We start from the raw sequence: 57671 nt of genomic DNA on the forward strand, positions 1-57671 counted from the left end.
GAGGCCGGTAATAGGGAAAACTTATAGCCAGCAAGAAAGAACTAAAGGCCTTACTCCGTTAGTGCAGAGGTGTTCCGCTCAATGATGCCCCTGGGTGACACTACAGTTGATCGAGGCAAAGGAGAAGCTTGTCTTCGACTGAAGTTAGACCCTTCCAATCTCTGGTCAATAATCACTCAGGCCACTAAAGAATCTACCGGAAAGTCACTGGAAAAACGCGATTTACACCCTTCCAGACGGCAAAATAAATCCTTTAAAATCAGTGACTTAAAGAAATTCCAGATTTCCAACACCTAGTACATAAATGGAATTTGGAAAAAGTACAAATGAATGAGAGGGCTACGCCCCCTCGAATGACCATCCTCAGGTGTAAACACGGAGTCACGCCAGAGGTCATCAGCGGCTTGTTTGAGGTGCGGAAGAGGCTTGCCCTCGACGTGCCGAGTAGCTCTCAAGAAACCAGTCACCACCTATCCTCAATCAATAGCCATGAATCGACACATGAAGCCTCTCAGGAAGACTTAAGGCCTAACCCATACCAACCCTAGGCTACACTCTAAATCGTCTCACAGGACACTATAGAGCCTCCTGAGTGATCCATATGAAAAACTGGGGGTAATATCAGGTGAAACTTGGGTGAAACTGCGGTCACTATTTGACCAATTGAAGGATCTATCCTAGGATTCCCTAAGGATTCGGCATGTCCCTCCTACAGCTCCCGGCATTGAGGAAACACCGGTAACCCTAGAGGTTAACTGGGGGTGATGACTGTTGCGTGCTATCGATGTCCTGAATGATGAAACTATAGGCCAACCCGAGTCACGCGGAAGAATCGTTCGTTCTCCTGGGGGTGAGAATTAAGGCCATCCCGTGGGATTACTTAACCACCTCATAGGATTCTTGCATGGCTTCTAACTCTGCCTTGGTGTCGTAAGCCTCAGCCACTACTGCTAAGTATTCCTTGACCAGTTGCTCCTTGCTCATGTCCTGGGCGGTAATCTCCAGTGCTGCAATCAGTTCCCGCGTATCTACATTAGTCATTGCTGTGTTCCTTTCTGTTGGTTGGTTAAATCACGAAATCTTCATAGGTGGCCAACACCTCGGCCTGGGTTATTCCCAAGTAAGTCATGGTCACTGCCGGTGAGCTGTGGTTCAGAATCTTACTGATCATCTCCAAGCTAACTCCAGCCTTGTAGAGCAACCACCCTCGTGTCTTGCGCATGCTATGAGTGCCTAGCTTAACGTCCACGGAGGGCATCTCGCCGACCTCCTTAAACGCCTTCGCTACAGTAACCCTATTGATCGGCTTAGGTGGCATTGAGCGGGTTCTATTGCTGTGGGCTTGGAAGAGGTACACGTCCGTTGGCTGGTTAGCCCTCCGTCTGTTCACAGTCTCCAGGGCCTTGCTGTTAAGCCTCACTATCCGGCGCTTACGTGTCTTACCTTCAACGAACTCGTAGCTCGCCTTGGCAAGGTCAAGCTGGTCAAACTCAATGGCCAGTAGGTCTGATATGCGTAGGGCAGTCTGTAACCCAAAGACCCACAAGTCTCCATACAGGTCACCGTAGTGTTTACGGAACAGTGCTTCCACAATGGCTGCTCCCTCCTGGGTCTTTACCGCCTCAACCTCAACCATATCTCTAACCTACCAACCTAGCCTAAAACCTTATGATGTGTAGCATAGTAGACACTCAAAGGCCTGAGGTCCAGCTATTACTGGCCTCGCTAGGCTACAGTATTGAAGTGTGTAGCATAGAAGTGACTCGTGAGGCTTCCTGGTTTACCAACCGCCAACAAACCATCAATCACCACCCCCCAAAGCAATGGAGGTCTGTCCAGAGAAAAGAACTGCCGGTTTTCCTACGGGATTGGCTGTAGGTACTGGCGGTCTAGTTCTCCAGGTTCTGAAGGCGGGGTACCCCCTTAGCTGTGAGAGAGAAAAGGAAAATCTCCTACAGCAACGCACAAAATTTTTCATTATTTCCTGAGGGGGTCAGAGCTTATCGAAGTGTCTCCAGCCGCCTTTAAGATGACCCAAGTCCAGCTCACCGAATTCCACCTTACTGACCACCTCACTGAATAACTTACCGACCCTAAGCCCTGCGTCATAACTATCCGTAGAACCCATCTGTGTCCTCTCATGCCCCACTACCAACTGCACACGCTCTAACGGCAGGCTATTCTCACTGAGGGCGAAGGTCTGGAACGTATGCCTGAAGCTGTAGAGTCTCTTACGGTGATTCGCGTAGAACTCTGGCAGGTGAGTCTTAAGGTAACTGCGGTTAAACCACATACTGGCCTTGTGAGCTGGAGGTGTCTTCCCTCCGGTGAACCCTGCCATTAGCCTGTCCTGGCCTCTGCGTGTCGCCTCTTCGGTGAACTCTAGGAACCCAAGGTCTAACAGCGTAGGATGCAAGGGAATGGCTCTAACCGCTCTCTTGTTCTTGAGGGTAAACTCCCTGGGGAGGTCGATCACCATTACACCGTCAATCTCCTTCACATCACTTGGTCTCACCTGCACCAGTTCTCCAGGTCTCATCCCGGTATGTAGTAAGATCAAAGGTAACCACCAATGGCTCCGTGTAACGTTACTGAGTCCTGTATACAGAGGGCTACTGAATAGAGCGGTCAACTCCTCTACACTGTATGCCTCATAGTTCTCCTTATCGGACTTGCAGGTAACTCTCTGGAAGGGATTCTTTGAGACCAACTCCGTATCCACTAGCCAGCTGAAGAACGTCCCTAGGCTCACCAACCGCTGACTTACGGTCTGCGCCCTGACGAAATCTTCCTCCGGGATATCCAGGTCTAGCTTCTCCTCACAGGTCTTACCGCGGTACTCTCCAAGATTGCCCTTAGGCATCTTCAGCATTCGGTCACGGGCCTCACAGGCCTTCATAAAGTCGATCTGGTTTACCGGCAGGTCGCCAACCACATGGATTAGCTGGTCAGCCGCTGTCCGGTACTGCTTCGCTGTGCTGCTGTTGATCCTCTGTCCACTCACACGGCCTGCAATGAACTGTTCAATCATCTCACTAATTACTGGTGCCGGTGCCACCTCCGAGGCCGCTGCAGGAACCACCGCAGACACTGTAGGTTCATCCCGAATGACTTCCCCGGCCAAGAGGCGGTTACTGACCTCCAGGGCCTCCAGCATCCCTTCGGTGAGTTCCCTGCAGGCCCTCCTGAACAGGTAGCCATCACCATCGCCAGTACCTAGTCCAAGGCCTCTAAAGATTCTCTCAACCTGCCCGTGGACAAGACTATAGTCTGCCCTTGCAAGAGCCTCTGTGTAGTCGCTGGTGAGATTCTCATAAGCTCGCACGGTTGACCTATGGCATGACTCCGTAAGCGGCTCACGGCGCTCTGTGTGGTCTGCTATGGTCAGCTCCCTGGCTTCCCTGATCTCTTCCCTGATTGCCTCGCTGATCTGCTCGTATGTGGCGGTCATACCTTCCCTTCCGTGTCTGCTCAATAGTCTGCTCACTTGATAGTAGCAGGCCTTCGCCAGTCTCACCGCCACGGTCTTGAGGTGAGTCCCAAGACTAAACCGTAATTCCCTACGGCCCACTACAGCCCTGAGTGGCTCTGGAATGGTGAACCTGAAGAAATAACCGCTAGGCCTGAGGATAATGTGGTTAGCTGCCATGGCTTGGACCTTGGAGTTGGACCTCAGGCCCGCTAGATCACTCCCAAATCCCTCCAGGTGCCGCTGCAGTGGGCCTTAGAGCCTACTTACAGGTACGCCCATACTATCTATCAACGCACAAAAATGGTGCCCGCTGTTATAAGCAGGTTATGGATTGTCACAATAGTCTGGATCTATTGAGCCCTGCCCCCCCCGTGACCTAACCCTCAATATTCGCATTTGCGGAATTCTTGCGCTTTTTCTCCCCATTTCTTCCTCAATTTGTGGGCACTCTGCCTGCCTATAAACGGCTTTTCTCAATCACATTGCAGAGGTAACTGTGAGCACAAACACGTTATTCCACATCAAATCGGCCCTGGCCGCCTTCACATTGATATTGATTACTGCCCTGGCCGGCTGTGGCGGCAGCGGTGGTAGTAGCAGTAGCGATGACAGCAGCACAGATACCAGTACCGAAACTAGCACGGGGACCGACACAGGCAGCGACACCGGCAGCGATACCGACAATTCTTCCGGCGGCTCAAGCGACACCAGCACCGGTGACTTCGACGTATTTACCGCCAGCGTCGACATAGCCGATTGCCAATTGGACAGTGACGTCGCCACCATCGCCTGCGCCGCCAATGCCTGGCTCGACACGCTCAGCACCGATGAACTGGCAACAGCTCAACTAGAGTGGTCTGACTCCGAGGCGCGCACCCGCTGGTCCAACCTTCCGGTGGGCAACGTGGCTCGCAATGGCTTAAGGCTGGATGCCATGGATGATGAATCCAAAGAGGCCGCCTTAGTGGTGGCCAAAGCCGTGCTAAGCGATGCCGGGTATGAAGATATGATCGCGGGCTTTGCCGCAGACGAGTATTTACAGACATTGGGCGGCAATGGTTACGACAAGGAGTACTACTACTTCGCCATTTTTGGCTACCCAGACTCAGCCAGTGACTGGATGCTACAAATTGGTGGCCACCACATGGCCTACAACATCACCTTTGTCAGTGGCGATGGCTATCCCGTACCCCATCACCTGGGCGCAGAACCGAAGTCACCTTTACCGTGAATTCCAACGATTACAGCGAGCTGGAAGACGAAGCGGCCACGTTTATCGCAATGTACGATGGCTTGACCGACTCGGAGTTGGAATACGCCTACCTAAGTAGTGAGAGTTTCTCCGATGTATTAATGGGGCCAGACAACGGCAGCGGCGAATTACCCGACGACTACCCTACCGATCACGGTGGTATATTGGTGTCCGATTTAACCGCCGAGCAACAAGCGTTAGTCACCGCGGCCATAGCCAGCTACGTGGCCGATTACGCCAGCGATATTGCTGACCCACTATTGGAGGCCTACACCTCCGCCGAGGCTTACGCGCAAACCTACGTGGCCTGGGCCGGCTCGCAATCCGCCGGCGTGGACATCGACACCAACGGCACTTACATGCGCATCGATGGCCCACGGGTTTGGATTGAGATTATCTGCCAGGGCGGCATCGTTATTCGCAACGAAACCCACTATCACACCATTTTCCGCGATAAAACCATGGATTATGGCAACACACTCTAGGTGCTTATTTAAGTAATCCTTACCAGGGCCCTGTGGTATTCTGCTCGGCCCTTTTATAGCGTTTTTTGAATACCTTTTACTAAACTACTTACAACCCAATGTTTCGTTTATTCAACAGCCTGCAAAATATTCGGCATCAGCCATTACAACTCCAACTACTACTGCTTTTGTGTTTTTGTTGTGGATTATTCACAACCGCAACAGTATCCGCCCACCCCGCTGCCAACAGTGCGCTGTTGATTAATGTCTCTCCCCAGGAGATATTTATTGAGCTGGACATTCCCGTAGGCCAGCTATACGGCGTAGCACCTGCGATTTTTCCGCAGGCCAAAACGGCCAACGATATGGACGAGGCTATGCGTATTTTTTCTCAGATTGACCGGCAAAAAGCCGTGCAATATTTAGCAACGCACACGGCCATCACTACTGAGCAACAAAAAACTCATTTAGACTGGCAAGGGCACGTAACCGCTATTTCTGTGCACAATGATGGCCACGATGTCTTTTTAAAAGCGCATATCGCCTTTGTGTTACAGCAAGGGTCAGCGGTGGCTGCGAAATCGGTAACACGGCTGCACTATGACGGCGTTGTTCATCGCGTAAAAAATCACCGCGTTAGCGTTGATCAAAGTATTACCCACACTGGTTCAAAACCGACAAAAACGAAGCGCATTGCCGTTATCAGAAATAATCGCACGGCAATAAAATTAACCATGCCTGCCGACCTAAGCGCATTACAACGGCAAGCTGCCAACCAAATAACGCGCTGATTACTAAGTTTCCACCCCCCAGCGGTGCTAGCAACACCGCTTCCACTCCACTGCACCCCCCACCCCTAAAAATGCCAGGTAACACACTGAAAAGTAATACTTTTTTATATTAGGCATAAGTTTTGCGCTAAGGCGAATCGGACCACTGCTAAATAATAAATAATTTACGGTATAGCCTGCCGATTGTCTCGGAGACGCGAAACAATGATCGAAACTTTCTACGATGTCATGCGACGCCAGGGAATATCCCGTCGCAGCTTTGTTAAATTTTGCAGTTTGACTGCATCAGCCCTTGGGCTCGGCCCCGCCGTTGTACCCCAAATTGTTCACGCCATGGAAACCAAGCCGCGGCTGCCAGTGCTTTGGCTGCATGGCCTTGAGTGCACCTGTTGTTCTGAGTCGTTTATTCGCTCGGCGCACCCACTGGCGAAAGACGTAATTTTGTCCATGATCTCGCTGGATTACGACGACACCATCATGGCTGCTGCGGGCCACCAAGCCGAAGCCATCATTGACGAAACCATTCAAAAATACGACGGCAATTATATTTTAGCCGTTGAAGGCAACCCGCCGCTGAACCAAGAAGGTATGTCATGCATTATTGGTGGCAAACCTTTTTCCGAACAATTGCTGCACGCGGCCAAGCACAGTAAAGCGATTATTTCCTGGGGCTCCTGCGCCTCCTGGGGCTGCGTGCAAGCTGCCCGCCCCAACCCAACCCACGCCGTGCCTATTCATAAGATGCCCGGCATCCCGAACAAACCCATTATTAAAGTACCCGGCTGCCCGCCCATTGCCGAGGTAATGACCGCGGTAATCACCTACATGATTACCTTCGAACAGATTCCTGCACTGGACCGCCAAGGCCGGCCAAAAATGTTCTACAGCCAGCGCGTACACGACAAATGCTACCGCCGCCCGCACTTTGATGCCGGCCAGTTCGTTGAAAAATTCGATGACGAAGGTGCGCGTCGTGGTTACTGCCTTTACAAAGTGGGCTGTAAAGGGCCTACCAGTTACAACGCATGCTCCACCATTCGCTGGAATGGCGGCCTTTCGTTCCCCATCCAGGCCGGCCACCCATGCATCGGTTGTTCGGAAGACGGTTTCTGGGACAAGGGCTCTTTCTATCAACACACCACAGAAACACACGCATTTGGCGTAGAAGCCAATGCCGATAAAGTCGGTTTAGCGGCAGCCGGTATTGTGGGTGGCGCCATTGCCACACACGCCGCAGTGAGCGCATTAAAGAGCGCCCAGAAAAAAGGAGGTGACCAATAATGAGTAAATTTACCACCCCAACCGGCTTTACCATGGACGACTCTGGCCAACGCGTCGTTGTCGACCCGGTTACTCGCATTGAAGGCCACATGCGCTGCGAAGTTAACGTCGATGACAATAATATTATCCGCAATGCCGTTTCCACCGGCACCATGTGGCGCGGTTTAGAGGTTATTTTAAAAGGCCGCGACCCGCGCGACGCCTGGGCCTTTGTGCAACGCATTTGTGGCGTATGTACCGGTACCCACGCCTTAACATCGGTGCGATCGGTGGAAGATGCGCTGGGCATTATGATCCCAGAAAACGCCAATTCCATTCGCAACATCATGCAGCTAGCACTGCAGGTTCACGATCACTTGGTACACTTTTATCACCTGCACGCATTGGATTGGGTTAACCCGGTTAACGCGCTAAAAGCCGACCCACGGGCAACCTCGGAGCTGCAAAAACAGTTTGCGCCCCACCACCCCAAATCTTCTCCGGGTTATTTCCGCGATATTCAAAACCGCCTGAAAAAATTCGTGGAAAGCGGCCAACTAGGGCCATTTAAAAATGGCTACTGGACCAACCCCGCCTACATTCTGCCGCCGGAGGCAGATCTAATGGCGGTAACCCATTACTTGGAAGCATTGGATTTCCAAAAAGAAATCATGAAAGTGCGCACCATTTTTGGTGGTAAAGATCCTCACCCCAACTGGATGGTGGGCGGCGTACCCTGCGCCATTAACATCAATGACGACATGGCCGCAGGCGCACCATTAAATATGGTTACGCTAAACCAAATCTCCTACATCATTGATCAGACCCGCGACTTTGTTAAAAATGTTTATATCCCAGACATCATCGCCATTGGTTCTATTTACAAAGGCTGGCTCTACGGTGGTGGCCTATCCGGCTTAAACGTGCTGGCCTACGGCGATATTCCAGACCGCGCCAACGACATGTCTCCCAGTAACCTGATGATGCCTCACGGAGCCATTGTTAACGGCAAGTTGGAAGAAGTGCACCCCGTCGACCTGCGCGACCCCAACGAAATTCAGGAGTTTGTCCCGCACTCGTGGTACGAATACCCCGATGAAGCCAAAGGCCTGCACCCTTGGGAAGGCATTACCGCACCGAAATACGAGTTGGGCCCAAATACCATAGGTACCCGCACCAACATTCAACAACTAGACGAAAGCGCAAAATACTCTTGGATTAAAGCCCCCCGCTGGAAAGGCCACGCCATGGAAGTGGGCCCACTGGCGCGCTACGTGGTGGGCTATGCCCAGGGCCACGAACAAATCAAAGCCCAAGTGGACTCTACCCTGCGCGCTCTCGATGTGCCGTTTGAAGCCCTGTTCTCAACCCTGGGCCGCACCGCAGCCCGGGCGCTGGAGTCCGATTGGGCCGCAGACCACATGCGCTACTTTATGGACAAACTCATGCTCACCATTAAAAACGGTGACATCAACACCGCCAATGTTGATAAATGGGAGCCTTCCACCTGGCCCAAAGAAGTTAAAGGCGTTGGTTTCGCCGAGGCTCCACGCGGTGCCCTGGGCCACTGGCTGCAAATTAAAGACACCAAAATCGACAACTACCAATGCATTGTACCCACTACTTGGAACGGCTCTCCGCGAGACAGCAAGGGTGGTATCGGTGCCTTTGAAGCCTCACTGATGAACACCAAAGTTGAGCGCAAAGAAGAGCCGGTAGAAATTCTAAGAACCTTACACAGCTTCGACCCCTGCTTGGCGTGCTCTACCCACGTAATGAGTGAAGACGGCGAAGAACTTGCCAACGTTAAAGTACGATAAGGGGCAACCATGAGAAATCAATTATCACTATTAACCTTACTTGCCGTTGCCAGCGGTGCGGCACAAGCCCACGAAGGCGCCCACGCCCCTGGCCTATTATTAACCCGGTGAGTGTATATATCTGATATAATGCTCGGATGAACAGTAAACCAGACACTCGCACTCTATCATTCGACGCAATAGAAGAAAAACGACGTACGGCGCAAAAGTTGCGCAAGACAGGAATGACTCGAGCAGAAATTTCTGAAATCGTTGGAGCTCACCCCGATACCGTTGGGAGGTGGCTGAAAATTCCTCCCAACAAATTAAAAATCAATAAGCGCGGACCTAAAAAAGGCGAAGGAACACTTCTGTCCAAGGAGCAGAGCGACAGAATTAAAAGCCTGATAACAAATAGGACGCCAGATCAACTGCGGTTGGACTATGCATTGTGGACTCGCCAATCAGTACAGCAGCTAATTCTTCAAGAGTATGGAGTTGAGCTAGCGGTAAGAACGGTTGGCGATTACTTGAAACGCTGGGGAATGACGCCACAAAAGCCTCAGAAGCGCGCTTATGAGCAACGAGCACCAGAAGTAAAGAAGTGGCTTAAAGAAGAATATCCAGACATCAAAGCGCGCGCGAAGTCTGAAAATGCCGAGATATATTGGGGTGACGAAACAGGCTTGCGTAACAATTGCCAGCACGAACGAGGTTACGCCCCGAAGGGAAAGACGCCGGTAATCAAGCTAAACGCAAATTCTGAGTCGATCAACATGATATCTGCAGTCACGAATCAGGGCAAAGTTCGGTTTCGGTTTTTCGAAGGAACCATGAACGGCGACATACTTATCGATTTTATGATGCGCTTAGTTAATTCAGCTGACCGCAAGGTATTTTTAATTTTGGATAACTTACGAGTGCATCATTGCAAGCCGGTCAAAGAATGGCTAGAGGATCACAAAGAGATGATTGAGGTGTTTTATCTACCTGCGTATTCTCCAGAGCTTAATCCTGACGAGTATTTAAACTGTGATCTAAAGAAAGGTGTTCACAGTGGTAAGCCGGCTAGAAATAAAAAGCAATTAAAGTCTAAGGCACAATCTCACATGGCGATGCTGCAAAGAAAGCCAAGTCGGGTCAGGAAATATTTTAACAATGAATATATCAGCTATGCCGCCTAGCAGACGTATATTTCCACCGGGTTAATAGCCAACCTGTGGCACCTGCTGAGTGAGCCAAGCCACTGGTTGCTACTGGCCGTTATGGTAGCGGTAGGCAGCCTCGGCGTGTCGCATTTTCTGGGCCGTTTTAAAAACGGTAAAACCAAAGAGAACCGCCAATAACGTTAAGAGGTGTTTCTATGGAAAGCACAATCAAGCGCACTTGCGTTTACGTTTACGAAGCACCGGTTAGGTTGTGGCATTGGCTAAATGCCCTGTGCATTGTGGTACTCGGCATCACCGGGTACCTAATTGCCAATCCACTGCCCACCATTCAAGGTGAACCTAACACGCTGTTTGTCATGGGCTACATTCGGTTCTTCCATTTTGCGTTTGCGTATATTTTTACCTTCGCTTTTATCGGCCGCATTTATTGGGCTTTTGTGGGTAATAAGCACTCGCGAGAATTGTTCACCCTGCCCATATTTAAAAAGGCCTATTGGAAAGAGCTCGGCCATGAAATTCAGTGGTACTTGTTCTTAACCAAAGAACCCAAAAAATACGTTGGCCACAACCCGCTGGCCGCTATTTTTATGATCGCCATTATCGTCGTGGGCGGCATAGTAATGGTGTTAACGGGATTTGCCCTTTACGCCGAGCAAGCCGGCCCCGGTAGCTGGCAGGACTCCATGTTCGGCTGGTTAATACCCATGGTGGGCCAAAGCCAAGACGTGCGCATGTGGCACCACTGGGGCCTGTGGATCATTACGATATTTGTCCTACTGCACATCTACGCGGCGGTACGCGAAGACATCATGTCCCGCCAAAGCCTGGTGAGCACCATGATCAGCGGTTGGCGCTTCTTTAAAGACGACCGCGACTAAAGGTTTCCCGACCCTCCTTCTCAGACTCGGGATTGCCCGCAAACTGGATAGCAAGCCGGTTTGCGGGCTTTTTTATAATGTCCCCATATTCTCTGCTGGCGAACCCATCACTCCGCAACGCCAACCCCAAACCGAACGTATAATTTGTTATCAAATCGGCGCCATATTGGAAACTAGGTTTCCACCCGATAGCAGCAAGCCTCACCAGGATCCCAATAAATCTATACAAATCAATAAGATAGACAACTCCACAAAAGTGGCACATAGGTTGCCATTAGTACTTTCCAATATCACAAGTAAAGCGACAAACGCACACCATTTGAGCCAGATCAAACCATAGTGGCCAAAGTTAAGAGCGCAAAGTCGCAAATAAGCCCGCTACGACGGGCAGATACCGTGTAACACAACAATAAGATAGAGTCTGAGAAGGTACACCATGAATACGCCCCCCAGAGTGCTCATATTGGGCATTGGTAATGTGTTGTGGGCAGACGAAGGCTTTGGCGTCCGCGCCATTGAATCGCTGCAACGCAACTACCAGTTTGAAAACCCAGATAACGTGCTCATGCTCGACGGCGGCACCCAAGGTATTTACCTGGTGCAGCATATCCGTGAAGCCGACATATTGGTGGTGTTCGATGCCATCGACTACGCCCTACCCGGCGGCACGATGAAAGTGGTTGAAGGCGACCAAGTACCCAAGTTTTTGGGCGTCAAAAAAGTCAGCCTACACCAAACTGGATTCCAAGAAGTCTTGGCCTTGGCCGAGATGATGGGCGACTACCCAGAGTACCTGCTCTTGGTTGGCGTGCAGCCGGTGCTGCTGGAAGATTACGGCGGTAGCCTGCAACCCCAAGTAAAAGCGCAAATCCCCACCGCCATCGATACCGCACTGAGCTACTTAAGCCAATTTGGTATTCATGCCATGCAACGAGCCACCCCGCTTACCCCCAATACAGAAGCTGCCGGCACCATCACGGATATGGACCGCTACGAGTACGAGCGGCCCAGTGCAACCAGCGCCCTACGCACCGGTGATGCCAGGGTGGTTCACTCTGACGATTTCCAAGTGGAATATCGCCCGGCGGACATCGACGGCGTTAGCGTTCCCCTGGATCACCACCTAGACACCTATCGCCCAACCTAAGAGTCACCGCTATGTGCCTTGGCATTCCCATGCAAGTGATCGCCAGTCACCCGCACCATGCCATCTGCCGCCAAGCCGATGGTAGCTGCGTGCAAATCGATACCCAACTGGTGGGTCCCCAGCCAGAAGGGGCTTGGCTGATGACGTTTTTAAACAGCGCCCGCGAGGTGATCAGTGCCGAGCGAGCCAAAGAGGTGCAAAACGCACTGCAAGCCTTGCACAACGCCATGGCTGGGCAGTCCGTAGACCATCTTTTTGCCGACCTGATAGATCGCGAACCACAGCTACCAGATTTCTTATGGCCCCAGCAGCCAGACGCAAATGAACACTAAATTAGGAGCCACCATGCCATCGCCTATTGTTGAAAACATGATCGCCAGAACGGCAATTCCCGTGGTAGACGCCGATACCGTCACCGATTTTATTAAGCAGTCGCCCCGCGCGGTGCTGTTCTTCTGTGCCGACCCCAAAAAATACCCTGAGAGCAACGACGTGGCCATGGCACTGCCGGAAATTATTAAAGAATACGACGGCTTGGCCGGCGCATTGGTGGCCCAAAGTTGTGAAATTGCCTTGCAAAAAGAGTTTAATTTTACCGCCTGGCCTGCCCTCGCCTTTTTTAAAGAAGGCCAATACCTGGGCGCGATTACCGGAATCCAAAACTGGGACGACTACCTAGAAAAAATAAACCAAATGTTCGCCAAAGATTTATCGGCCACCATTGCCACCGTTAACCTTTAACCCGACGCCAGGAGCAACCCCGTGAGCGATAACGATAATTCCATAATTTTTACCGATGCCATGAGTGGCTCAACCAGCGCCGGGCTCACCGGCCCCGGCAGCCAACCAGCGGAAGTCGATGGCGCCGAACTGGATATTCTGCAATTACCCTCAGGCATGGATACCTACGACGCCCCGCTGTTGCCAGAGCCTGAAGCCGTAACGCATCTGCAGCCGGCGGTTGCGCGGTTAAATCAATTGCAGCGTTTAATGCGCAACTATTCCGTTGAAGGCAATAACATCCAAATTGACCTATCTGATATGGACGCCCATAACAAAGACCTGGTCGACCAAGTCTGCGGCGAGGGGGAGGTCAGTATCTTATTTGGTAGCCACCAGGAGCATCGCATTCAAGAATCGGTATTAGCGGGCATTTGGCGTATTCAAACCCTGGCCAGCAATGGGCAGATTGTGAACGACCGCCTCGAAGTCGGCCCAATCCCAGCCATGGTGAAACAAGTGTCTTTTACCGGGGCCCAAGCCTCCATCAACGCCGATTTGGATAACCTACCACCTGGCGTACTCAACGCTCCGTCGTTGGTGGCAGAAATCAACGAGAAAATCGAAACCTTTCAAACCACCGGTGAAGAACACACCATCAATTTAACACTGCTGCCACAAACCGAGGAAGACCTCGGCTTTTTGGCCAACTGCCTGGGCCAGGGTAAATGTACGGTGTTGTCCCGTGGTTACGGCAATTGCCGGGTAACCAGTACCAACACGCAAAATGTTTGGTGGGTGCAGTATTTCAATTCCCAGGATAAAAACATTTTAAATTCATTGGAAATCAGCACCGTGCCAGAAGTGGCCTGCGCCGCAGCGGAAGACATCAGTGACAGCACCACTCGCCTGTACGAGATTCTGGAGATTTACCAATGAGAGAAGATATCGCCTTTGAAGGCTCCTACGGCGGCGACAACAGCAAGATAGCCGATGCAAGCCACTTGGAGTGCAAAATCTGTTGGTACGTGTACAAGCCCGAGCAAGGCGATGACTACTGGCACATTCCCGCCGGCACCCCCTTCTCGCAATTGCCAGAGCATTGGACCTGCCCCGAGTGCGACGGCAACAAAAATGATTTTATGGTAGTTGACGCGTAATGACCGAAACTGCGCTGAAAACCCTCACCCTGGCCGACTGGCAAACGCGTTTGGTGGCAACTTTTAGCCACATTGAAAAAACGCGCATGCAAGGCGTGCCAGTGTTGAACCCGGCGCTGCAAGTGAATGCTGACCACTTTACCCCGTGGCAGGATTACTTTTTAGGGGTAATGATCACACCTTGGTTTATGAACTTAATGCTGGCGCCCGCCACGGCGGAAACCTGCCAACAGTTTGCCGAGCTCAAACTCGGTAAAAAGCAAACCCATGTTTTTCCCTCTGGGCCTTACGAGTTTATCAATGGCCACGAGGATGAACTGGGCTTTTTTCAAAGCTGCTCGCTGTTTTCACCCATGTTCGATTTTACCGATCAAACCGCTGCACTGGACACCGCTGCCGCAGTGTTAAAAGAATTGATGAAAGTCGAAAACCTGGAAGAACTGGATGCCGGCAACGAACAGAGTTTGCATGAACTCGGCGATGCACAAGATGCGGAAGCACACCGAGAACAAGGGCAAGAACAAGGTAAAGACCAAGCTCAAGACAATGGCCGCTTATCAGAAACGACAGAAAGCACAGAAAGCACAGAAAGCACAGAAAGCACCTTAAAGAACGCAGACCCCCAAACACCTTTAGAACAAAAAACACTCAGCCGTCGACAACTGTTTTTGGGTGGTCGTAAATGATGCAACAAACCGCGGCACTGACCATCAACATCGCGCCCAGCTCTCAGGGCAATTCTCAGGGCAATACTGTACAACTGCACTCTGACCGCCCAGTATTGGCGGCCAATTATTTTATTGGTAAATCGGTGGACGAAACCCTGCGCCTTTTGCCCATGCTATTTTCCGTTTGCAGCAAGGCCCAGGCATGCGCCAGTGTTCGCGGTTTTGAGTGCGCCCTAAATCAAAACGCCGAAGCCTGCGTGCAGCGTCAGCGCCAAATTGCCGTGGACGTAGAAAGCTTGCGCGAGCATTTGTGGCGGATATTTCTGCAGTGGCCGCAGCTTTTGGGTAGCAAAGCCAAACAACCAATACTCGCTGAGGTTTTTCGCTTGCAACGAGCATTGGACGCACAACTGAACCCCAACAACCAACTGTTCACCATGAATGCCAAGGGTGCATTGCAAGTTGATAGCGTCTGTATGAAACAATTAAAGGCCCTGGTTGACTTGCAGGTGTTTGGCAGTAGCTGCGAACAGTGGCTGGCAATCACCGATTTATCCGAGCTTAGCCGCTGGCAGAAGGATACCGATACCTCCGCTAGCCAACTACTGAATGCCATCTCTGATAAGCAGTGGCAAAGCTCGGGCGATGGAGGCTACTCACCGCTGCCAGAATTAACCCCGGCACAGCAAAAAGAATTGCAACAACTCATGGCCCAGGACGAGTTTATCGCTCAGCCAACGTGGCTCAACCAAAGCTGCGAGAGCACTCCGTTAACCCGCAATCAAAGCCCCTTGCTTGAACAGTGCCAACAGCACTTTGGTACCGGCTTACTCACCCGGGCCATAGCCATGCTCACCGAAGTGGCAAACCTAGCCGCTAACCTATTGCGCTGGTTCCGCTACGTCCATTCGAAGCCTGCCGGCGAGCAATCGCCCACTTGGCAATTAGGGCACGCCGTCGCTGCCCGTGGCCAGCTATTCCATAGCGTGCAATGCCAAAACAACACGGTGACAGACTATCGAATTTTGGCGCCAACCGAATGGAACTTTCATCCCATGGGCGTAGTAAAAGCCGCGCTTGGACAATTGCAAGGCAGCCCAAACGCCCTAAAATTGCAAGCACAGTTATTTATAGAGCTATTAGACCCCTGCGTGGCCTACTCGGTTAGCACGCATCACGGAGTTGCTACTGGAGTTTCAACCCATGCATGAATTGAGCCTTTGCGAGGGCATTTTGCAAATACTGGAAGACAGCGCTAAGGCCCAGGGCTTTACCACCGTTAAAAGCGTGTGGCTGGAAATTGGCGCCCTGGCCGGTGTTGAACAATCGGCTCTGGAATTTAACTTTGATATCGTTACAAAAGGCTCCCTGGCCAGCAACGCAACACTAAACATTATTAACGTACCCGGCACCGCGTGGTGTATGCAGTGTGCCGACACCGTAGAAGTTAGCCAACGTTTCGACGCCTGCCCGCAGTGCAGCAGTTACCAGCTACAGGTAACCGGCGGCGAAGAAATGAAAATAAAAGAACTGGAGGTAGAATAATGTGTACCGTATGCGGATGTGCGGAAGGCGAAACGCAGATTGAAGGTCACAGCCATGAGCCCAAAAACAGCCATGAGCCTAATCACAGCCATAACCATGGCCATGATCACAACCACAATCATGACCACCATCACCACGGCCATTCTCACAACCACGACACCGGCTTGTTGCACTATGGCACCGGCCCTGCCCACGCCCACGCCCCCGGCATGAGCCAAGAGCGCATGGTGCAAATTGAACAGGATATCCTGTCCAAGAATAACCAGTACGCCAGTGCTAACCGCAACTGGTTTGCCGAGCACAATATTCTAGCGCTGAATTTGGTGTCCAGCCCCGGCTCGGGTAAAACCACCCTACTCACCCGCACCATCAACGATTTAAAAGATTCGTTGGCCATGTCGGTCATTGAAGGCGATCAGCAAACCATTAATGACGCCGAGCGCATCCGTGCCACCGGTGTAAAGGCCATTCAAATCAACACCGGCAAAGGCTGCCACCTGGATGGCCATATGGTGGGTCACGCCTTGGAAACCCTAGCCCCAGAAGATAGCAGCGTGGTGTTTATCGAAAACGTGGGCAACCTAGTATGCCCGGCCAGCTTTGATTTGGGCGAGGCACACAAGGTGGCCATTTTGTCGGTCACCGAAGGCGAAGACAAACCACTCAAATACCCAGATATGTTCTACGCCGCGGATATTATGCTGCTCAATAAGGTGGATTTACTGCCGCACCTAAACTTCGACGTTGAGTTATGCATTGCCAACGCCCGGCGGGTAAACCCCAAAATTAAAGTACTGCAAGTATCGGCCACCAGTGGTGAAGGTCTACAACAGTGGTATCACTGGTTAACCGCCAGCCAACAATTGGCCGGCCTCGGCGTGTGAGGAACAACCCATGTGTTTAGCCATTCCTGCTGAGGTAATCAGCATCGACCGTGACACCGATAACGCCAGCGTGGCCGTGGGCGAGGTTAAAAAAACCGTGTCCTTGGCGTTAGTAGAAGACGTCAACCCCGGAGACTTTGTGCTGATCCACGTCGGTTACGCCCTGGAAAAACTCGACCCAGAAGAAGCCGAAAAAACGTTGGCCATTTTTGCTGAAATGGACGCTGAAATGGCCCCTGAAACAACAACGGTTGAAGGCGACAGAGCATGAAATTTATCGACGAATATCGGCAGCAAGATGTCGCCAAACACATAGCCAAAAAAATTGCCGCTGCCGTAAACCCGGAACGCAGCTATCACATCATGGAATTTTGCGGCGGCCACACCCACGCGATTTTTCGCTACGGTGTACAAGATTTAATGCCGGCCAATGTGCAGTACATTCACGGCCCTGGCTGCCCGGTGTGTGTGCTGCCCATGGGCCGCATTGACATGGCCATTCAGTTAATGAAAACCGAAGACGTTATTTTGTGTACCTACGCCGATATGATGCGGGTACCGGCCAGCGGCCAAGAAAGTTTATTAAAACTAAAAGCCGCCGGCGGCGACGTGCGCATGGTGTACTCCACCCAGGATGCATTAAACATTGCGCGCAACAATCCCCAGCGGCAGGTGGTATTTTTTGCCATCGGTTTCGAAACCACCACGCCACCCACGGCGGTGGCCATCAAACAAGCCCAGGCGCAAAACATCGAAAACTTTAGTGTGTTTTGCAACCACGTATTAACACCCGCCGCCATGACCGGCCTGCTGGAATCCCCAGAAGTGGCCCAGGGCGACCAAGTACAGATCGATGGCTTTTTGGGGCCCTCCCATGTTAGTTCCATCATCGGCAGCAAACCCTACGAGTTTGTGCCCCAAACCTATGGCAAGCCGGTGGTCATCGCAGGTTTTGAACCGCTCGATGTTATGCAAGCCACGTTGATGGTGATTAACCAAATCAACCAAAATCGCGCCGAGGTGGAAAACGAATACTCGCGGGTAGTGACCCCCGAGGGCAATCGCAAAGCCTGCGCTTTAGTGGATGAGGTAATGACCCTACGCGATAGTTTTGAGTGGCGTGGGCTGGGTTTTATTGCCAACAGCGCTTTAAAAATCCGCCCGGAATTCAGCCAATTCGACGCCGAGCAACGCTTTGCCTGCCTGCGCGACAGCGCCTACGTCATCGCCAGCGATCACAAAGCCTGTGAATGCCCCAGCATTCTGCGCGGGGTGAAAAAACCCACCGATTGTTCCTTGTTTGGCAAGGCCTGCACACCAGAAAACCCCATGGGCTCTTGCATGGTGTCCTCCGAGGGCGCCTGTGCCGCCTACTGGAGCTACGGCCGTTTCCGCGACACCCACAGCACCGAGGTAAATTGCGCATGACGGCGGCAAATCGTTTTCCGGGTAAGCTCAACCTGCGCACCGGCAAAGTAGATATGTCCCACGGCAGTGGCGGCCGCGCCAGCGCCCAATTGATTGAACAGCTGTTTGTTAAACACCTGGATAACCCACTGTTGGCCCAGGGCAATGATGGCACCGTATTTCCGTCACCGGGTGAGCAACTGGTGATGAGTACCGACAGCCATGTGATTTCGCCGCTGTTTTTCCCCGGCGGCAATATCGGCTCCCTGGCGGTACACGGCACGGTGAATGACCTGGCCATGTCCGGTGCACGGCCGCTGTACCTGTCCGCCGGGTTTATTTTAGAAGAAGGCTTTCCCCTGGCCGATTTGAACACCATCGTCGCCAGCATGGCCCAAGCGGCAACGGCCGCCGGCGTGCAGATTATCACCGGCGACACCAAAGTGGTGGAAAAAGGCAAAGGTGATGGCGTGTTTATCAACACTGCAGGGGTTGGCGTGGTGGATAGCCGGCGGCAGATCTCCGGCGAGCGCGCCCAGGCCGGCGATGTGGTCATCGTCAGTGGGTCCATGGGCGACCACGGGGTGGCGATTATGTCCAGCCGCGAAAACCTGGAGTTTGAAACCACCATCGAATCGGACAGCGCCGCACTCAATGGGCTAATCGCCGATATGCTGGCAACCGAGGCCGATATTCACTGCCTGCGAGACCCCACCCGAGGCGGCCTAGCCACCACCCTGAACGAACTCGCGCAACAATCCGGCGTAGGCATTAAACTGAAAGAACAGGCCATCCCCATAAAGCCTGCGGTGCACGCCGCCTGCGAACTCCTGGGGCTAGACCCACTATACGTCGCAAATGAGGGCAAGCTAATTTGCATTTGCCCAGCAAAGCAGGCACAACAGCTACTGGCTGTGATGCGCCAGCACCCCCTGGGGAGTGACGCCGCCATAATTGGTGAGGTAATAGAAGATCCACACCACTTTGTGCAGATGGAAACCGCCTTTGGCGGCAACCGAATCGTCGACTGGTTAGCCGGCGAGCAACTGCCAAGAATATGTTAATCGAACCAACGGCAAGGACGCCGTTTTCGTACCAGAAGCAAAAACAAACGAACCACAATAGGTACATAAATGACCGCCACTCTTCCCACAGTGCTCATCGTCGATGACGAGGTTCGCGGCCTAGAGACGTTGCAACGGATATTAGACGACGACTTCGACGTAAAAACCGCCGCCACCATTGCCGATGCCACGCAAATACTGGAGCAAGAGTGGGTGCAAATAATCCTGTGTGACCAACGTATGCCAGAACTCACCGGGGTGGAGTTTTTAAAACAGGTGCGCGATCAGTGGCCAGAAGTCATCCGTATGATTATCTCCGGCTACACCGACTCTGCCGATATCATCAGTGCCGTCAACGATGCCGGCATTTACCAATACATCACCAAACCTTGGCAGCCCGATAACCTCATTCTAACGCTGAAAAACGCCACGCGTTTGTTTGAATTGCAGCGCCAAAACGAAGCGCTGTCCATCGAGCTTAAAATGATTCCCGGCCAGGTGGACGCCGCCGTTAGCAATAAAAAACAACAGCTGCGTAAAACCTACCAAGAAGACGACGGTATTGTGCGCACCGACGCCAGCCCAATGAACGGCGTATGCGAACACATTCGCCAAGTGGCTCCGTTCGATGTCTCGGTATTGATTATGGGCGAATCCGGCACCGGTAAAGAGCTGGCCGCCCGCGCGGTGCATTACAACAGCCTGCGCTGGGACAAGCCCTTCGTGGTGGAAAACTGCGGCGCCCTACCCGATGAACTGCTCGAAAGCGAACTGTTCGGCTACAAGCGTGGTGCCTTTACTGGCGCAGTAGAAGACCGCGTGGGTATTTTTGAGCGCGCCAACGGCGGCACTGTTTTTTTGGATGAGATCGGTGAGGTTTCGCCAGCCTTCCAGGTAAAACTGTTGCGGGTATTACAAGAAGGCGAAATTCGCCCGCTGGGCAGCTCGCGCACGCGCAAGGTTGACGTGCGTATTATTGCCGCCACCAACAAAGACTTGGAAGAGGAAGTCGCCGCCGGTCGCTTTCGCGAGGATTTGTATTACCGGCTGGCCACCGTTAATGTGATTATTCCGCCCTTGCGCGAACGGCGCGAAGATATCCCAGCATTGGCCACCGCCCTGCTCAATCACACCATTCGCAGCCTGGGAAAAACCGTGTCTGGCTTTAATGGCGAAGCCCTGGCCTGCATGCAAGAGTACCGCTGGCCTGGTAACGTACGTGAGTTGCAAAACGAAGTCAGCCACATGCTGGTAACTTGCCAAGGTAACGAACTTACCGCCGATTTACTCAGCGCCCGGGTGCTGCGCGCAGCCCCAAAAGAAGAAGCCCCTGTCATGGAAAGCCTGGCCGGCCTAAACGGCACACTGAAAGATCGAGTAGAAGCGCTGGAAGCCCGCATATTAAAAGAAACTTTAATTCGCCACCGCTGGAATAAAAGCCGGGCCGCCAACGAATTGGGGTTATCCCGCGTGGGGCTTCGCAACAAACTGGATCGCTACGGATTAGAAAAATTAGACTTATCCGGTTTGGATATTCCTGGCATCAACACCGAGGCTGCTGATTCATGAGCGAGCGTTCGGCCAGCGGCAAAAATCAATTAATCATCGGCTCGGAGCAACTCAGCCCAAGCCAGTACGGTGATAATACGGAAACCGCCTGGGTGGAAGTCATCCACAAAATGGAATCCGTCTACGCCGATCTGGTGCAACACCAGGTTGAGTTGGAGGATAAAAACTCGGAGCTAGAACAAGCCCAGCAGTTTATCTCCAGCGTACTGTCAGCCATGACGGATGTGCTGCTGGCCTGCGATACCGCCGGCAATATCGAACAAGTAAACTCGGCGTTGGTGGCCCTTACCGGCAAACCGGAACAAGCCTTTCTCAATCAACCTCTCAGCTCGGTTTTTAGCGCTGAGTGCGCTGAGCAGGTGGCCCGCTTCGCCCAGGCTTTACAGCGCGAACTGGTTATCGATATCGAAGTTAGTGTGCGCTGCGCGGATAACTCCACCACCCCGCTGGCCCTCAACTGCTCGCCACGCTACGACCACGATGGCGGCGTGGTAGGCATGGTGCTCATTGGCCGACCGGTAGGCGAACTGCGCCGGGCCTACGATCAACTCAAACAAACCCAACAGCAACTCGTGCACTCCGAAAAAATGGCTTCCTTGGGCCGATTGGTTGCCGGCGTTGCCCACGAATTAAATAACCCCATCAGTTTTGTGTTTGGCAACATGCACGCGCTAAAACGCTACAGTGACCGCGTTACCCGATACCTGGAACGGGTAAATGAATTGGCCATAGGGCCAGAACTGGCAGCCATTCAGCAAGAGCTAAAAATCGACCGAATTCTCAACGATATGGGGCCACTTATTGATGGCACCTTAGAAGGCGCCGAGCGGGTCAGCGAAATTGTGCAAGATTTACGGCGTTATTCCGGCGGCCAGCGCGAAGCCGTGGAAAGCACCGATCTAACCTCGGTGGTGTATAAAGCCGTAGAATGGGTGATTCGCGCCAGCCGCGTACAGCCAGCGGTGGACTACAATCTGCCAACGCAGTTTGAGCTGGATACCCGCAAGGGCCAGGTGCACCAAATACTGGTGAACTTGTTTCAAAATGCCCTGGATGCCATGGAGGGCCAAGCCAACCCCAAGCTCACCATTGTGCACGAAATCATCGACACCACCTTTGTACTGCACGTGATCGACAACGGCCCGGGCATTGCCAACAACGATTTACCGCATATTTTTGAGCCTTTTTTTACCAGCAAACCAGTGGGCCAAGGCACCGGCCTGGGGCTGTACATCAGCTACGGCTTAGCGCAGGATTTGGGCGGCGACTTATCCGCCCACAACGACGAAGGCACCAGCGGCGCCTGCTTTACCCTAACCCTGCCCATTCACCAAGATGGCAACATCCACGATGATAGGTAACCACTAACATGCTGAATTTACTGTGGCTCCAATCCGGTGGTTGCGGCGGCTGTTCCATGTCGTGGTTAAACGCAGAGTCGCCGGATTTAATCACAAGCCTTGCAGCCGCCGGCATTAATTTGTTGTGGCACCCGTCGTTAAGCGAAGACTGCGACAGCGATTTTATTGGCCTGTTGGAGTCCTGCATTAGTGGCCAAACCGAACTCAGCATTTTGTGTTTGGAAGGTTCGGTTATTCAAGGCCCCAACGGCACCGGCGCCTTTCACAAATTGGCCGGCACCAACCGTCCCATGCGAGATTGGTTAGCAGAACTATGCCAGGTAGCGCAGCACGTGGTTGCCGTGGGCAACTGTGCCGCCTACGGCGGTATTACCGCCGCCGGAGGTAACCCCAGTGAAGCCTGCGGCTTGCAATACTACGAGAGCAAACCCGGCGGCCTGTTGGGCGAGGCCTTTACCGCGCAAGGCGGCCTGCCCGTTATCAACATTGCCGGCTGCCCCACCCACCCCAATTGGATCAGCGATACCCTCACCCAAATTGCGCTGGGGGATATGAACGAAACCGAACTGGACAAGTACTACCGGCCACGCAGCTACACCGATCACTTGGTGCATCACGGTTGCCCGCGCAACGAATATTACGAATACAAAGCCAGCGCCGAAAAACCCTCGGACCTGGGCTGCATGATGGAACACATGGGTTGCCTGGGCACCCAAGCCCACGCCGATTGCAATACCCGGCTGTGGAATGGCTCGGGCTCGTGTTTGCGCGGCGGCTATCCGTGTATTAATTGCACCGCGCCTAAATTTCACGAACCCGGCCACAGTTTTACCCAAACCCCGAAAATTGCCGGTATTCCGGTGGGCTTACCCACCGATATGCCCAAAGCCTGGTTTGTTGCGTTATCCTCCCTAGCCAAAGCCGCCACACCGCAGCGGTTAAAACACAACGCCTTAATTGATCACATAGAACTGCCGCCAGAACCGAGTAAAAATAAACGTGACTAACAAAAGCCGCCGGGTGGTTGGCCCGTTTAACCGGGTTGAGGGTGATTTAGAAGTACAACTCGAAATAAACACCGCCACCGTTGATAAAGCCTGGGTTGTATCGCCACTGTACCGTGGCTACGAACAAATTCTGCAAGGCAAATCGCCCTTGGATTCACTGGTGTACGTGCCGCGTATTTGCGGCATTTGCTCGGTGTCGCAATCCGTGGCCGCCGCCCAAGCCCTGGCCGCGCTCACCGGCCTACAGCCGGAGCCCAACGGCGAACTGGCCACCAATTTAATACTGGCCAACGAAAACCTTACCGATCATCTAACTCACTTTTATCTATTTTTTATGCCGGATTTTGCCCGCGATAGCTATCGCGAGGAGCCCTGGTATGAGCAAGCCGTTGCGCGCTTTAAAGCCGTCACCGGCAGCGCCAGCAAACACGTGCTACCCGCCCGCGCCGAGTTTTTGCATCTAATGGGCTTACTGGCCGGTAAATGGCCCCACAGCCTCGCCTTACAACCCGGCGGCACCAGCCGCGCCATCGAATCCGGTGAAAAAGCCCGTGTCGTGGCCACGCTGTACGGTTTCCGCCAGTTTTTAGAAGCCACCCTGTTTGGCGATAGCCTGGAATCCATCACCAGCCTAGAAAGCGAACAAGCGCTGCATCGTTGGCGCAACCAATTTAGCCCCACCCACAGCGATTTTTGCCACTTTTTGCATATCGCCGAGCAACAAGATCTGCACACACTAGGCCGCGCCTACGACCGATTTATGAGCTATGGTGTTTACCACAACCAGGGCCAAGCCCTATTTGGCCCCGGTATATACGATGGCACAAGCCAGCAGCACAGCACGCTGAATCAATCCGCCATTGCCGAGGATATCAGCCACACCTGGGCCCATTACAATGCCCAGGCCCAACACCCGTTTAACGGTGAAACCCTGCCCTCTTTGGATAACGAAAACGCCTACAGCTGGTGCAAGGCGCCGCGACTAGATGGCCAGCCGGTGGAGGTGGGCGCCCTGGCGCGGCAAGTGGTTAACAGCCACCCGTTATTTTTAGATTTGGTCAACAACAGCGGTGGCAATGTACGCAACCGGGTCATTGCTCGTTTGGTGGAGCTGGCCCAGGTGGTCATTGCCATGGAAAAGTGGGCCAAGCAATTGCGCCCCAAAGAGCCCTTTTGCGCCGAGTTTGTATTACCTAATGAGGCCCAAGGCTTCGGCATGATGGAAGCCGCCCGCGGCAGCCTGGGGCATTGGCTTACCGTTAAACGCGGCAAAATTGCCAACTACCAAATCGTCGCCCCCACCACCTGGAACTTTTCCCCGCGAGATAGCCAAGGCCAACCCGGCGCACTAGAGCTGGCCCTGGAGAACACACCCTTAAGGCCCAGCGAAATAGGCCAAGAAAAGAAAAACCCAGTGGCCGTACAACACATTGTGCGCTCGTTTGACCCCTGCATGGTGTGCACGGTGCACTGATGAGCCAGGCCGAGGTTATTCGCGTAACGGGCACCGTGCAGGGCGTGGGCTTTAGGCCGTTTGTGTGGCAACTGGCCGCGCAATTAAACATTACCGGCGATGTTAATAACGACGGCCAAGGCGTACTGATTCACGCCTGGGCAAGCCAGGCTACGCTGGACACCTTTGCCCAGCGGCTAAAAAGCGAAGCGCCGCCACTGGCGGTGGTTGATAGCATTACCCGCAGCCCGTTAAGCCAACTTTCGCCACCTGCCGGCTTTAGCATTGTGGCCAGCAAACACAGCCAAGCTGCCACCGGCGTGGTGGCCGATGCCGCCACCTGCCCTGCGTGTTTGAGTGAGGTGTTCGACCCAGCCAATCGCCGCTATGGCTACCCCTTTACCAACTGCACCCACTGCGGGCCGCGTTTTTCGATTATTAAACGCATTCCCTACGACCGCGCCAACACCAGCATGGCGGCGTTTACCCAGTGCCCCAGTTGCCAAAGTGAATACAGCAACCCCGCCGATAGACGCTTTCACGCCCAACCCAACGCCTGTGCCCAATGCGGCCCGCAGTTGTGGCTGGAGGATAACCTGGGCAATAAAATGGGTGACGGAATTGGCGACGGTATTGAGGATAATAGTGGCAACACTAACCACCACGCCATAGATCGTGCAGCACAGCTCATTCAGCAAGGTTATATTGTTGCCATTAAAGGCATAGGCGGAATTCATTTAGCGGTGGATGCTTGCAACAGCCAAGCGGTGGATAAGCTGCGTGCGCGTAAACAACGCTACGGCAAACCGCTGGCATTAATGGCCAGGGACGAAGCACAAATTCGCCAATACGCCGAGCTGAGCCCACAACACAGCCAAGCGATAGCAAGCCCCGCCGCGCCCATTGTTTTATTGCCACAAATACAACCGGCTAATACCGCGCTGGCGCTAGGCGTTGCCCCCAACCAAAACCAATTGGGCTTTATGCTGCCCTACTCGCCCTTACATCACTGGTTACTGCGCAAACTGAACAGCCCCATTGTGTTGACCTCCGGCAATCGCAGCGACGAACCCCAGTGCATTGGCAACCAAGAGGCCCTTGAACGGCTGGCCGATATTGCCGATTATTTTTTGCTGCATAACCGCGACATTATTAACCGCTTGGACGACTCGGTGGTACAAATTATGGGCGGTAAACAAACCGTTATGCGCCGCGCCCGCGGCTTCGCCCCACAACCCATAAAATTACCGCCGGGTTTTAACGCCCCCAAAACCGTTTTAGCCTTGGGTGCAGATTTAAAAAACACCGTTTGTTTTGCCAAAGATGGCCACGCGTTGCTGAGCCAACACATTGGCGATCTTGAAAACCCTAGCGCGCAGTTGGATTTTCGCCACACCATTGAATTACTGGCGCAGTTGTTTCAATCACAACCGGATATTATCGCCACCGATAAACACCCCAATTATTTATCCGCTGCATTTGGTGTACAGCAAGCCGCAGAAAAAAACCTCGACACCTTTGCGGTGCAGCACCACCACGCTCATATCGCCGCAGCCATGATAGACGCCGGCCTTCCGGCCAACAGTGAACCGTTATTAGGCATCGCCTTGGACGGCCTGGGTTTCGGTGACGACGGCTCTTTTTGGGGCGGGGAAATACTGCTGGCCAATTACCAAAAATCCCTACGAGTAGCCCGCCTGCAACCGGTCAGTATGTTGGGGGGCAATGTGGCCATGCGTGAACCCTGGCGCAACACCCTGGCCCACCTTTTTGCCAGTGGGGTTTGGCAAACATTGGCCAAGGGTTATAAAGAACTCAGTATTACCGAATTTTTATCAGACAAGCCCATTGCCATTTTACAAAAAATGGCGGCACAACAATTAAATAGCCCAGCCAGTTCTTCTGCCGGGCGATTATTTGATGCCGTGGCCGCTTTGCTTAACCTATGCCGAGAGCAGCAAACCTACGAAGGCCAAGCTGCCACACAACTGCAAACACTGGCCGAAGAATACCGCCCAACTGGAAGCGAGCGCAGCCTGCCATTCGACATTCTTAATACCTCGGGTCTAATGGAAATATCTTGGCAACGGTTTTGGCCAGAAATACTGCAGCGCTTAAAAACCCACAGTAACCTGCCACAGCTGGCGTGGCTATTTCATTTAACACTGGCCCAGGCAGTCACACGCTCCACCACCCAACTGGCTCAACAACACCGGGTGCAAACGGTCATGTTAAGCGGTGGCGTTGCGCACAATCGTCTACTGAGCGAAATGATTATCCAAAGGCTAGACAGTAACAACCTTCATTGCCACATTGCTGGTAACATTCCGAGCAACGATGGTGGCATTGCCCTAGGCCAGGCCGCGATTGCCTTGGCAAATTTAAAATAGCTCTCTCCATCTTTTTTTAATTTATTTTCATCAAATCCTACCAATTATTTATGCTGTGCTAATCTTAGGTGAGTGGATACTTATCGTAATGGAGATTACTCACAGTGATGTCGCTAGATCCAAGTTGTAAGTACGATAACGCTTTACCCAATGCAACGCTCTCACCGCCGCGACAAAAAAATTTACACCAATCCAATCAAGTAAAGGCCAGCACCTTCGGTTTTACGGCACTATTTTTTATTTTATTTGCCGCAGCCACACTGGCGGGCTGGTTAAATCCGATCTTAGCCACTTTAGTAGCCTGCGCAGTGGGCGCGTTGGTTGCCGTGGCCGATGCAGTTTACATTCGGCAAATGGACCGCAGCATCGCCATAATGGCAACCGCACTGGCAGACGGCAGTAAAAATGTAAACGATGTTTCCACGGAATTCGTCCTGCCGGAGAGTTCACCGGTAAAAACCATCAGTAGAGTCATCGCCCAACGAGATTCATCGGTGCGCGAAATGGTTTTCCGCGTGCGCTACGGCATACGTGAGGTGTCTACCCTGGCCAGCCTGTTATCTAACTCCCTGGCGGATACCCATCAATTAGCCAACCAACAAAAAGACCTAGCCAGCAGCGTGTTCGATGCCAGCGAAGCATCGCGCCGGGCGGTGGCCTCGGTGCAGGAACGCGCGGGCCATCTCAACGCAACAACTCAGCAGCAGCGCAAGGCGGTGTTGGAATCGCAAGCCGAATTGCAAGCCGCTGCAGATCAAGTACAAGGGGCGGTAGATAAACTTAGCCATTTTTACTGCGTTGTGGATGAGCTGGAAACACACTCCACGGAAATCGGCGATATTGTTTCTGTGATAAGCGCAATTTCAGACCAAACCAATTTACTGGCCCTAAACGCGGCCATAGAAGCCTCCTCTGCCGGCGAGGCAGGTAAGGGTTTTGCCGTGGTGGCCACCGAGGTTCGACAGCTGGCGGAACAGGTAAAAAAAGCTACGGAGACCATCACCACCAGTATCGATCGTATGAAGGTAAAGGTCAGCGAAACCCAGACTCAAACCAAAGATATCCACCAACGTGTGGATGCTACCGCACTGGCAGTGAGTAACGCCGGCGACCGCTTTGCGGCAATGATCGACGAATACTCAGCCATGGCGGAGCATTTGGATTACACCCAAGATGCCATCACCCAGCTGAGTAATATCAGCAGCCAAATTGGCGATATAACCCATGACATTCATCGCAGTTGCGACGACGTTGCCAGCCAAATGAATGGCGGCGAGAGCCAACTGCATAATCTATCGGCGGCAACAGAACGCATTTTACAGGTATCGGATGCGTTTTTTGTGGGTGGCGATAAAACTGAAATCATTCCGCACCGATTAAAATATTATTGCCGTAAACTTGAGGCCATTGTGCAGCAGGCCGCCGAACCCCCTACTAATTTACTAAGCGACAAAATTACCGACAAACCAGTACATGTGGCTCAAGCCGTACTCGCTCGTTTTTTAAAAGAACTGCGCATGGAAATTGAAGATTTAAGCTACGCGATTGTGCATTGCAGCCAAACCGATCAACACCACTACCAAGGCGAGCTACCAGCAGGCCATAAAAGCCAAAGCCTGCCAATCAGTAACAACGACGGCGTGGTGCAAAAAAGCTACATGGATGATGGCCAAACGTTTTATGACTTTTCTGCGCCAATTTACATCGATGGCCAGCCATGGGGCAGATTACAACTGGGCTTTTTAGCCAGCGCACTTTAGGCCTGACACCTCTCATCAAACGTTTATAAAGTGATTTGTTTATGTCTACGCACAGCGAGTTATCCACCCTAAGTTCATCGACAGAGAGCTCCCGGGTTCAATCCGTATACGTATACCAAGTACCGGTTCGGCTTTGGCATTGGCTAACCATGCTGTGCATGTTAACGCTGATTATCACGGGTATTTTTATCGGCACGCCATTTATTACTCTGCCCGGCAACAATATGGATGCACTGCTGATGAGCTACTGCCGATTTGCACACTTTACCGCCGGCTACATTTTTGCCATCGCCTTTGTCGGCCGGCTGGTGTGGGCATTTATGGGCAATGAGCACGCACGCCAACTGTTTTTGCCGCCAATATGGCGTGGGCAGTGGTGGAGCGAGGTGATGTTTGAGTTTCGCTGGTATTTTTTCTTAGAGGATAAGCCCAAAAAATACATCGGCCACAATCCGTTAGCGCTGGGCATGATGTTTTTCTGTTTTGTGTTGGGCAGCCTGTTTATGATTGCAACCGGCTTTGCCCTGTACAGCGAAGGCGCCGGACCAGGCCATTGGTCTCAGATTGTTTTTGGCTGGATTAACCCCGCCCTCGGCGGCAGCACCAACACTCACAATCTGCATCGCCTGGTTATGTGGATTATGATTTGTTTTATTATGGTCCACGTATACGCGGCCGTGCGGGAGGACATTATGAGCCGCCAAAGCATTATTTCATCGATGATTAGCGGCCACAGAACCTTTAAAGATTAGCTTCAAACCGCCCTGCCGCGCGGTTCTTTTTCACCTCTCCGGCATTAAACACGCGGCCATTCATGGCAATGTATACCCCCGGCGGCAGGGTTTGCACCGCCGCCATGGCAAAGCCGACATTAAATATAGAGTCGGTAACTCTAAGGCTCGCCGGCTGCATGGCGCCGGTGAGTACAATCGTTTTATCACCCAAGTTTTTATCACTCGTGCTCTCGGCCAGTAACTGGGCGGTTTGCACCATGGTATCGGTGCCGTGGGTTAGCAGCACGCGCGAGTGTTCACTGGCCGCCAGTTCAGCCGCCATTAGCTTGCGGTCTTCCTCGGTGATCTCCAAACTGTCTTTGCGCATCAGCTCGGTAATTTGGTAATCGCAGGTCACATTGGCTTCGACAAAGATTCCAGGTATCGCCGAATCGCCTATTTGATACTCACTGAGTACATCAAAGTAGACCTTATCGATGGTACCGCCGGTGGTGAAAATATGTACTGCCATAGAGTCCTCTAAAATAGGGTTACAGAGCCAATGCATTGGGCCAGGGGCCAATTGGCGGCATCATACCTCAAACTGGCTCCCCAGGTAGAGCTGCAAAAGCGGTAGCGCACATAAGCGGCCACAAATGTTCAACCCAGCGTTGCACCGAGTCGTTTAAGCACCTGGACATTTGGGCATTTAGCCCGGACTGGCTTTGCCGTATATTAGGCGGCTTATTGAACACTGGCCGCATTATGTTAGAAACGAGTTTACGCATTATTGGGATTATCTTCCCTCTCTTCGCCTGCACCCTGCTGGGCACTTGGTACTGCAAACGCTTCAAGCCAGATTTAACCGCCGTAAACCGGCTGAACCTGGACGTATTTAGCCCCCTACTCATCTTTTGGGCCTTGGTGGACAAACCCTTCGATCCCATTGGCTACCTCAACCTTGCCGTAGGCGGCGCGGTGGTTATCTTGGGCTCCGGGCTACTATTGTTGCCGCTGGTGCTGCTAAGCCGCATCAATCTGCACACCTTTTTGCCACCCATGATGTTCAATAACTCCGGCAATATGGGGTTACCGTTACTGCTGTTTGCCTTTGGCCCAGAGGCCCTGCAACCGGCGGTGATATTGCTAATCGTGGGAATGCTGCTGCAGTTTACCGTGGGCGTATTACTGCTAGACCACCGGGTAAACCCACTAAAAATGCTGCGCAACCCCATTCTGCTGGCCGCCGTTATCGGCCTGGTGATGAACATCACCGGCATACGCCTGCCAGTGCCAGTAATGGCAACCATCAATATGCTGGGCCAAGTGGCGATACCGCTATTGCTGTTTGCCCTGGGCGCACGGCTGCTGGATGTGGATATGAAAGACTGGCAGCTGGGTACCTTCGGTGCCTTTGCCGGGCCATTGGTCGGCGTGGCCAGTGCCCAGGCCATCATGCCTTTTTTGCACCTCAGCGAGTTCGAAAGCGCCATTTTAATCGTGTTTGGCGCCCTGCCCCCGGCGGTGTTCAACCTGTTATTGGCCGAGCAATATCAACAAGAACCACACCGAGTGGCAAGCTTGGTGCTGATTGGTAACCTGTTTAGCGTGATTATCATTCCAGTAGCCTTGTGGTTTACCTTGCCGTAAGCATTGTGATTTACCTTGCCGTAAGCCTACTGAAACTGTGCTTTTAAAACTGCCGACGTTTGCGCTTGCTCTAAGTGGCCGTATTTGCACATGGAATCGAGCGATTCAACCCTAGATCAAAATCTCGCAGGCCTTTAGCCTTTAGCACCTCACAAAGCAAATTACAAAAAGGGCAAGCCAATGCCATCCGTAGAAGCGACACCCGAGGCGCTAGAACAATTAATAAAAAAGATTCCCAGTGACCAGCCGTTTTATATGGTTAACCTAGTTGCGTACAACGCAGTTGCGCAATATCAGGACAATCAAGATCAGGACAACGATACCAACATCACGGGGCAAGAAGCTTACAGTATCTACTCAAATGAGGCGGTCAAACTGGTTGAGAAGGCCGGCGGGCAGGTCATTTGGTTTGGTGAGGTTATCCACGGCGTTATTCAGCCCAGCGACGAAAACTGGGACAACATTTTTATCGTGCAATACCCAAGCGTTGAAAGGTTTATGGCCATGATCACAAGCCCAGAATATCTATCAATCGTACAGCATAGAACAGCGGCATTGGCGGACTCTCGTTTAATTGCTACGTTGGGTGCACCTGGCGCCAATTGATAGATTTTTTTGATATTACGCTCAGCATTCTTCCAAGTAGATTCAAGGGTAAGTGCCACAGAATTAAAAATGCCATCTGATGTAGCTATCTGTAACCCGGATTTGATCAACAATTCGTTAGGTCGCATTAAATACAACATCCTCGTTTGTTCATCCTGGCGCACTGCTTGGGCATGTAAATCGTAGTCTGCAAATAACTAAAAGGGCCATTCTAAGTTCGATTATCCGTTGATAAAGACCCAAATCGGCTCTTCAGTGGCTCTAGGCGAGTCAGAAGTGGAACTCTGCCATTACAAGCCCGCAATCTAGCAGAACCTTAAATCAGCCTGAGCAGACTCCCAAAATAGAAAACTCCGACTGAAAAGCCGGGGTTTATCAACGATCTGAACGGACCCAGGGGTCCGTTTATTCACCTTTTAGGCCTTCACTTGGCACGCTTATAATAATTATCACAAAGGCCGTTTCGTTTTCGCTGTCCCGCTCGTAACAGAAATACCTTCATTAACTGCAACTAATATGTAAGTACCAGCTGAACCATTGAAATACGAGGCGGAACTACCGCCGCCTGCCTTTTGCACCCAACTAGACCCATTCCACTGAAATACATACGCTCTTAATCCAGTCCCTGTCAAAGTGATAGTGTGCGTTCCACTGGCACAGTTTGTCGTGTACTGTTTTACAATTACTGATTCGCCGACAGCCACATTTGAGACTGAGTTTGTAGCAGAAACATAACCACATGCGGCCAACGGAGATAAGGTGTTTAGTTTTAACTCCTTAATTAATATGCTATCCGTACCGTTGAGGTTATCCAAAACCTTTTCATTTATCTTAATCTCGCTTAAATCAAGTGATACGTCACCATTCCCCACAATACTTGTTGTTGATACGTAAATATCTCCGCCATTAATTGTCAGAATGTCTGGAGCAGCTGGCTGTACGGCTATCGCTAAACTACAATTTAGCAGCGTAACAATAGACAGCAAAAGCGCGATCTTCATGTGTCTATCCTCTATAAGTTGCATATCGTAAAATGCGTAATATGGCTCAACTGACGCCGAATTTATCGGAAGGGTAAAATAATGATCGATGGATTAGTTGTGAACCGTACGTCGGATCTTCTCAACGCACATCTGAAAGTTTCGAATACGAATGATAAGTCGCCAAGCATATCCAACCAAAATGGCACGCTTATAATCGACGAAAACTATATCCCAGATTTTTCCCTTTTCGATAATGTTAAAGAGGGCGATCGAATCCGATTGACAACCCTAAACGAAGACGAACTAAATGCCTTTTTCGAACTTAACCCCCAAGAACTGATTAAACGCATTGATCTTACAAACACAACCAAAAATGAATTATATGCCACTCTTATGGTGCTTGATTTCAAAGGGCAAATAGACGATGTGGCGGGCGGTAATTTGTCTATCCAAGTTGGCCTAGATTCAAACCTGGATCACGATATTAAATTTAACGCTCTAGAATATTTTGAAAAAACTATTAACGGTATGCAAAACATACCCGGATATTCAGCTGGAAGCGACGTCTTGCACTCGTTTCTCAGAGGCTACAATACACTTTTAGCTATGAACGAAGCTAAACAGGCTGATTTAGAACTAAAGAAAATTGATGAGACGGTTTAATAGCGTGTATTTGATATATTTTTGGAGTTGATGAGATGCGGTCGGAGTAATGGGTGTTAATCAGATAAATTTTATTCCTAAGTCCAAATTTACTGAATTATGTGTTTTATTGGAATGTTCTAAAAAGGCAATTAGGCTTCAGCTATAGTGGATTGAGTTAAGTTCAACATGAGGGCGCACTGTCGCTAGAATGATTACCGCGAATGGATAAGTCAGTCGCTAAAATTGGATCTTTTATGTCTTCAAGCAGAAAAACGCTTACCCAATATTTCCTTGCACGCCCAATCAGCATGCCAAGCACAGTTCAACACCGACACAATAAACGTAAACAGCACCACAGCCTGCGTGCTCAATGCCGCGCTGTTTGCTGCCACGGGGAGAATAATGGAAGGCGCCACCACCACATGCACTAGGCAGGTTACGGCGACGATTACCAGGGCGTTGATTGAAGAGTTTTTATAAGAACGGGCTAAATAAAACAAGACGCTTTGGCTGAGCAGTAATGCTAGGCAGCCAAACAACTCTACTTGCGCTACGGCGGCTAGCCCCTTAAAGCTGACCAGCACTGCCATTAGGGCTGCAAACGTTTTAACACTACTGAGTACATTCATAACCACGCGTCCATCTCATTACATCTGTTACATTGTATGTAGTTTAGTAACTCATTGGGGTTCTATAGGCCAATTTATCGCCTTTGCGGTGATCTTTATCGCTGTTTGAGAACTGGCCCCGCAAAATGAGGTGGTGTTATCTGGGTTTATCTACACTTGCTTTTGCACTTTAGACGCAATACGCCCGTAGGCTATGGCGTACCCAATGGCGCATACCACCACTAGGCCGGCAACACATTCAAACAGGCTAGCGTACCCTAGCATCGGTACTACCAAGCCTAAAAAGTAAGGCCCAAAGCCTAAACCGGCATCTAAAAAGATAAAAAACGTCGCCGTGGCGAGGCCCATTTTATGGTGATCGACAATTTTTAGGGCCACTGCTTGTATGCAAGATTGCGAGTTGCCAAAGCCCAGCCCTATCAAGCCGCCGGCCAGCCACAAATGCCAGCCTTCGCTTGCCATCCCCAACAGACCAAAGCCTGCCACCATCAATACAAAGGCCGGATACATCACTAGGTTGGCACCGCGCAGATCCAATAAACGGCCGGTAAAGGGCCGCGAAATTAATATGGCCACAGAGTAAGCCACAAAGAAGAAACTCGCGGCGGCGACGAGATCTAGCTCCCGCGCGTAGGCGTTTAAAAATGAGAGCACGCCGGAATAAAATATCCCCAGCACAAAAATCACCCCACAGATGGGAACCGCCTCAGCGGCCACCAACCGGCGCACGCTAAATTTACGGGGAATGGCGGCACGGTCTTCGGCGGTTACCTCCGGCACCTTAAGTGCCCAGCAAGCCAAAAAGCTCAGAGAACTGACCGCCAAACACAACCACAAAACGTGGCTAAAGCTGGTGTGGGTGGTCATAAACATACCAATAAATGGGCCGGTGGCCGTGGCCAGTGTGCTGCTCATACTGTAGTAGCCAATGCCTTCGCCCTTGCGCGCCGAGGGTATTAGAAACGCCACTATGGTGCCCATGGCAGTGGCCGCAATACCAATGGATGCGCCATGCAAAAAGCGAAAAACAACCAGCCCACCGATGCCCACCGGCAAAAAATACGCGCCAATGGTCACAATGGACAAAAACAGCCCTGCCACCAGCGTGCGCCGGCGGCCCAGGAAATCGATGTACTGCCCCACCAACAAACGGCCAGCCAGCACGCCCACAACAAACATACCCACGGCCAGGCCCGCCTGGGAGCTAGTGGCACCCAGTTCTTCCGTGGCGTAAACGCCCATTACTACCACCAACAGGTAGAACACCAGTACGGCAAGAAAGTTAAGAAACGAAACCAGGATAAAATCTTTGGTCCAAAGCGGAGCTTGGCTCATAGGGGGCCTTCGGCGATCTTTGCGGTGGGTAACGGCGGGCATCCTTCCGCCTCAAATGTGCGCGGCAGTATACCAGAGCTTGCCTATGCGTATTTACTCGGAAAGAGGCTTGGCGAGAGGCTCGGCAAGAGTCTCAGCAGGCAACTGGTCAAAAAGCGACCGCACCTGCCCCAACAGAGCGCTTCCACCGCTGGCATAGTCGATATCGTCGATGGCGGAGATTGGCCGCAGGCCCCAGGCGGCATTGGTGGCAAAGGCGGCATCGAAGGTGGCTAGCTGGCCTGTAGTTACTGCCTGTTGCTGCACTGTGATGCCTGCCGCTTGGCAACAATCAATCACCAACTGGCGAGTGACGCCGGGTAGAATATCGCTGCTCAATGCCGGGGTAATTAGCTGCTGGTCTTTAATAAAGAACACATTCCAGGTGGCGCCTTCGGTGATCTGTTGCCCGGCGGTTAGCAAGGCATCGTCGGCTCCGGCTAGGCGTGCCTGCCGGCGGGCTTTAAACAGCGAGATCATATTGCCCGATTTTTGCCCAGCCAAGCTGCGCTGGGAGGCCACCAATCCACAGCGTAGCGCCGGTAGATTACCTGCCGCTGGGCGACCAGTAACCAGTATATTTAACTCATTGCAGGCCTCGGGCTTGGCCATATCGAACCCTTGAGGGAACAGCGTCACTCGCACGGTAACGGGCTCAGACACGGTAAAACCTGCCAAAAAGCTGCGTACATTGTCCATTACCTGGGCCGTGTCGACCGGTAATCCAAACAAAGCCTCGGCGTCTTGCTGCAAGCGCTGCAAGTGCAGCCCCAGGCCTTTGACCTTGCCGTCAGCCACCAACATTGTGGTAAAGGTGGCGTTGCCGTAGAGCGCGAGGCTAGCCAGCTGATCGTCTGGGTGAATGGCTTTACCGTTTAAAATCATCGTTGCTCTAAACCGGCAACGCGCCGGCTCTCTAGTTTTGAAGTGCTTGTTTTAGCGTGCTTCTTTTGGGGTTCAGCGGCGTAATGTACTGCACCGGTTTGTCGCCAAGCAAGGGCTACCCTGCCTCCAAATTGCTACCCAATTCGGCCGCTATTGTTAATGCGTGCCTAATTGGGCGGGCCTAGCATGGGATACCTTGCTTGAGCTGTATCTATCACAATAACAAATACCCTGGATGCGACCCCATGGAAACAACCCATTACCGAGCCTGCCATATTTGCGAAGCCATTTGCGGCCTAGAAATTAAAACCAACGCCCTGGGTGATATCGTTGCCATTAAAGGTGACAAAAACGACCCGTTCAGCCAAGGCTATATCTGCCCTAAAGGCACCGCGCTACAGGATATCCACCAAGACCCAGACCGCCTGCGCGGCCCGGTAAAAAAAGTGAACGGTGCTTGGCAAAGCATAAGTTGGCAACAAGCGCTGGATGAAGTGGCCGATAAACTGGTAGCTATTGCCGAGCAACACGGCAACAACGCCATTGGCAGTTATACCGGCAACCCGGCAGTGCACAGCTACGGCCTTCTTACCCATGGGCAGAATTTTTTATCGTTGTTTCGCAGTAGAAATCGATTTTCTGCCACCTCGGTGGACCAGCTACCCCAACAGCTCACCTCACTGCTAATGTTTGGCCACCAGTTGCTGGTGCCGATACCCGACATAGACCGCACGCAATTGATGATCATTATTGGCGGCAATCCGATGGCCTCCAATGGCAGCATGATGACCGTACCGAATTTTCGTGGCCGTATTAAAGCCCTACAAAAACGCGGCGGCCAATTGGTGGTAATAGACCCACGCAAAAGCGAAACCGCACAAATTGCCGACCAACACCTATTTGTGCGCCCCGGTAGCGATGCCGCTATGTTACTGGCCATGATTAATATTGTGCTTAACAAAGGCTGGCAGAATAGCCAACCCCTCGATGCGCACCTCAAAAATACGGCTGAATTAGCCAAGCTGGTAGCGCCTTTTACGCCACAGGCCGTGGCGGCTATTACCGGCATTGATGAACCAACCCTGCGCGAGGTGACCCAAAAGTTTGCCCAAGAGCCAAAAGCGGTTATTTACGGGCGCATGGGTGTATCGGTGCAAGAATTTGGCACCGTGTGCCAGTGGGCAATCTATTTGTTAAATATTTTAACGGGTAAATTGGATCAACCCGGCGGTGCTATGTTTACCTTACCCGCCTGGGACAACGCCGCCCCAGGCACCCGTGCCGGCGGCTTTGCCCGCTGGCACAGCCGAGTACGGCAGCTGCCAGAGTTTAATGGCGAGCTGCCGAGCTGCACCATGGCCGAGGAAATCACCACGCCTGGCGATGGCCAAATAAAAGCCATGGTCACCCTGGCCGGCAACCCTGTGTTGTCTAACGCCCACGGTAAGGCCCTGGATGCTGCGCTGGATTCGTTAGAATTTATGGTATCCATAGATTATTACATCAACGAAACCACACGCCACGCAGATATTATTTTACCGCCCAGCTCTCCACTGGAGCGCAACCATTACGACATTGCCTTTAACAGTTTTGCGGTGCGCAATGTGGCGCGCTTTAACCCAGCGATTTTTGCAAAACCCGAGGGAGCGCAGCACGATTGGCAAATTAGCGAAGCCCTGGCGGAAAAAATTGCTCAGCGCCTAGGCCGGGAATACCAAGCCAAACCCACGCCGGAACAAATGTTGGATTACAGCCTGCAACATGGCCCCTACGGTGCCAAAAATAATCACCCCCAAGCGCTGTCTCTTGCCAGCTTACAAGAGCACCCAAACAACCTAGATTTAGGAGCCTTGCAATCTTGCCTGCCTGAAAGACTTAGCAGCGAAGATAAAAAAATTGATTGCGCACCCCAGGTGGTGATAGCTGATTTAGCGCGAGTAGAACAACATCTACTGGGCGATAAACATTTGCAAAGCCAGCAAAACAATAAGCAACTGAAGTTGATTAGCCGTCGCCACGTGCGCAGCAATAATTCTTGGATGCACAATTATCAACGTTTGGTAAAAGGCAAGGATCGCAGCGATTTATTAATACACCCAGAGGATGCCAACGCGCGTAATTTAAGCTCCGGCGACCAGGTTATTTTGAAATCTCGCACCGGCAGTATCCAAGTGCCGGTGACAGTAAGCGAGGAAATTATGCCCGGCGTGATTAGCCTACCCCACGGCTACGGCCACCAACGTGATGGAGTAAGCCTGACCGTTGCGCAAACCGTGGCAGGGCAAAGTATTAACGATATTACCGACAACCAATTGATCGACGCCGTTAGCGGTAATACCGCCCTAAACAGCGTTTGGGTATCGGTGGAGAAAATAGCTTAAGGATTTTTGATTAACGCCGGAACAGACGACCGCTCCACCATACCTACGGTGCTTTCGCCCTCCCAGGTGTAGTGCGCGTGAGCCTGCTGCACGATGGGAAAATCATCTGGCACTAGGCCTGCATGCATAGAACGCGTATTGATAAACGTGGTTCCACTTACACTAACCTGGCCGTTGTTTGTGGTTAATTCAAACGAAACGTTATCGCCCCCGGTGGTGAGTTCTCGCAACCAAGGAATCACCACCGCCGTGGCCGGCTGCAGGCCGCCGCTACCGGTAAAAATATAACCTTCGTTGTAGGATGGCTGGCCATCGTCGCGGGGCGGAAACACGTTAAAGCCAAACGCCTTACCGCTGGGAAACACCGCGGATTGCCAGCAATGCCCCCAAAAACCCTCAAACTTGCGCACACCCTGGCGGCGAATTCGCAAACCGTTACCGCTAAATGGTTGCGGTTTTCCGTCTATGGTTAAGGCGCCGGCGCAGCGAAATAATTGCTCGTAGCGAGGGCTGATAAAATCGGCCTGCTCGCCCTGCAAAACGGTATTGTCTTTGGCCAGCATCGAGCCCGGAGCCCAGGGCGGTGCGGCCATCTCCATATCCACCGTAATATTTATTTCTGCAGTGGGCTGCTCTATTTTTTTGTTGTGTAAAAGATTGCTGGCCGTGGTTTTAGGTACCGGGCCATTAAAACTCACCCGCCATTTTTTAAAGGCTTCTAGGCACTGGAATTGCGCCGGGCCAGAGCCACGAATACTGGCTAGGCCTTGGGCATCTAGGGCCGCATGGGTGGGGCCGTTTTCATCGCGCAGGCTATACACGGTGCCATCGGCAAAGGCCACATCTAACCACACCAGTTGTTTATCCCAGCTTTTCCCCAGGGCCTCGACGCCGATGCGCAGAGCAAATTTACCGCTCTGTTCTTCTATCCATACATTAACGGCATCGCGCATTTGCGGGTTGCTGGGCTTTTCGGCCAACACCCACTCCCGGGAGGGATCAATTCCACCGGACAAATCCACCGTACTGGCACAGGCCAGCGGCAGCGACAACGCAAGCGAGGCCTGCCCGGTGTGATGAATTAATTCGCGTCTTGTAATGTGCATGGTGTGCGCCCTTTTTTTGGCACAAACCTAACACAGACACGGGCTAGCACAGAAAAGCGTGGCTCTATGGCGGTGGTTTCGGCTGATTACAATGGTAATTAATTCTCGGCCTGGCTTTTCGCCACACTGCCACCGGCGCCCAGGGCAATTTGCAAGGTAGCCCAATCCACGGATAAATCGCGCAGCGCCGCTGCGTATTGCAACCTGGCAGATGCCAACGAGCGATCGGTATCCAGTAAATCCAGCAGGGTCATTACGCCCACCTGGTAGGTTTGCTGGGAGAGATCCAACGCCCGGGTGTAGGAATTAACCGCTTGGTTTAAACGGTCGACTTTTTCTCGGTCGCGCTGCCAAGCGCTGTTGGCCGATTGCACATCTTCTACGGCATCCAACACGGTCTGCCGATATTGAATTTCGGCCACTCTTGCCTGGGCCTCTACCTGCCGCTTGGAGGCCGCCAACGCACCTTGATTAAAAATGGGCAGCGACAACAACGGCCCAAAGCTCCAAGAGTCCTGGCTACTGGACACAGTGCCGGTTAAATTTAACGATGGCAACCGGTTGGCTTGCGCCACCCCAACCTCCGCCACCGCCGATTGCAGTGCGTACTCAGCCGAGCGCACATCCGGCCGGTTGCGCAACAAATCTGCCGGCACGCCATTTTTGTAGGGCGTATCCAAGCTTAGGCCCAGCAAGTCATTTTGTTCCGGCGCGCTGCTTTGCATTTGCGCCAATAAGCCATCGGCGGGTTCATCCAACAAGGTGGCAATGGCGTACACCTGAGCCATAAAGCTGGCTTGTAAATCCGGTATGTCTGCCTGGGCTACATACAGCAGCGCTTTAACTTGTTCTTCTTCCAGTTCAGTTGCACTGCCCACACGGCGTTGCTCTTGGGTAACCGCCCAGGTTTGTTCCCGGGATTTTATGGATTGCTGAGTGAGTACCAGGGCATATTGATAATAACGGGCATCGATATAGGCACTGACCAAGGCAGAAAGATAGGCCAGGCGCGCAGTTTGCGTATCTGCCACGGCGGCCAGTAAATCGGCCTTCGCCGCCTGCCGCTCGCGTTTAATGCCACCAAATAAATCGATGGCGAGATTACCGCTTAAGCTGGCGCTATCGCTAGTAGTAGCGCTTGCGACATCGGAGCCTGAGCGTGTGGATTGCACACTTAAATCACCACTGAGCGCGCTATTAACGCCGGTGCCACTCAACGCCGCCTGGGCCGCAGCAATGCGCTCCACCGCAACTGCAATATCCAAATTGCTGCCTAAGCCCTGCTCTACCCATTGGTTCAACAGTGGATCATCGTAGCTTTGCCACCAGGCAAGCGTTGCCACCTGGGCATAGCTTTGTTGGCTGGCGTCATCGACGAAATCTTGTGCGAGGTTAACCTCCGGCCGCTGGTAATTGGGGCCAACGGCGCAGGCGGTGAGTAAACTTAGGCTGGCCATTAAGCTGGCACTGGCCAAGGATTTTTTAAACCTGTTTGTGCGCATCATTTGGCCTCCTCTGTTTTGCCATAGCGGATGCGAAACACGGTTTGCACGCACACCAATAACGCCGGGATCATCAGCACACCGACAAAGGTGGATGCCAACATACCGCCAAACACGGCCGTACCAATGGCGTTTTGCGCACCAGAGCCAGCGCCTGAGGCCCACACCAGGGGCGAGACACCCAAAATAAACGTTAGCGATGTCATTAAAATGGGCCTAAAACGTTGCCGCGCGGCTTCTAAGGTGGCCTCTATTAATCCCAAGCCCTGCTTTTGCAAATCCACCGCGAACTCAACAATTAAAATGGCGTTTTTAGCGGCCAAACCGATGGTGGCCAACATGCCCACTTTAAAATACACATCGTTGGATTGGCTAAACAACAAGGCACCCAGCATGGCACCCAGCACACCGATGGGCACCACCAACATAATGGCAAAGGGAATGCTCCAGCTTTCGTACAAAGCGGCCAGGGCCAAAAACACCACTAATACCGAGATGGCATACAACATTGGCGCTTGGGAGCCCGACAAACCCTCCTGGTAAGAAATCCCCGTCCAGGCAACCGCATAACCGCCGTCCATACCGGCCACCAGCTCTTCCATGGCCACCATGGCATCGCCGGAGCTAACACCGGTGCCCGGCGAGCCAGAGATTTCCACCGCGCTCACACCGCCGTAGCGATCCAAGGAGGCCGGCACCTTATCCCAACTGATGGTGGTAAAGGCATTAAACGGCACCATTTCGCCATCTCTGTTGATGGCGTGCCAATAGTTGATGTCCTCGGGTTGCATACGAAATGCCGCTTCACCCTGCACCAGCACCGGTTTTAGCTCGGAATTCATTTCAAAGTCGTTCACTTCCCGGCCGGAATAAATCACCGACAGCATGCTGTTGATATCCGCCAGCGATATGCCAAACACGCTGGCTTTCTCTTGGTCGATATCAATGCGCATGGCGGTTTTGGTTTGTTCTTCCGTGCCGCGCAACGAAGTCACGCGAGCGTCTTGTTCTGCCAGTGCAACCAACTCTTTACTGGCTGCCAGCAAGGCGCTTTGGCCATTGTTGGCTTGGTCGAGCAGGTACATGCTAAATCCGCCGGAATTACCCAAGCCGTGAATGGCCGGCGGCTGCACCATAAACACCTGGCCTTGACGATTGTTCATAGCAAAGTGCATGTTGGTGCGGCTTACCACGGCACTGGCGGCAAGCTCGTCATTGCCGGCGCGTTGGCTAAAGTCTTTCATGCGCACAAACATCATGGCTCGGTTCTGCGCGCTGCCGCCAAAACTGAATCCAAGCGAGGCAAATACCGTATCCACGGCGTCGGCTTCTTCTGTGAGTAGATAATCTTCCACCGCTTGCACCACCGACAGCGTTTGATCCGTGGTACTGCTCTCTGGCAGGTTGACGATGATCATTAACTCGCCCTGATCTTCCGGTGGCAAAAACGAACTGGGGATGGTTTTAAATAACACCACAATACCCGCCACAGCCAAAGCTAAAATACCCAGGGCAATAAAAGCTTTATTTAAAAAGCGCTGGGTAACGGTCATATACACGTTTTGCAATTTGCCAAAGTGACGATTGAACCAAGAGGGAAAAAAGAACCGACTGGGTTTATCACCAACGGGCTTTAAAAAGCTGGCGCACATGGCCGGCGATAAAATCAACGCCACCAAGGTGGATAACGCCATGGCGGTGATAATCGTCACCGAGAATTGTCGATAAATAATACCGGTGCTGCCGCCAAAAAACGCCATGGGCAAAAACACCGTAATAATCACCAGCGATGTACCAATCAAGGCACCGGCAATTTGCCCCATACTTTTTTGCGTTGCCTGCAAAGGCGTTAGTTGCTCTTCTTCCATTAAACGCTGAACGTTTTCCACTACCACAATGGCGTCGTCCACCAACATACCAATGGCCAACACCAAGGCAAACATGGTTAGGGTGTTAATGGAATACCCCACCATGGCCAAAACGGCAAAGGTTCCCATAAGTACCACGGGCACCGCCATGGTTGGAATTAAGGTAGCGCGCCAGTTGTGCAAAAACACCAGCAGTACCAAAAACACCAACACCACGGCTTCAATAATGGTGTGGACAACTTTATCGATGGAGGCTTCCACAAACGGCGATGTATCAAAGGCATAAACAATATCCACGCCTTGGGGCAAGGAGTTCTCAATACCGCTTAACGTTTCTCGTACAGCCCGAGAGGTATCCACGGCGTTAGCTCCGGTGGCCAGGTTCACACCAAAGCCCGCCGCGTTGTATTGGTTAAAGCGTGCGTCTCGGCCGTAGGTTTCCTGGCCTAACTCCACACGGCCCACATCTTTAATGCGCACCGTAGCGGTGTTATTTTCGGATTTCAGCAAAATATCGCTGAATTCTGCCACCGTGGTTAATTGGCTTTGTGCGGTAATTTCTAAATTGTATTGCTGACCTTCCACGTAGGGCGCATCGCCCAGGGTACCCACAGCTACCGTGGTATTTTGCGCTTCAATGGCAGATACCACATCGGCGGTGGTTAAGGCGTATTTGCTGAGCTTAAAAGGGTCTAACCACACGCGCATGGCGTAGCCGGAGCCGAACACATTAATGGAGCCTACACCTGGAGTTCGCTGCACTGGATTTTGGATCAGGTTTTCCACCATGTCCGCCAGCTCTACCGTGCTGTACTGACCATCCTTACTGATTAAACCGGCTACCATTAAAATTGACGAGGTGGATCGCGAAACGGTCACACCTTGGTCTTGCACTACGGTGGGCAATTGCGTGGTGACCCGTTGGATTTTGTTTTGTACATCCACCTGGGCATCGTTGGGGTCGGCGTTTTCATCAAACACAATGGAGATCGACGACGAGCCCCGGGTCGAAGACGATGTCATGTAGAGCATGTCATCTAGCCCGGTAAGCGCATCTTCCATAATGGTGGTAACAGAATTTTGCACCGCCTCCGCTGAGGCGCCACTGTAGGTTGCACTCACACGAACGGTGGGCGGTGATACATCAGGGTATTGTGCAACCGGCAAGGTATTGATACCTAATACTCCGGCCAATACGGTAATAATGGCTAGCACCCAGGCAAATACCGGACGCTGAATAAAAAATTGCGACATGGGACTGTTGTTTCCTAACAATCAGGAGATGAAAACTATAACGCTGAGGACTTACTGGGGCCTTCGCTTGCGGCCTCGGTTGATGGTTGCTCGCCGGCAACCACCACCCCTTGGGGGTTAATATTCACCGGCGTCGCTTGCACCATAGTGCCGTCTTTTAGGTTGTCTACATTGTCCACCAGCAGGGGCACAACGCCGCTCAGTTGCTGGCTAACAATCCACGCATTGTTGTAGGTTCCGGCGGGCGTCAATGTCAAGCGCCGGGCATTTTTGTCTTCATCCAGCGTCCACACCACAATGCTGCCATCGGGCTGCGGCTTTGCCGCCAGTTGCGGAATTAAATAGCCCTCAATAGAACCGATGGTAATGTTGGCGCGAACAAACATACCCGGCAAAATTAGGCGGGACGAATTATCAAACTTTAAACGAATGCTTACCGTGCCGGTGGTAGAGGAGACTTTTTGCCCCATACTCACAAGCTCCCCTTCGGCTGCGTAGGCTCTACCGTTTTGCAACACCAGGCGAGCATCAATTTGGTCTCCCGGGGTGATTTCACCGGAGTCTATCCGTCCGCGAGTGGCTAACATGCGAGAACTGGCCTCGGTCAAATCCACAAAGATGGGATTCAGTTGCGTAACTGTGGTTAAAACGTCGCTCTGGCCTGCGGTCACCAAGTCACCAATGGAAACCTGAGCGGTTTCACTGCGGCCAGCCAGCGGGCTCACAATGGTGGTACGTTGCAAGTTGATTTGTGCGGTTCGTAAGTCGGCTTTGGCCGCCGCCACGGACGCTTTAGCCTGGCCGTAGTCCGAGCGCGCGGAATCCACGCTAGCCTGGGTAACGCCGGTGCCGGCCAATTGCTCGTAACGTTTTAGGTTTTCTTCGGCCACCGGCAATGCCGCCTGGGCACTGGCTAAATTGGCCTCGGCAACTTCCAACGCGGTTTGGTAGGTATCCTGTTCGATTTGAAACAGCGGCTGGCCTTTGCTCACCGTGGTGCCGGCCGTGTACAAGATATCGGTAATAACACCATCTACCAACGGGCGAATATTGGCATCCTTTTCGGCCAGGGCTTGGCCAGAGAGGGTCAGCGTTAGGGGTACCGCTTGCTGTTCTAGCTGTAGTACCCCGGTAGTGATGCTAGTACTGCCTCCGGACGGCGGACTCGGCTGTGCTAATACAGGCAATACCAGTAAACATAGCGCCATCACTGGCAATAGAAAAAAAGGTCTCATGTGTGGATCCGACTGGTGGTGTGTTTGGCCCTCTGTAGGCGCCTGCACTATAAATTGAATCTCTTAATTCGGTTAGTTCAATTGAGTGGGCATTTGTTCCAGCAGCCTGCGTGCTTCCTCATTGTTTCCTTAATCCATGCGCTTTAAGAGCTACCGTAGCCATTGCCGGCCACTGTATCTGGTCAGCCAGCGCTGGTCACAACGCTTAAGCCGATAGCGACTATAACTGCCATGGATGACGATCATACGCGCGAATTTACACTCAACCGCAGCGAAACTGAGCCCAACCAGGCAGCAGCTGCGCAAAGTAAATGTAAAAGTCTGTGTAAACCCGCGCTGACCTTGTAGGTCGAATAGAAAATGCCCAGCAAAGTTGCGATACTCTGGTGTAGCTGGCGCTTTGCTCTACATGATGTTCCCAGGCCAGATAAAAAAACGCTTAAAAGGACCTATGCATGAAACCAAGCTCTTTACTGTGTGGCGGCTGGCGGCCGTTTTTAGTTGTGCCACTGGTATTATTTTTTATTGCCCTCTTCTTTTACTGGCGAAATATTGAAGCCGATGTTGAAACCAACGCCCTGCAAGTATTACTGGAAAACGGCCATGGCTGGGCCCATGCCAACACCCGTAACCAGGGCAGAACAGTAGTGTTAAGTGGTGTGGCGCCCAGCGAGCAGGTGCGCGATGCGGCCCTGGCCCTGGCTGAAGACGCCTGGGGCGTTGCCGATGTGGAATGGCAAGGCAGCGTGGCCATTGAGGAAACAGCCACAGCAAGCGAGCCCGCAAATGAACTCGTTATCGAAACTGCAACTACCAACCCGGCTACAGAAACAGCCGCCCTGCCAGAGAAACCATCAGAGCAACCTGCAGAGCAATCCCTAGCCAAAACCGATGCGGCTGAGGAACCAGCCCCGGAAGTCTCAATACCTGAAAACGACACGGCCACGGCTGATGAGTCGATGGCCGGAACCGATAGGGCCGAGGCAACCGAGCCCAGCTCTGATCTAACCTCCCCAACAGAGCCCCAGAAATCAACCCAAGAACCCCAGCCTGCCGCGATGGCCGATCAGTCGAGCCTGGCACAGGCTGACGTTGATTCTGATCCTACCCCTACTGACAACTCCCCAGCGCCAATATTGGCCGAGCCGTTACCGCCCACCTCTGACGAAAGTTTCGATAGCCAAGCTTTTGCAACGGCCGCGTCTGTAGACACGTCAGCGGTGAAACCCAGCGCGGCTGCAGTGACGCCCAGCGTAGATACTTTTGACCAAACCCAAGAAGCTGGAACAGAGAAGGCTGAGGTCGCTGCTCCGGCTCAGGCTTCTGAAACCGCTGCAAGCACCCCAGAGGCGGAAGCAAAAGCAGACGCAGACGCAAAAACCGAGACAGAAGCAGTTGCCGAATCAGAAACGAACGATAGCGACTCTAAAAAGAGCGACATCCCTAAGGTAGTGGCTGACGCAGGTACTATCAGTAACGAGCAAGCCACGGAAGTAGCTGAAACAGCTAAGCCAGAAGAAACAGCCCCTTCCACTCCACCCCTTGTTGGTATCGACGCTGAAAACAGCAGCGAAAAGATTACCGCCAACCAGGACGAAGCCAAGAAACCAGAAACCACACTGCCAGCAACCGATGACCGCCATTTAAAGCCTGCCGAGGTGGCCATTGTTAAATCCGACGGTTTGCTGTTTATCAGCGGCTCTACCGGCAGCCATATCAGCAGTGAATTTACCGAGCTAAACCACGACGCCTATCAAGTAGATGCAACCTACCAACGCTTGGATCTAATTAACGATCTGTTAGCCGCAGCGCAAGAATTGCCAAACCGAAGCATGATTTCACTGGTGGAAGAAACCCTGGTGGTGACAGGCATTGTCGATGGACTCGGCAAGAAAAAACACATTGGCTCACTGTTGGCTGAGATATACCCCGGTAGCATCAACAACCAAATCCGAGTGATGCTCTCGGATATACCAAAGGAAGAACTTATTTCTCCCGAAGACTGCCAGCAACAGTTTACTGACCTAACCAGCCGGGAAAATATTCAGTTCGAAACCGCCGAGGCAATTATTTTACCAGCCAGTTACGCGCTATTAGATGCGTTAACACTGCTTGCACGGCGCTGCCCGGATGCACAATTCAGTGTCATTGGCCACACCGATAACACCGGTGACCCAGCCTACAACAAAACCATATCCCAACAGCGCGCCCAGGCAGTGGTAGACCATATTGCGAATTCCGGTGTCGATGCTGCTCGTTTTACCGCCCAAGGCCTTGGGCCTATTCAGCCCATTGCCAACAATGCTACACCCGAAGGAAGAGCCAAGAACCGCCGAGTAGAATTCAAACTAAAAACCCAATAACAGGAGAAAACTATGTGGTACTTATTTACGCAAATGTGGCTGTGGATTCTATTTAGTTTTGCCCTGGGATGGGTGGCCCACTGGTACTACAGCGGCCGACGCGACCAAACCCAAACCGACGCCACGCAGACGCAAGCTCAGCCTTTCGTTGCTGCTACTACCCCATCGACTACCTCAGCGGCTTCTCCCGTTGCACCGGAACCGGCGCCAATCAGCGAAGAAGCCGAAGTTAGCCAGCCGCAAGTAACCTCTGAAAAAGAAGAACACAGCGAAAAGCCCAGCGGATTTTCCCAGGAGCCGGAAGCAAAGGACAACCTCAAACGCATAAAAGGCATCGGCGCGGTTAACGAAAAAGCCCTGAACGACCTGGGCATATATCAATTCTCGCAAATCGCCCAATGGACACCGGAAAACATAAAATGGGTGGAAGGATCGCTGGCATTCCCAGGCCGTATTGGCCGTGAGGATTGGGTAAGCCAGGCAAAAACTTTGGCCGATGAGGGTTAGTTAAGCTCTGCAAACCACTAAAAAGTTATTCCCGCTCAGCAGTAAAGCACTTCCTACACTCTCCCTCCCCTGCTCTCCAAGGGGCGGGAGCATTCTGAAACTTCACACCCTATTATTCTTGGCATCGGCTTAGCCAATTGCACTTTTGTGCATTCAATCGTCGCCGTAAATTTACTATATTCCGACTTCCGCAATAACAATAAAGCTGCACCCTAATATAACCATCGGTTGGCTAACAAGTACGTACCCGAAAGGACCATTCCATGCCCCATACTTTTCTTAAGATCCACGGACTAAAACGATGGTTGACGCTGTTATGCGTCACCAGCAGCCTATTGGCCTGCTCTGTTGCGCAACAAGACGAAATCCAAGCAAACGCCAGCGTTTTAACGGTGACCACTCCCGTTACCAGCTGCGCAAACTTAACATTCTTGAACCTTGAGACGATTGGCGGCCCAGGCAGCAAGGTTAACTCAGCCACAGAGGAAGAGCACAACGGAGTACCCGTTTGTACGGTAGAAGGCACGCTCGCGCCAGCAATCAACTTTAAAACACTGTTACCACAAACCACCTGGACCCAACGTTACCTACAAACGGGCTGCGGTGGCCTGTGCGGTAGTTTAAATATTCGCATTGGTGCCGCCGATGGTTGTGCACCGGTGGATAACGGCGAGTTTGTTTTGGCATCTACCGATATGGGCCACAAGGGGCATGGCGGTGAGTTTGGGGCAGACCCACAAAAGCGTATCGACTTTGCCTACCGCGGCGTTCACCTTACGGCACTGGCGAGCAAAGCGTTAATACAGGCTTACTATGGCCAGCAACCCAAATACAGCTACTTTACAGGCTGTTCCGACGGTGGCCGTGAAGCACTTATGGCAGCACAGCGTTACCCGGAAGACTTCGACGGCATAGTGGCCGGCGCGCCTGCCATGAATTTTTCAGTGCAAAACAGTTTTTTCCACGCCTGGCAGGCCAAATCCAATACCGACAGCAACGGCCACACCATATTGCACGCCCAACGCCTGCCCATTTTGCACAACGCCGTACTGGCAGCATGCGATACCCTAGATGGCCAAGAGGATGGCTTGCTTACCGACCCACGCGCCTGCAACTTTGACCCAATGACGATAGTCTGCGAGGACCATCAGGCCGGCGACACCTGTTTAAGTAACGCCGAGGCCACGGTGGCCCAGAAGTTCTACCAAGGCCCTAAAGATCCGCAAACCGGTACTGCACTGGCACTCGGGGGCCCACAGTACGGCTCGGAACTTTCCTGGCCCGGTGTTTATGTGCCGCGCCCGGGCAAAGACCAGCTGTTCAGCAAAATGATTGTGATGGGTGCTATCCCCTATTTAATTTACCAGCAGAATCCGCCGCAGCCCTACGATTTAAATAGCTTTAAATTTAATCTGGCGAGCTTTGAGGAAATTAAGCCCCTATATGGCTTATACAGCTCTACCAACACCGACCTCACCGCATTTAAAGCACGCGGCGGCAAACTTATGCTTTGGCATGGCTGGTCTGACCAACACATCTCACCCATTAACACCATCGCCTATTACGAAGGCGTTAAAAAATTCATGGGCGAACAAACCGAAGAGTTCATACAACTTTACCTACTACCCGGCATGTACCATTGCGCCGGCGGTGAGGGCCCCAATCAGTTCGATATGCTCAGCAAGGTGATGGCATGGGTTGAACAAGGAACGACACCAAACGAAGTTGTAGCGCACCAAGGCAGCAATGATCAAGGCCCCGCTGCTGGCACGCCGGACGACGGCGGCTCCATGGCTAAATCCGCTGGCAGCATAACCCGTTCCCGCCCAGTTTACCCCTACCCCCTAATTGCCCAATACACCGGGCAAGGCGATGCGAACTCGTCTGAAAATTATCAACCGGTGCAAGGCAATAAAGGGCCCAAGCGGTACCGATGGGCGGGAGAAGAGTTTATGCAGCCTGGGTATATGTTGGATTGTGATGCAATAGATAACACCTTAGCATGTCAATAATTTTCACTGCGACACCTAAGGAACGATTGTTAATCGTTCCGCAGGTCAATATCACCTCAATGAATCAGGAGAAGCTCGCAAACGACATCATTCTTTGATGCTAAGAATTGTACATTACCTGATCAACCGCCATGGTGACTCTGTACGCATCTTCTACTGTCATCTCGGAAGACATCGGTAGGGCCAAACATTGGCTAACCAATTTATCAGTTACGGGTAGAGCCAATTGCATTGTTTCGGCCAAATGCGTCCGATGGAGCGCCGGCGCGTAATACGGTTTAGTGCAAACTCCCAGTCTTTTCAGGTCGATACCGATTTGATTTCGGTTCGCTTTAACCTCATTCTCTATCAAACATACCCAATGTACGAAAGCATTTTGGCTATTGGGTACAGAGCGTTGCCACTGTACGCCCCACCGTGATGCTGACTTTTGGTAAATTTCGGCTATTACACGTCTCCGCTCAAATAGCACATCCAAATGATCTAATTGATCCAAAGTAACAGCAGCATTTATTTCCGTCATGGTCTGAGAGCGCAAAAGGTTGTTGCCCAAACTTAAATCTACGTCTTTAGGTATGACGGCGAATCCACCGTTGCCCCCTGCCGAAACAGTCTTTGCGAAACTCAAAGAAAAGGCGTGGTATGAAGCTTGGCTACCCACCGGGGAAAAATCATAAGACGCTCCGAATGCTGCGGCGGAATCTGCGATATGTGGCACATCGTAACGCTGGCATACCTCTTTTATCCGCTTATAGTCGACTGGGTTTCCTAAAGCATCTACAGAAACCACTACGCTAACATCATTATTACGTAGCGCCTGTTCTAGCTCATCCACCGCCATTGTCCAAGTGTCGGGATTTACGTCCACAAAAATCAAACGGTAGCCTCGCTGACGCAAAGACTCAGCAGTTGCAGCGAAGGTAAAGGAAGGCAGAACGGCAATAGGCGGGGTAAAACGTTGTTTTGGCTCTATAGCTTGATAGCATAAATGCAAAGCCGCTGTACCTGATTTGGTAGCAATTACGCGTTGCGAGGCAGGTAATTCAAGCAGCTCTGCTAATCGAGATTCTAACTCGGTAGTGTACGGTCCACCACTTTTCAAAATTCCGGTGTAAAGTGCACGTTGAAACTGTCCTGTCAATCGCTGCATGTTCTCAGGCTTAGGAGGAATGACAACTTCAATGGGAGGGTGGAATACAGGCAACTGAGAGTCGAGCAACAACCGCACTTGGGCTTCCAAAGTTTGTAGCCAGGGCTGATCAAAGGGTACGTATTGTGATATTTTTCTACCGTTGATCAAACCGCTAGAATCCTGCCCGCTGGCGGGCTCTAGAATAATCGTACTGCTACTGGATACACACGCCTTGATTTGTTCGGCCAGCTTGACCAAAGAAATCTGTTTGCCTGACACATTATAAACACCGGGTTCAAGAGCCGTAGTGGCAGCGCGAGCGACGTAGTCTATGGTAATAAAACTTCTATATGTTTCGTCTTTTACATGTAACGGTAAATTATATCGCGCCGCATGAACAAACTTAGATACAACTCGAACCTGCCCGGCACCGATTACGTTTGCTAGCCTCAAGATCGTAATACCCTGTTCTTCAAGCTGGGAGGTAAGCACCAATTCTTGAACTTTCTTTGAGACGGCATATACCCAGCGATCGTTAGCGATTGACTTAACGAATCCCTCACATACAGCTTGGCATTGCCACTCAGGGATTTTTTCTTTCGCATATTGCACTGCAGAGTCAGCCCAACTGAGCATCAATTCATCAGATATAGGTAAAGCAGATAAAGAATTTTCAGTAAGCTCGCCGCAAGTATTGCCATAGGTTTCAACTGAAGAAATCAAGATAACGCGCCTACCCTTAAGGCAGGGCACAAGGCGAGCTGTCGTCAATACATTTCGAGCAATCTGCAGCCATTCTCGCCGCACATTTGTTTCACCTGAGCCGTGAGCTAAATAAACGTCGCCTTCAGGAATACTGATATCATCGGCTAGCAAGTCTGTTTTTACATACGTAACGTGACCTAGCCCCGAGACATAATCGGAAAGCCTATAGGGCTCCGTCTTATCGATAATTGTTACATCATGGCTTAACAACAATCTTTCAACAATAGCGTTACCTACAAATCCTGAGCCGCCGATAACAACTGCTTTTTTTCTCATAGTGTATTAACTTCTCTTTATGTATCGGCTTTGTGAAGAGTGGTTAAGAAGCACATCCCCACCTGTAACAGCAACATTTGCAAGCCACTTGTCTTTCGAAAATAAACTCAAGATTTGAGACGCCCTCTTCAACGCTCCTTGCCGATTGAAAACAGACAAAAAAGTGAGATAAATAATCTTTATATCGTATACAAGCGATCTATTGTTTGCGTAGAGGATTGCAATGCGATTTTTGATTGGTCTAATAGAGCAATGATAAAACTGAGTTGACGCATTTACTTCGGCAAGAATACGTTCTTCATCAAAAAAAATAATAGAGGATAAATCTGTGATACCGGGCCGGTGTAAAAATATATCCTGTTCGGCTGAAGAATAAAGATCGGTCTCCGCTTTTACATTTGGCCGCGGGCCCACAAAGCTCATATCACCTTTAAGTATGTTGATCAACTGCGGCAGTTCATCTAGCTTACTGGCCCTTAACAAACGTCCAACCGCAGTTATTCTCGAATCGTTGGCGGTTGTAACGGACGTTCCTTTCACATCTGCACCAGGCACCATGGTTCGTATTTTATAAAGTTTGAAAGGACGTTTATTCTTGCCTGTTCGCCAGGAGACATATACAGGGCAAGCCCGGTCTGTTAACCAAACAACGAAGAGCACCCAAAAAATAGGAATGGCTAATATCAGTAATAGATTAATAGCCAGAAGACTATCTAAACCCCTTTTTGTCATTATGCTAGTCTATTAACTTAGTCGAATGGCGCAGTAAACCATTATCAATTATCACTAGCAACAGATCGGTGACACTTTCCAACACCCGATTTTAAAATGTAAAGCTGCGGTAGCTTCGGAACCTAGATCTATACATCCCCTGCACTCAAGGGGGAAACATAACTTTACACTTCCTCGGTATTTATTTACTAAAAATGACTCTTCAACTTCTCATTGATAGGCCTTTTAAACGCAGACAGGCTGAACATTAGAACGTAGTCAGCAGGGAGATATCTTAGGTACTATCCTTGTAAGGATCACCACAACGGCCAGAAAACTGCTCTAGCCGAATCAATTTTCTAAGCCAGCCTATATTTACAGCTGAACCATCCCTTCAAAATCTCGCCGCATATCAAAGCACTCAAACTACTCCTGCATTTCGCAAAGGACTCTCTATTTCTAATATTAGATCTGCGTAACGATTAATCCATACAGTTTATTGCGGAATATTGGAATGGGGAGCGGAGAAATGAGTCACCCTAACAACAGCTTTTTTGTTGTCCCTGCTTTAGTTAGCTGGCCCCAGAGAATGGCCAGCAACACAGTGAAATTAATTTATTGAAAGTTGGTATCGCTCTTTTGTCAGAAAAATCTCGACGACCATAGGATAAAAAGGAAGGAAATATTTTGCGCAGCGGCACGTCAATCCTGCACTAAAGATAACGATTAAAGTGAATATTGTTTGGCAGTATTAACTCGTAGGTTATACCGTCATTCTTTGAACCAGTGAAACCTCTTTGAGAGTTAAAGTATAACCGCGAGCCATCGGGACTAAATGCTGGGCCTGTCATTTCAGATTTTAGCTGCCCGTGTAAAGTGACCAAGGGCACCGGCACTTTATTGTCGGCCAATCCAACTAGCTGCATGTCTCCGCCGTCTTCTGCAATTAGCAATTCCCCATTTGGCGTTACGGCAATATTATCGACGCCGGTTAGCACCGGTTTTTTATAGCTGGCCGCGTCGTAAATCACACTGAGCGTGTTAGTCTCAACATTGAGAGACCAAACCTTATTATCGATTTTGGTCGTGAAATAGATGTGTTTGTCTAAATAGGCAATACCCTCACCACCGCGAAACTTCGCAGCTCCTGTTACTTGCTTACGTAAAGGCTTTGTACTAGCACTTGGGTCTGGAACTGTTTGCCATACAAGCGAATCATCTCTCGCGACACCGACCTGTAAAACACCTACCGACAAGTCACCGAGCGTATTAGGGATAAAACGGTACAAACAACCGTTTGGGCGATCTTCCGTCAAATAGGCGTAGCCGGTGGCTGGGTCCATGGCCACGGCCTCGTGATTGCATACTCCCATGGCCGATAGCCTACGGGCCGACTTTTTACCCAGTGGGTCGCATTCGTACACTTCACCTTGCTCACCATTTTCTTCACATGAGAGCCAAGTACCCCAAAGGGTTCTTCCACCAGCACAATTACGGGTGGTACCACTTAATATTGAATAGCTGTCTATTACTTCACCTTGAGCATTAAAACGCAATGCTCCCACTCCGCCAGCCCCGGATTCTAACTCCCTGTTGCACACATATACCCAGCCGCCATCGCTTGTTCCAAAGCAATCGCCGCCATCAGGGGAACCGTGCCAAAGATAGCTGCTGCTAGGTGTAGCCTTATAACCCGCCTTTGCCACTATTCGCAGGGTGGCGCCTTTTGGCAAGGTCGCCTTTAATCCCTCGTCGTACCAATAGAGGTCAGAGTGGGCGGGCTTTGCCAACAAAGACTCTGCGGTAAGCAGTTGAGCACCAGCCAGACCAGTTATGGCGTGCTGGATTAACTGTCGTCTGTTAATCATTTTTTGATCCTAGCAGTAATTCGATTTTGTCCCAGGGCACAAATTTAAAGTTTTGCGTTTGCTCAGGCAATCGGTTGCGGCCATCCTGCACCACCAGTAATCCTTGGCTAAATCCGCCCCCCAAATCGGCTGAGGTAACCGCTAGGCCATCCGTTTCTGAAGCACCGTCAATGCCTTGCTGAAGATTGATACCTATGCGAAATGCGCCAAGTGTTTTATAGGGTGGCTCGGAATCAATTACCATGTAGCTGTCATTACCTTGGCTGGATATTACTAACAAGGGCGCCTGATCGGCATCCTGTAGGCGCTGATACAGAGCGATTCCTTCAACGTCGTCGTGGAGTAATCCGCCGACTTTAATCACCGGTTTCGGTTCGGCTAATGAATCCCATTGCGCGTTCAACACCCATACACCCACGTCCTCCTCTCCAATGAATAAACGATGATTAATGTCATCCGCAACACATCCCTCCGGCTGGCTGCCTAAAGAGAAACGGCGTACTTCACTGCCGGTAAATTCTCTGGTGTCAATTTCATACTGCAGCACAGTACCATCTTTATCGTTAATAAAAGCGTACAGCTCGTCCGCTTTGGGGCGATACAAGCAAAATCCGTAAACATTATGTAACGCAGTAGCAATGTCACTCACGTGAGTGACCACGCCGTCTTTTTCGCTTATGGCAAATAGGCTGATACTGTTTGAGTCACGGTGGCTTGCACCGGCCAAGTGCCATTCTTGCCCGTCAGGATATAATCCAGAGCGAACATCGACATTGTTTAGGCGGCCCACGGGTAATGATTGCTTGCGGCTGCCATCTAAACGATAAACCTCTAAGCCAGCTTTTTTGTTCGTTGCTAAAACAAGCGACAGGCTCTGACGCTCAGGGTGAACCCAAATGGCCGGGTCATCGGCGGCATCTCCAACGCTATCTACCGGTTGCGTTTCAACGCTTGCTGACACCACGGGCAAGCCAGTGAGCGGTGCGTCGGGTCGGCGCGGCCAGTCAATGGCTGTGTGCCACCAAGTGTCATTGTCATCGTCTCTAAGTTCTATCTGGAGAGTGTTTTCGTATTCCAAAACATGCAACTGTTCAGGGTCATCGATCTCAGGTAACAGAATATGTAGCGCGGGCTGCCAACCATTGTCCGACCTTTGAACGATATGTAACTGCTGAGCCTCTGGATCCATAAGCATTACACCATTGGGTACCAACGCCATATTGGCCGCACTTAGCAAAGTACCAAATGGCTTAATCAGAGCCACCGGCTGGCGTAGTGCATCAGCTTCTGCATGGGCAGGGTAAGCCCAGAAACCGACACCATCTTCATTAACCAACAGTGTTTCGTGGGCTTGATCTACGACACAGAACTGGCTATTAGGCGGTATCGGTAACGAGCGGACCTGCATGGGTTCGGCCAGTAGGCGTTCTCCCCGCCCCAACAACCATTGACTACCAACCCCAATTTCGCTGATCAAAAAAGCATAATTATTTTGTTCATAATCTTGATAGAAACAAAGATTGGATACTTCGTAATTTTGCTTCGGTAGCATTATGGTGGTGTCAAAATCAGAATCAACGATATTCAAAACCGTTACTTGTTGACTCACATCGTCTAGAGCGCCCACGAGACTGGCATTAGACGACAACTTAACCGCTGCTAGGTTCTCGAAATTGCCAGCCATTTGGGCCACTACCTTTTCGCCTTCTCTGATCTGCAAGCCACTGTGTTCGACGGCAAGCAATTTATGCTCAGGCGCGTGGGGCAATGCTAAGCGATCTAATACCGCTACAGTGGCGACGTCGGTCTTTGGCTGCCATTGAACCGTAACGGTCGACACATTTACTTTATCTTGTTGTTCAAACTTAGCTTCTGTCGCACCGCAGCCGACTAATGCGAAAGCAAATAAAGCGACCAATAGCGACCAATTGGCTAGTACTGGGGATCTTGTTAGGGGAAATAAAGTAAAATGATGGGAAGTAAAAT

Annotated in this window: 49 protein-coding genes; 33 read left to right on the forward strand and 16 right to left on the reverse strand. The window is 51.6% G+C overall.

The genetic code is table 11. The features are described 5' to 3' along the window. Positions 1 to 876 precede the first annotated feature (876 nt). The 3 genes from ACGHM3_RS15410 to ACGHM3_RS15420 all read right to left on the reverse strand — a co-directional run bounded on the left by ACGHM3_RS15410 (position 877) and on the right by ACGHM3_RS15420 (position 3649). Positions 877 to 1041, reverse strand: a complete 165-nt coding sequence (locus ACGHM3_RS15410) for a hypothetical protein (RefSeq protein ID WP_345423055.1) — start codon at positions 1039 to 1041, stop codon at positions 877 to 879. Between the two features lie 25 nt (positions 1042 to 1066). Then, positions 1067 to 1636: a tyrosine-type recombinase/integrase gene (locus ACGHM3_RS15415; protein WP_345423058.1), complete on the reverse strand. Its 570-nt coding sequence runs from the start codon at positions 1634 to 1636 to the stop codon at positions 1067 to 1069. Between the two features lie 357 nt (positions 1637 to 1993). After that, positions 1994 to 3649, reverse strand: a complete 1656-nt coding sequence (locus ACGHM3_RS15420) for a site-specific integrase (protein WP_345423061.1) — start codon at positions 3647 to 3649, stop codon at positions 1994 to 1996. Positions 3650 to 3968: 319 nt separating this feature from the next. On the opposite strand from ACGHM3_RS15420, the gene ACGHM3_RS15425 reads away from it, so the two are divergent. From ACGHM3_RS15425 to cybH (ACGHM3_RS15550), 26 genes are all read left to right on the forward strand, one after another. Further along, on the forward strand, positions 3969 to 4703 hold the full coding sequence (locus ACGHM3_RS15425) for a DUF3500 domain-containing protein (protein ID WP_345423064.1): 735 nt from the start codon (positions 3969 to 3971) through the stop codon (positions 4701 to 4703). Continuing rightward, entirely contained in the window at positions 4700 to 5209 is a 510-nt protein-coding gene (locus tag ACGHM3_RS15430; protein ID WP_345423067.1) for a DUF3500 domain-containing protein, read from the forward strand. Before ACGHM3_RS15425 ends, ACGHM3_RS15430 begins: the two co-directional genes overlap by 4 nt. A gap of 98 nt (positions 5210 to 5307) precedes the next feature. Further along, positions 5308 to 5979 (forward strand): hypothetical protein, encoded by a 672-nt coding sequence (locus tag ACGHM3_RS15435; RefSeq protein ID WP_345423070.1) that lies wholly within the window; start codon positions 5308 to 5310, stop codon positions 5977 to 5979. Positions 5980 to 6183: 204 nt separating this feature from the next. After that, positions 6184 to 7260 carry a hydrogenase small subunit gene (locus ACGHM3_RS15440; protein WP_345423073.1) on the forward strand — a complete coding sequence of 359 codons (1077 nt, stop codon included), beginning with the start codon at positions 6184 to 6186 and terminating at the stop codon, positions 7258 to 7260. Next, on the forward strand, positions 7260 to 9059 hold the full coding sequence (locus tag ACGHM3_RS15445) for a nickel-dependent hydrogenase large subunit (protein ID WP_345423076.1): 1800 nt from the start codon (positions 7260 to 7262) through the stop codon (positions 9057 to 9059). The genes ACGHM3_RS15440 and ACGHM3_RS15445 overlap by 1 nt, the downstream gene beginning before the upstream one ends. Positions 9060 to 9196: 137 nt before the next feature. After that, complete coding sequence (locus tag ACGHM3_RS15450; RefSeq protein ID WP_390517130.1) at positions 9197 to 10222, forward strand: IS630 family transposase; 1026 nt, start codon at positions 9197 to 9199, stop codon at positions 10220 to 10222. Between the two features lie 179 nt (positions 10223 to 10401). Further along, on the forward strand, positions 10402 to 11085 hold the full coding sequence (cybH, locus tag ACGHM3_RS15455; RefSeq protein WP_345427807.1) for a Ni/Fe-hydrogenase, b-type cytochrome subunit: 684 nt from the start codon (positions 10402 to 10404) through the stop codon (positions 11083 to 11085). A 436-nt stretch (positions 11086 to 11521) separates the two neighbouring features. After that, entirely contained in the window at positions 11522 to 12232 is a 711-nt protein-coding gene (locus ACGHM3_RS15460; protein ID WP_345427809.1) for a HyaD/HybD family hydrogenase maturation endopeptidase, read from the forward strand. A gap of 11 nt (positions 12233 to 12243) precedes the next feature. Continuing rightward, positions 12244 to 12564, forward strand: a complete 321-nt coding sequence (locus tag ACGHM3_RS15465; protein ID WP_345427810.1) for a HypC/HybG/HupF family hydrogenase formation chaperone — start codon at positions 12244 to 12246, stop codon at positions 12562 to 12564. Beyond that, positions 12554 to 12973, forward strand: coding sequence for a hypothetical protein (locus ACGHM3_RS15470; RefSeq protein WP_345427811.1), 420 nt, complete (start codon positions 12554 to 12556; stop codon positions 12971 to 12973). The genes ACGHM3_RS15465 and ACGHM3_RS15470 overlap by 11 nt, the downstream gene beginning before the upstream one ends. 21 nt (positions 12974 to 12994) lie before the next feature. Further along, on the forward strand, positions 12995 to 13891 hold the full coding sequence (locus tag ACGHM3_RS15475) for a hydrogenase expression/formation protein (RefSeq protein WP_345427812.1): 897 nt from the start codon (positions 12995 to 12997) through the stop codon (positions 13889 to 13891). Beyond that, complete coding sequence (locus tag ACGHM3_RS15480) at positions 13888 to 14112, forward strand: rubredoxin (protein ID WP_345427813.1); 225 nt, start codon at positions 13888 to 13890, stop codon at positions 14110 to 14112. Before ACGHM3_RS15475 ends, ACGHM3_RS15480 begins: the two co-directional genes overlap by 4 nt. Beyond that, positions 14112 to 14798, forward strand: a complete 687-nt coding sequence (hybE, locus tag ACGHM3_RS15485; RefSeq protein ID WP_345427815.1) for a [NiFe]-hydrogenase assembly chaperone HybE — start codon at positions 14112 to 14114, stop codon at positions 14796 to 14798. Before ACGHM3_RS15480 ends, hybE begins: the two co-directional genes overlap by 1 nt. Then, a complete protein-coding gene (locus ACGHM3_RS15490) occupies positions 14795 to 15991 on the forward strand; it encodes a nickel-dependent hydrogenase large subunit (protein ID WP_345427816.1) in 1197 nt (398 codons plus the stop codon). Before hybE ends, ACGHM3_RS15490 begins: the two co-directional genes overlap by 4 nt. Beyond that, positions 15984 to 16325 (forward strand): hydrogenase maturation nickel metallochaperone HypA, encoded by a 342-nt coding sequence (gene hypA, locus ACGHM3_RS15495; RefSeq protein WP_345427817.1) that lies wholly within the window; start codon positions 15984 to 15986, stop codon positions 16323 to 16325. The genes ACGHM3_RS15490 and hypA overlap by 8 nt, the downstream gene beginning before the upstream one ends. Then, positions 16325 to 17209 carry a hydrogenase nickel incorporation protein HypB gene (gene hypB / locus ACGHM3_RS15500; RefSeq protein WP_345427818.1) on the forward strand — a complete coding sequence of 295 codons (885 nt, stop codon included), beginning with the start codon at positions 16325 to 16327 and terminating at the stop codon, positions 17207 to 17209. Before hypA ends, hypB begins: the two co-directional genes overlap by 1 nt. A gap of 10 nt (positions 17210 to 17219) precedes the next feature. After that, positions 17220 to 17480 (forward strand): HypC/HybG/HupF family hydrogenase formation chaperone, encoded by a 261-nt coding sequence (locus ACGHM3_RS15505; RefSeq protein ID WP_345427819.1) that lies wholly within the window; start codon positions 17220 to 17222, stop codon positions 17478 to 17480. Further along, a complete protein-coding gene (hypD, locus tag ACGHM3_RS15510; protein ID WP_345427820.1) occupies positions 17477 to 18637 on the forward strand; it encodes a hydrogenase formation protein HypD in 1161 nt (386 codons plus the stop codon). The genes ACGHM3_RS15505 and hypD overlap by 4 nt, the downstream gene beginning before the upstream one ends. Then, a complete protein-coding gene (gene hypE / locus ACGHM3_RS15515; protein WP_345427821.1) occupies positions 18634 to 19680 on the forward strand; it encodes a hydrogenase expression/formation protein HypE in 1047 nt (348 codons plus the stop codon). The genes hypD and hypE overlap by 4 nt, the downstream gene beginning before the upstream one ends. Positions 19681 to 19749: 69 nt before the next feature. Continuing rightward, positions 19750 to 21249, forward strand: a complete 1500-nt coding sequence (locus ACGHM3_RS15520; protein WP_345427822.1) for a sigma-54 dependent transcriptional regulator — start codon at positions 19750 to 19752, stop codon at positions 21247 to 21249. Then, on the forward strand, positions 21246 to 22610 hold the full coding sequence (locus ACGHM3_RS15525) for an ATP-binding protein (protein ID WP_345427823.1): 1365 nt from the start codon (positions 21246 to 21248) through the stop codon (positions 22608 to 22610). The genes ACGHM3_RS15520 and ACGHM3_RS15525 overlap by 4 nt, the downstream gene beginning before the upstream one ends. A gap of 8 nt (positions 22611 to 22618) precedes the next feature. Then, a complete protein-coding gene (locus ACGHM3_RS15530) occupies positions 22619 to 23617 on the forward strand; it encodes a hypothetical protein (RefSeq protein WP_345427824.1) in 999 nt (332 codons plus the stop codon). Then, positions 23610 to 25091, forward strand: a complete 1482-nt coding sequence (locus ACGHM3_RS15535) for a nickel-dependent hydrogenase large subunit (protein WP_345427825.1) — start codon at positions 23610 to 23612, stop codon at positions 25089 to 25091. The genes ACGHM3_RS15530 and ACGHM3_RS15535 overlap by 8 nt, the downstream gene beginning before the upstream one ends. Further along, a complete protein-coding gene (hypF, locus tag ACGHM3_RS15540) occupies positions 25091 to 27460 on the forward strand; it encodes a carbamoyltransferase HypF (RefSeq protein WP_345427826.1) in 2370 nt (789 codons plus the stop codon). Before ACGHM3_RS15535 ends, hypF begins: the two co-directional genes overlap by 1 nt. A 107-nt stretch (positions 27461 to 27567) precedes the next feature. Next, positions 27568 to 29220, forward strand: coding sequence for a methyl-accepting chemotaxis protein (locus tag ACGHM3_RS15545; RefSeq protein WP_345427827.1), 1653 nt, complete (start codon positions 27568 to 27570; stop codon positions 29218 to 29220). Between the two features lie 41 nt (positions 29221 to 29261). Beyond that, positions 29262 to 29972: a Ni/Fe-hydrogenase, b-type cytochrome subunit gene (gene cybH / locus ACGHM3_RS15550; RefSeq protein WP_345427828.1), complete on the forward strand. Its 711-nt coding sequence runs from the start codon at positions 29262 to 29264 to the stop codon at positions 29970 to 29972. On the opposite strand, the gene ACGHM3_RS15555 is transcribed toward cybH (ACGHM3_RS15550), so the two are convergent. Continuing rightward, positions 29962 to 30465, reverse strand: coding sequence for an asparaginase domain-containing protein (locus tag ACGHM3_RS15555; RefSeq protein ID WP_345427830.1), 504 nt, complete (start codon positions 30463 to 30465; stop codon positions 29962 to 29964). The two genes, cybH (ACGHM3_RS15550) and ACGHM3_RS15555, sit on opposite strands and share 11 nt — an antisense overlap. Before the next feature lie 233 nt (positions 30466 to 30698). Between ACGHM3_RS15555 and ACGHM3_RS15560 the strand changes: the two genes are divergently transcribed. Both ACGHM3_RS15560 and ACGHM3_RS15565 read left to right on the forward strand, forming a co-directional pair. After that, positions 30699 to 31583: an AEC family transporter gene (locus ACGHM3_RS15560; RefSeq protein WP_345427831.1), complete on the forward strand. Its 885-nt coding sequence runs from the start codon at positions 30699 to 30701 to the stop codon at positions 31581 to 31583. A 180-nt stretch (positions 31584 to 31763) separates the two neighbouring features. Then, positions 31764 to 32189 carry a DUF1330 domain-containing protein gene (locus ACGHM3_RS15565; RefSeq protein WP_345427832.1) on the forward strand — a complete coding sequence of 142 codons (426 nt, stop codon included), beginning with the start codon at positions 31764 to 31766 and terminating at the stop codon, positions 32187 to 32189. 449 nt (positions 32190 to 32638) lie between these two features. On the opposite strand, the gene ACGHM3_RS15570 is transcribed toward ACGHM3_RS15565, so the two are convergent. Further along, positions 32639 to 33190: a hypothetical protein gene (locus tag ACGHM3_RS15570; RefSeq protein WP_345427833.1), complete on the reverse strand. Its 552-nt coding sequence runs from the start codon at positions 33188 to 33190 to the stop codon at positions 32639 to 32641. 81 nt (positions 33191 to 33271) lie between these two features. Between ACGHM3_RS15570 and ACGHM3_RS15575 the strand changes: the two genes are divergently transcribed. Beyond that, the gene (locus tag ACGHM3_RS15575; RefSeq protein WP_345427834.1) at positions 33272 to 33835 is read left to right on the forward strand and encodes a hypothetical protein; all 564 of its coding nucleotides are present in this window, start codon (positions 33272 to 33274) and stop codon (positions 33833 to 33835) included. A 242-nt stretch (positions 33836 to 34077) separates the two neighbouring features. Here ACGHM3_RS15575 and ACGHM3_RS15580 read toward each other — a convergent pair whose 3' ends face one another. The 3 genes from ACGHM3_RS15580 to ACGHM3_RS15590 all read right to left on the reverse strand — a co-directional run bounded on the left by ACGHM3_RS15580 (position 34078) and on the right by ACGHM3_RS15590 (position 36705). After that, positions 34078 to 34446: a hypothetical protein gene (locus tag ACGHM3_RS15580; protein WP_345427836.1), complete on the reverse strand. Its 369-nt coding sequence runs from the start codon at positions 34444 to 34446 to the stop codon at positions 34078 to 34080. 150 nt (positions 34447 to 34596) lie between these two features. Continuing rightward, complete coding sequence (locus tag ACGHM3_RS15585; protein ID WP_345427837.1) at positions 34597 to 35781, reverse strand: MFS transporter; 1185 nt, start codon at positions 35779 to 35781, stop codon at positions 34597 to 34599. Positions 35782 to 35874: 93 nt separating this feature from the next. Further along, positions 35875 to 36705 (reverse strand): aminotransferase class IV, encoded by an 831-nt coding sequence (locus ACGHM3_RS15590; protein WP_345427838.1) that lies wholly within the window; start codon positions 36703 to 36705, stop codon positions 35875 to 35877. Between the two features lie 245 nt (positions 36706 to 36950). Here ACGHM3_RS15590 and ACGHM3_RS15595 point away from each other — a divergent pair, with 245 nt between their 5' ends. Further along, complete coding sequence (locus ACGHM3_RS15595; protein WP_345427839.1) at positions 36951 to 39086, forward strand: molybdopterin-dependent oxidoreductase; 2136 nt, start codon at positions 36951 to 36953, stop codon at positions 39084 to 39086. Here ACGHM3_RS15595 and ACGHM3_RS15600 read toward each other — a convergent pair. The 4 genes from ACGHM3_RS15600 to ACGHM3_RS15615 all read right to left on the reverse strand — a co-directional run bounded on the left by ACGHM3_RS15600 (position 39083) and on the right by ACGHM3_RS15615 (position 46051). Further along, the gene (locus ACGHM3_RS15600; RefSeq protein ID WP_345427841.1) at positions 39083 to 40192 is read right to left on the reverse strand and encodes a hypothetical protein; all 1110 of its coding nucleotides are present in this window, start codon (positions 40190 to 40192) and stop codon (positions 39083 to 39085) included. The genes ACGHM3_RS15595 and ACGHM3_RS15600 overlap by 4 nt on opposite strands. A 98-nt stretch (positions 40193 to 40290) precedes the next feature. Continuing rightward, a complete protein-coding gene (locus ACGHM3_RS15605) occupies positions 40291 to 41697 on the reverse strand; it encodes an efflux transporter outer membrane subunit (RefSeq protein WP_345427842.1) in 1407 nt (468 codons plus the stop codon). Next, on the reverse strand, positions 41694 to 44816 hold the full coding sequence (locus tag ACGHM3_RS15610) for an efflux RND transporter permease subunit (RefSeq protein ID WP_345427843.1): 3123 nt from the start codon (positions 44814 to 44816) through the stop codon (positions 41694 to 41696). Before ACGHM3_RS15610 ends, ACGHM3_RS15605 begins: the two co-directional genes overlap by 4 nt. Positions 44817 to 44851: 35 nt before the next feature. Next, complete coding sequence (locus ACGHM3_RS15615) at positions 44852 to 46051, reverse strand: efflux RND transporter periplasmic adaptor subunit (RefSeq protein ID WP_345427844.1); 1200 nt, start codon at positions 46049 to 46051, stop codon at positions 44852 to 44854. 455 nt (positions 46052 to 46506) lie between these two features. On the opposite strand from ACGHM3_RS15615, the gene ACGHM3_RS15620 reads away from it, so the two are divergent. The 3 genes from ACGHM3_RS15620 to ACGHM3_RS15630 all read left to right on the forward strand — a co-directional run bounded on the left by ACGHM3_RS15620 (position 46507) and on the right by ACGHM3_RS15630 (position 50933). Beyond that, a complete protein-coding gene (locus tag ACGHM3_RS15620; protein WP_345427845.1) occupies positions 46507 to 48414 on the forward strand; it encodes an OmpA family protein in 1908 nt (635 codons plus the stop codon). 12 nt (positions 48415 to 48426) lie between these two features. Continuing rightward, positions 48427 to 48921, forward strand: a complete 495-nt coding sequence (locus tag ACGHM3_RS15625; protein WP_345427847.1) for a hypothetical protein — start codon at positions 48427 to 48429, stop codon at positions 48919 to 48921. Between the two features lie 263 nt (positions 48922 to 49184). Further along, positions 49185 to 50933: a tannase/feruloyl esterase family alpha/beta hydrolase gene (locus ACGHM3_RS15630; protein WP_345427848.1), complete on the forward strand. Its 1749-nt coding sequence runs from the start codon at positions 49185 to 49187 to the stop codon at positions 50931 to 50933. A 100-nt stretch (positions 50934 to 51033) separates the two neighbouring features. Here the strand turns inward: ACGHM3_RS15630 and ACGHM3_RS15635 are convergent, their stop codons facing one another. The 4 genes from ACGHM3_RS15635 to ACGHM3_RS15650 all read right to left on the reverse strand — a co-directional run bounded on the left by ACGHM3_RS15635 (position 51034) and on the right by ACGHM3_RS15650 (position 57525). Then, positions 51034 to 53106 (reverse strand): aminotransferase class V-fold PLP-dependent enzyme, encoded by a 2073-nt coding sequence (locus ACGHM3_RS15635; protein WP_345427849.1) that lies wholly within the window; start codon positions 53104 to 53106, stop codon positions 51034 to 51036. 6 nt (positions 53107 to 53112) lie between these two features. After that, positions 53113 to 53838, reverse strand: coding sequence for a sugar transferase (locus ACGHM3_RS15640; RefSeq protein WP_345427850.1), 726 nt, complete (start codon positions 53836 to 53838; stop codon positions 53113 to 53115). Between the two features lie 692 nt (positions 53839 to 54530). Further along, on the reverse strand, positions 54531 to 55685 hold the full coding sequence (locus ACGHM3_RS15645; protein WP_345427851.1) for an alkaline phosphatase PhoX: 1155 nt from the start codon (positions 55683 to 55685) through the stop codon (positions 54531 to 54533). Continuing rightward, a complete protein-coding gene (locus ACGHM3_RS15650; protein WP_345427852.1) occupies positions 55678 to 57525 on the reverse strand; it encodes a phytase in 1848 nt (615 codons plus the stop codon). Before ACGHM3_RS15650 ends, ACGHM3_RS15645 begins: the two co-directional genes overlap by 8 nt. Between the last annotated feature and the right edge of the window lie 146 nt (positions 57526 to 57671).

Origin of the sequence: Halioxenophilus aromaticivorans, assembly GCF_042850945.1 — a bacterium.
Lineage (GTDB): Bacteria > Pseudomonadota > Gammaproteobacteria > Pseudomonadales > Cellvibrionaceae > Halioxenophilus > Halioxenophilus aromaticivorans.

Bases quoted from the DNA above. Each gene is read 5' to 3' on its own strand.
- ACGHM3_RS15410 (WP_345423055.1), bottom strand. From the start codon at position 1,041: ATGACTAATGTAGATACGCGGGAACTGATTGCAGCACTGGAGATTACC.
- ACGHM3_RS15415 (WP_345423058.1), bottom strand. From the start codon at position 1,636: ATGGTTGAGGTTGAGGCGGTAAAGACCCAGGAGGGAGCAGCCATTGTG.
- ACGHM3_RS15420 (WP_345423061.1), bottom strand. From the start codon at position 3,649: ATGGCAGCTAACCACATTATCCTCAGGCCTAGCGGTTATTTCTTCAGG.
- ACGHM3_RS15435 (WP_345423070.1), top strand. From the start codon at position 5,308: ATGTTTCGTTTATTCAACAGCCTGCAAAATATTCGGCATCAGCCATTA.
- ACGHM3_RS15440 (WP_345423073.1), top strand. From the start codon at position 6,184: ATGATCGAAACTTTCTACGATGTCATGCGACGCCAGGGAATATCCCGT.
- ACGHM3_RS15445 (WP_345423076.1), top strand. From the start codon at position 7,260: ATGAGTAAATTTACCACCCCAACCGGCTTTACCATGGACGACTCTGGC.
- ACGHM3_RS15450 (WP_390517130.1), top strand. From the start codon at position 9,197: ATGAACAGTAAACCAGACACTCGCACTCTATCATTCGACGCAATAGAA.
- cybH (WP_345427807.1), top strand. From the start codon at position 10,402: ATGGAAAGCACAATCAAGCGCACTTGCGTTTACGTTTACGAAGCACCG.
- ACGHM3_RS15460 (WP_345427809.1), top strand. From the start codon at position 11,522: ATGAATACGCCCCCCAGAGTGCTCATATTGGGCATTGGTAATGTGTTG.
- ACGHM3_RS15465 (WP_345427810.1), top strand. From the start codon at position 12,244: ATGTGCCTTGGCATTCCCATGCAAGTGATCGCCAGTCACCCGCACCAT.
- ACGHM3_RS15470 (WP_345427811.1), top strand. From the start codon at position 12,554: ATGAACACTAAATTAGGAGCCACCATGCCATCGCCTATTGTTGAAAAC.
- ACGHM3_RS15480 (WP_345427813.1), top strand. From the start codon at position 13,888: ATGAGAGAAGATATCGCCTTTGAAGGCTCCTACGGCGGCGACAACAGC.
- hybE (WP_345427815.1), top strand. From the start codon at position 14,112: ATGACCGAAACTGCGCTGAAAACCCTCACCCTGGCCGACTGGCAAACG.
- ACGHM3_RS15490 (WP_345427816.1), top strand. From the start codon at position 14,795: ATGATGCAACAAACCGCGGCACTGACCATCAACATCGCGCCCAGCTCT.
- hypA (WP_345427817.1), top strand. From the start codon at position 15,984: ATGCATGAATTGAGCCTTTGCGAGGGCATTTTGCAAATACTGGAAGAC.
- hypB (WP_345427818.1), top strand. From the start codon at position 16,325: ATGTGTACCGTATGCGGATGTGCGGAAGGCGAAACGCAGATTGAAGGT.
- ACGHM3_RS15505 (WP_345427819.1), top strand. From the start codon at position 17,220: ATGTGTTTAGCCATTCCTGCTGAGGTAATCAGCATCGACCGTGACACC.
- hypD (WP_345427820.1), top strand. From the start codon at position 17,477: ATGAAATTTATCGACGAATATCGGCAGCAAGATGTCGCCAAACACATA.
- hypE (WP_345427821.1), top strand. From the start codon at position 18,634: ATGACGGCGGCAAATCGTTTTCCGGGTAAGCTCAACCTGCGCACCGGC.
- ACGHM3_RS15520 (WP_345427822.1), top strand. From the start codon at position 19,750: ATGACCGCCACTCTTCCCACAGTGCTCATCGTCGATGACGAGGTTCGC.
- ACGHM3_RS15525 (WP_345427823.1), top strand. From the start codon at position 21,246: ATGAGCGAGCGTTCGGCCAGCGGCAAAAATCAATTAATCATCGGCTCG.
- ACGHM3_RS15530 (WP_345427824.1), top strand. From the start codon at position 22,619: ATGCTGAATTTACTGTGGCTCCAATCCGGTGGTTGCGGCGGCTGTTCC.
- hypF (WP_345427826.1), top strand. From the start codon at position 25,091: ATGAGCCAGGCCGAGGTTATTCGCGTAACGGGCACCGTGCAGGGCGTG.
- ACGHM3_RS15545 (WP_345427827.1), top strand. From the start codon at position 27,568: ATGTCGCTAGATCCAAGTTGTAAGTACGATAACGCTTTACCCAATGCA.
- cybH (WP_345427828.1), top strand. From the start codon at position 29,262: ATGTCTACGCACAGCGAGTTATCCACCCTAAGTTCATCGACAGAGAGC.
- ACGHM3_RS15555 (WP_345427830.1), bottom strand. From the start codon at position 30,465: ATGGCAGTACATATTTTCACCACCGGCGGTACCATCGATAAGGTCTAC.
- ACGHM3_RS15560 (WP_345427831.1), top strand. From the start codon at position 30,699: ATGTTAGAAACGAGTTTACGCATTATTGGGATTATCTTCCCTCTCTTC.
- ACGHM3_RS15565 (WP_345427832.1), top strand. From the start codon at position 31,764: ATGCCATCCGTAGAAGCGACACCCGAGGCGCTAGAACAATTAATAAAA.
- ACGHM3_RS15570 (WP_345427833.1), bottom strand. From the start codon at position 33,190: ATGAAGATCGCGCTTTTGCTGTCTATTGTTACGCTGCTAAATTGTAGT.
- ACGHM3_RS15575 (WP_345427834.1), top strand. From the start codon at position 33,272: ATGATCGATGGATTAGTTGTGAACCGTACGTCGGATCTTCTCAACGCA.
- ACGHM3_RS15580 (WP_345427836.1), bottom strand. From the start codon at position 34,446: ATGAATGTACTCAGTAGTGTTAAAACGTTTGCAGCCCTAATGGCAGTG.
- ACGHM3_RS15585 (WP_345427837.1), bottom strand. From the start codon at position 35,781: ATGAGCCAAGCTCCGCTTTGGACCAAAGATTTTATCCTGGTTTCGTTT.
- ACGHM3_RS15590 (WP_345427838.1), bottom strand. From the start codon at position 36,705: ATGATTTTAAACGGTAAAGCCATTCACCCAGACGATCAGCTGGCTAGC.
- ACGHM3_RS15595 (WP_345427839.1), top strand. From the start codon at position 36,951: ATGGAAACAACCCATTACCGAGCCTGCCATATTTGCGAAGCCATTTGC.
- ACGHM3_RS15600 (WP_345427841.1), bottom strand. From the start codon at position 40,192: ATGCACATTACAAGACGCGAATTAATTCATCACACCGGGCAGGCCTCG.
- ACGHM3_RS15605 (WP_345427842.1), bottom strand. From the start codon at position 41,697: ATGATGCGCACAAACAGGTTTAAAAAATCCTTGGCCAGTGCCAGCTTA.
- ACGHM3_RS15610 (WP_345427843.1), bottom strand. From the start codon at position 44,816: ATGTCGCAATTTTTTATTCAGCGTCCGGTATTTGCCTGGGTGCTAGCC.
- ACGHM3_RS15615 (WP_345427844.1), bottom strand. From the start codon at position 46,051: ATGAGACCTTTTTTTCTATTGCCAGTGATGGCGCTATGTTTACTGGTA.
- ACGHM3_RS15620 (WP_345427845.1), top strand. From the start codon at position 46,507: ATGAAACCAAGCTCTTTACTGTGTGGCGGCTGGCGGCCGTTTTTAGTT.
- ACGHM3_RS15625 (WP_345427847.1), top strand. From the start codon at position 48,427: ATGTGGTACTTATTTACGCAAATGTGGCTGTGGATTCTATTTAGTTTT.
- ACGHM3_RS15630 (WP_345427848.1), top strand. From the start codon at position 49,185: ATGCCCCATACTTTTCTTAAGATCCACGGACTAAAACGATGGTTGACG.
- ACGHM3_RS15635 (WP_345427849.1), bottom strand. From the start codon at position 53,106: ATGAGAAAAAAAGCAGTTGTTATCGGCGGCTCAGGATTTGTAGGTAAC.
- ACGHM3_RS15640 (WP_345427850.1), bottom strand. From the start codon at position 53,838: ATGACAAAAAGGGGTTTAGATAGTCTTCTGGCTATTAATCTATTACTG.
- ACGHM3_RS15645 (WP_345427851.1), bottom strand. From the start codon at position 55,685: ATGATTAACAGACGACAGTTAATCCAGCACGCCATAACTGGTCTGGCT.